At 70.1% G+C, this 57671-nt stretch carries 49 protein-coding genes and 1 tRNA gene (1 of these 50 running past the window's edge); 16 read left to right on the forward strand and 34 right to left on the reverse strand.

What is annotated here, in order from left to right:
- Positions 1-80: 80 nt before the first annotated feature.
- Genes ACMW4R_RS00005 through ACMW4R_RS00015 form a run of 3 tightly spaced genes read right to left on the reverse strand, consistent with a single transcriptional unit; the run spans position 81 to position 3288 of the window.
- Positions 81-1385 carry a glycosyltransferase family 2 protein gene (locus ACMW4R_RS00005; RefSeq protein WP_058597312.1) on the reverse strand — a complete coding sequence of 435 codons (1305 nt, stop codon included), beginning with the start codon at positions 1383-1385 and terminating at the stop codon, positions 81-83.
- Positions 1382-2353: a hypothetical protein gene (locus tag ACMW4R_RS00010; RefSeq protein ID WP_058597311.1), complete on the reverse strand. Its 972-nt coding sequence runs from the start codon at positions 2351-2353 to the stop codon at positions 1382-1384. The genes ACMW4R_RS00005 and ACMW4R_RS00010 overlap by 4 nt, the downstream gene beginning before the upstream one ends.
- Positions 2350-3288: a WcbI family polysaccharide biosynthesis putative acetyltransferase gene (locus ACMW4R_RS00015; protein WP_418298763.1), complete on the reverse strand. Its 939-nt coding sequence runs from the start codon at positions 3286-3288 to the stop codon at positions 2350-2352. Before ACMW4R_RS00015 ends, ACMW4R_RS00010 begins: the two co-directional genes overlap by 4 nt.
- Before the next feature lie 174 nt (positions 3289-3462).
- Between ACMW4R_RS00015 and ACMW4R_RS00020 the strand changes: the two genes are divergently transcribed.
- The 4 genes from ACMW4R_RS00020 to ACMW4R_RS00035 are packed head-to-tail and all read left to right on the forward strand — an operon-like array spanning position 3463 to position 7437.
- Positions 3463-4494: a glycosyltransferase gene (locus ACMW4R_RS00020; protein WP_418298764.1), complete on the forward strand. Its 1032-nt coding sequence runs from the start codon at positions 3463-3465 to the stop codon at positions 4492-4494.
- The gene (locus tag ACMW4R_RS00025; RefSeq protein ID WP_058597309.1) at positions 4491-5627 is read left to right on the forward strand and encodes a glycosyltransferase; all 1137 of its coding nucleotides are present in this window, start codon (positions 4491-4493) and stop codon (positions 5625-5627) included. The genes ACMW4R_RS00020 and ACMW4R_RS00025 overlap by 4 nt, the downstream gene beginning before the upstream one ends.
- Complete coding sequence (locus ACMW4R_RS00030) at positions 5621-6628, forward strand: glycosyltransferase (protein WP_058597308.1); 1008 nt, start codon at positions 5621-5623, stop codon at positions 6626-6628. The genes ACMW4R_RS00025 and ACMW4R_RS00030 overlap by 7 nt, the downstream gene beginning before the upstream one ends.
- Positions 6625-7437: a glycosyltransferase family 2 protein gene (locus tag ACMW4R_RS00035; RefSeq protein WP_418298765.1), complete on the forward strand. Its 813-nt coding sequence runs from the start codon at positions 6625-6627 to the stop codon at positions 7435-7437. Before ACMW4R_RS00030 ends, ACMW4R_RS00035 begins: the two co-directional genes overlap by 4 nt.
- Before the next feature lie 241 nt (positions 7438-7678).
- Here ACMW4R_RS00035 and ACMW4R_RS00040 read toward each other — a convergent pair whose 3' ends face one another.
- From ACMW4R_RS00040 to ACMW4R_RS00055, 4 genes are read right to left on the reverse strand one after another with little or no spacing between them, the layout of a single operon-like run.
- On the reverse strand, positions 7679-9361 hold the full coding sequence (locus ACMW4R_RS00040) for an alpha-amylase family glycosyl hydrolase (RefSeq protein ID WP_418298766.1): 1683 nt from the start codon (positions 9359-9361) through the stop codon (positions 7679-7681).
- Positions 9362-9395: 34 nt separating this feature from the next.
- Positions 9396-10313, reverse strand: coding sequence for a carbohydrate ABC transporter permease (locus ACMW4R_RS00045; RefSeq protein ID WP_058628356.1), 918 nt, complete (start codon positions 10311-10313; stop codon positions 9396-9398).
- On the reverse strand, positions 10310-11224 hold the full coding sequence (locus ACMW4R_RS00050; RefSeq protein WP_058627907.1) for a carbohydrate ABC transporter permease: 915 nt from the start codon (positions 11222-11224) through the stop codon (positions 10310-10312). Before ACMW4R_RS00050 ends, ACMW4R_RS00045 begins: the two co-directional genes overlap by 4 nt.
- Positions 11221-12537 carry an ABC transporter substrate-binding protein gene (locus tag ACMW4R_RS00055; RefSeq protein ID WP_418299876.1) on the reverse strand — a complete coding sequence of 439 codons (1317 nt, stop codon included), beginning with the start codon at positions 12535-12537 and terminating at the stop codon, positions 11221-11223. The genes ACMW4R_RS00050 and ACMW4R_RS00055 overlap by 4 nt, the downstream gene beginning before the upstream one ends.
- A gap of 112 nt (positions 12538-12649) precedes the next feature.
- Here ACMW4R_RS00055 and ACMW4R_RS00060 point away from each other — a divergent pair, with 112 nt between their 5' ends.
- The 4 genes from ACMW4R_RS00060 (at position 12650) to ACMW4R_RS00075 (ending at position 17127) form a co-directional block, all read left to right on the forward strand.
- Entirely contained in the window at positions 12650-13876 is a 1227-nt protein-coding gene (locus tag ACMW4R_RS00060; RefSeq protein WP_418298767.1) for an ROK family protein, read from the forward strand.
- A gap of 55 nt (positions 13877-13931) precedes the next feature.
- Positions 13932-15101: a sensor histidine kinase gene (locus ACMW4R_RS00065; protein WP_418298768.1), complete on the forward strand. Its 1170-nt coding sequence runs from the start codon at positions 13932-13934 to the stop codon at positions 15099-15101.
- Positions 15098-15772 carry a response regulator gene (locus ACMW4R_RS00070; protein WP_418298769.1) on the forward strand — a complete coding sequence of 225 codons (675 nt, stop codon included), beginning with the start codon at positions 15098-15100 and terminating at the stop codon, positions 15770-15772. The genes ACMW4R_RS00065 and ACMW4R_RS00070 overlap by 4 nt, the downstream gene beginning before the upstream one ends.
- A gap of 71 nt (positions 15773-15843) precedes the next feature.
- Positions 15844-17127, forward strand: coding sequence for an alpha-amylase family glycosyl hydrolase (locus tag ACMW4R_RS00075; RefSeq protein WP_418298770.1), 1284 nt, complete (start codon positions 15844-15846; stop codon positions 17125-17127).
- Between the two features lie 184 nt (positions 17128-17311).
- Here the strand turns inward: ACMW4R_RS00075 and ACMW4R_RS00080 are convergent, their stop codons facing one another.
- Both ACMW4R_RS00080 and ACMW4R_RS00085 read right to left on the reverse strand, forming a co-directional pair.
- Entirely contained in the window at positions 17312-17962 is a 651-nt protein-coding gene (locus ACMW4R_RS00080) for a response regulator (RefSeq protein WP_058597299.1), read from the reverse strand.
- A complete protein-coding gene (locus tag ACMW4R_RS00085; RefSeq protein WP_418298771.1) occupies positions 17959-19572 on the reverse strand; it encodes an ATP-binding protein in 1614 nt (537 codons plus the stop codon). Before ACMW4R_RS00085 ends, ACMW4R_RS00080 begins: the two co-directional genes overlap by 4 nt.
- Positions 19573-19759: 187 nt before the next feature.
- Between ACMW4R_RS00085 and ACMW4R_RS00090 the strand changes: the two genes are divergently transcribed.
- The gene (locus tag ACMW4R_RS00090; RefSeq protein ID WP_058630147.1) at positions 19760-21286 is read left to right on the forward strand and encodes a CitMHS family transporter; all 1527 of its coding nucleotides are present in this window, start codon (positions 19760-19762) and stop codon (positions 21284-21286) included.
- 313 nt (positions 21287-21599) lie between these two features.
- On the opposite strand, the gene ACMW4R_RS00095 is transcribed toward ACMW4R_RS00090, so the two are convergent.
- The 12 genes from ACMW4R_RS00095 to ACMW4R_RS00150 all read right to left on the reverse strand — a co-directional run bounded on the left by ACMW4R_RS00095 (position 21600) and on the right by ACMW4R_RS00150 (position 37870).
- Complete coding sequence (locus ACMW4R_RS00095; RefSeq protein ID WP_418298772.1) at positions 21600-23654, reverse strand: TIM-barrel domain-containing protein; 2055 nt, start codon at positions 23652-23654, stop codon at positions 21600-21602.
- The gene (locus ACMW4R_RS00100) at positions 23651-25375 is read right to left on the reverse strand and encodes an amylo-alpha-1,6-glucosidase (protein WP_418298773.1); all 1725 of its coding nucleotides are present in this window, start codon (positions 25373-25375) and stop codon (positions 23651-23653) included. Before ACMW4R_RS00100 ends, ACMW4R_RS00095 begins: the two co-directional genes overlap by 4 nt.
- A gap of 16 nt (positions 25376-25391) precedes the next feature.
- On the reverse strand, positions 25392-26207 hold the full coding sequence (locus ACMW4R_RS00105; protein ID WP_058614859.1) for a carbohydrate ABC transporter permease: 816 nt from the start codon (positions 26205-26207) through the stop codon (positions 25392-25394).
- A 2-nt stretch (positions 26208-26209) separates the two neighbouring features.
- On the reverse strand, positions 26210-27181 hold the full coding sequence (locus tag ACMW4R_RS00110) for a carbohydrate ABC transporter permease (protein WP_418298774.1): 972 nt from the start codon (positions 27179-27181) through the stop codon (positions 26210-26212).
- Positions 27182-27210: 29 nt separating this feature from the next.
- Entirely contained in the window at positions 27211-28458 is a 1248-nt protein-coding gene (locus ACMW4R_RS00115) for a sugar ABC transporter substrate-binding protein (RefSeq protein ID WP_081317350.1), read from the reverse strand.
- Positions 28459-28558: 100 nt separating this feature from the next.
- A complete protein-coding gene (locus ACMW4R_RS00120; RefSeq protein WP_418298775.1) occupies positions 28559-29560 on the reverse strand; it encodes a LacI family DNA-binding transcriptional regulator in 1002 nt (333 codons plus the stop codon).
- Between the two features lie 1000 nt (positions 29561-30560).
- Complete coding sequence (locus tag ACMW4R_RS00125) at positions 30561-31574, reverse strand: LacI family DNA-binding transcriptional regulator (protein WP_058613788.1); 1014 nt, start codon at positions 31572-31574, stop codon at positions 30561-30563.
- Complete coding sequence (locus tag ACMW4R_RS00130) at positions 31567-33099, reverse strand: sugar ABC transporter ATP-binding protein (protein ID WP_081322573.1); 1533 nt, start codon at positions 33097-33099, stop codon at positions 31567-31569. The genes ACMW4R_RS00125 and ACMW4R_RS00130 overlap by 8 nt, the downstream gene beginning before the upstream one ends.
- A 52-nt stretch (positions 33100-33151) precedes the next feature.
- On the reverse strand, positions 33152-34171 hold the full coding sequence (locus ACMW4R_RS00135) for an ABC transporter permease subunit (RefSeq protein ID WP_418298776.1): 1020 nt from the start codon (positions 34169-34171) through the stop codon (positions 33152-33154).
- Positions 34171-35214 (reverse strand): ABC transporter permease, encoded by a 1044-nt coding sequence (locus ACMW4R_RS00140; protein ID WP_058595352.1) that lies wholly within the window; start codon positions 35212-35214, stop codon positions 34171-34173. The genes ACMW4R_RS00135 and ACMW4R_RS00140 overlap by 1 nt, the downstream gene beginning before the upstream one ends.
- On the reverse strand, positions 35211-36812 hold the full coding sequence (locus ACMW4R_RS00145) for a sugar ABC transporter ATP-binding protein (protein ID WP_418298777.1): 1602 nt from the start codon (positions 36810-36812) through the stop codon (positions 35211-35213). The genes ACMW4R_RS00140 and ACMW4R_RS00145 overlap by 4 nt, the downstream gene beginning before the upstream one ends.
- 74 nt (positions 36813-36886) lie before the next feature.
- The gene (locus tag ACMW4R_RS00150; protein WP_058626713.1) at positions 36887-37870 is read right to left on the reverse strand and encodes an ABC transporter substrate-binding protein; all 984 of its coding nucleotides are present in this window, start codon (positions 37868-37870) and stop codon (positions 36887-36889) included.
- Positions 37871-38121: 251 nt separating this feature from the next.
- Between ACMW4R_RS00150 and ACMW4R_RS00155 the strand changes: the two genes are divergently transcribed.
- Positions 38122-38682, forward strand: a complete 561-nt coding sequence (locus tag ACMW4R_RS00155; RefSeq protein WP_058595349.1) for a flavin reductase family protein — start codon at positions 38122-38124, stop codon at positions 38680-38682.
- A 151-nt stretch (positions 38683-38833) separates the two neighbouring features.
- Here the strand turns inward: ACMW4R_RS00155 and ACMW4R_RS00160 are convergent, their stop codons facing one another.
- Both ACMW4R_RS00160 and ACMW4R_RS00165 read right to left on the reverse strand, forming a co-directional pair.
- Positions 38834-39817, reverse strand: a complete 984-nt coding sequence (locus ACMW4R_RS00160) for a PDR/VanB family oxidoreductase (RefSeq protein WP_418298778.1) — start codon at positions 39815-39817, stop codon at positions 38834-38836.
- A gap of 1 nt (position 39818) precedes the next feature.
- Positions 39819-40928: a Rieske 2Fe-2S domain-containing protein gene (locus tag ACMW4R_RS00165; protein ID WP_418298779.1), complete on the reverse strand. Its 1110-nt coding sequence runs from the start codon at positions 40926-40928 to the stop codon at positions 39819-39821.
- A 92-nt stretch (positions 40929-41020) separates the two neighbouring features.
- Between ACMW4R_RS00165 and ACMW4R_RS00170 the strand changes: the two genes are divergently transcribed.
- The gene (locus ACMW4R_RS00170) at positions 41021-41620 is read left to right on the forward strand and encodes a PadR family transcriptional regulator (RefSeq protein ID WP_363336925.1); all 600 of its coding nucleotides are present in this window, start codon (positions 41021-41023) and stop codon (positions 41618-41620) included.
- A gap of 111 nt (positions 41621-41731) precedes the next feature.
- On the opposite strand, the gene ACMW4R_RS00175 is transcribed toward ACMW4R_RS00170, so the two are convergent.
- The gene (locus ACMW4R_RS00175; protein ID WP_058595345.1) at positions 41732-42205 is read right to left on the reverse strand and encodes a MarR family winged helix-turn-helix transcriptional regulator; all 474 of its coding nucleotides are present in this window, start codon (positions 42203-42205) and stop codon (positions 41732-41734) included.
- A gap of 80 nt (positions 42206-42285) precedes the next feature.
- On the opposite strand from ACMW4R_RS00175, the gene ACMW4R_RS00180 reads away from it, so the two are divergent.
- The 4 genes from ACMW4R_RS00180 (at position 42286) to ACMW4R_RS00195 (ending at position 46182) form a co-directional block, all read left to right on the forward strand.
- Entirely contained in the window at positions 42286-43215 is a 930-nt protein-coding gene (locus ACMW4R_RS00180; RefSeq protein WP_418298780.1) for an SDR family oxidoreductase, read from the forward strand.
- A gap of 5 nt (positions 43216-43220) precedes the next feature.
- Positions 43221-44123 carry an amidohydrolase family protein gene (locus tag ACMW4R_RS00185; protein ID WP_058613781.1) on the forward strand — a complete coding sequence of 301 codons (903 nt, stop codon included), beginning with the start codon at positions 43221-43223 and terminating at the stop codon, positions 44121-44123.
- On the forward strand, positions 44120-44572 hold the full coding sequence (locus tag ACMW4R_RS00190; RefSeq protein ID WP_058595342.1) for a MaoC family dehydratase: 453 nt from the start codon (positions 44120-44122) through the stop codon (positions 44570-44572). Before ACMW4R_RS00185 ends, ACMW4R_RS00190 begins: the two co-directional genes overlap by 4 nt.
- A 71-nt stretch (positions 44573-44643) precedes the next feature.
- Positions 44644-46182, forward strand: coding sequence for an acyl-CoA synthetase (locus tag ACMW4R_RS00195; protein ID WP_418298781.1), 1539 nt, complete (start codon positions 44644-44646; stop codon positions 46180-46182).
- A 19-nt stretch (positions 46183-46201) separates the two neighbouring features.
- On the opposite strand, the gene ACMW4R_RS00200 is transcribed toward ACMW4R_RS00195, so the two are convergent.
- The 3 genes from ACMW4R_RS00200 to ACMW4R_RS00210 all read right to left on the reverse strand — a co-directional run bounded on the left by ACMW4R_RS00200 (position 46202) and on the right by ACMW4R_RS00210 (position 48468).
- Entirely contained in the window at positions 46202-46525 is a 324-nt protein-coding gene (locus ACMW4R_RS00200) for a hypothetical protein (protein WP_058626706.1), read from the reverse strand.
- Positions 46526-46586: 61 nt separating this feature from the next.
- Positions 46587-47507 carry a DUF808 domain-containing protein gene (locus ACMW4R_RS00205; protein ID WP_058626705.1) on the reverse strand — a complete coding sequence of 307 codons (921 nt, stop codon included), beginning with the start codon at positions 47505-47507 and terminating at the stop codon, positions 46587-46589.
- A gap of 121 nt (positions 47508-47628) precedes the next feature.
- Positions 47629-48468 carry a PrsW family intramembrane metalloprotease gene (locus ACMW4R_RS00210; RefSeq protein ID WP_418299877.1) on the reverse strand — a complete coding sequence of 280 codons (840 nt, stop codon included), beginning with the start codon at positions 48466-48468 and terminating at the stop codon, positions 47629-47631.
- Positions 48469-48702: 234 nt separating this feature from the next.
- Here ACMW4R_RS00210 and ACMW4R_RS00215 point away from each other — a divergent pair, with 234 nt between their 5' ends.
- Positions 48703-49641: a MauE/DoxX family redox-associated membrane protein gene (locus tag ACMW4R_RS00215; RefSeq protein ID WP_418298782.1), complete on the forward strand. Its 939-nt coding sequence runs from the start codon at positions 48703-48705 to the stop codon at positions 49639-49641.
- Between the two features lie 47 nt (positions 49642-49688).
- Here the strand turns inward: ACMW4R_RS00215 and ACMW4R_RS00220 are convergent.
- The 7 genes from ACMW4R_RS00220 to ACMW4R_RS00250 all read right to left on the reverse strand — a co-directional run.
- A tRNA-Ser gene (locus ACMW4R_RS00220) sits at positions 49689-49777 on the reverse strand.
- Positions 49778-49875: 98 nt separating this feature from the next.
- Positions 49876-51144 carry an LCP family protein gene (locus ACMW4R_RS00225; RefSeq protein ID WP_418298783.1) on the reverse strand — a complete coding sequence of 423 codons (1269 nt, stop codon included), beginning with the start codon at positions 51142-51144 and terminating at the stop codon, positions 49876-49878.
- A 121-nt stretch (positions 51145-51265) separates the two neighbouring features.
- On the reverse strand, positions 51266-51685 hold the full coding sequence (locus ACMW4R_RS00230) for an ATP-binding protein (RefSeq protein WP_418298784.1): 420 nt from the start codon (positions 51683-51685) through the stop codon (positions 51266-51268).
- The gene (locus ACMW4R_RS00235) at positions 51675-52007 is read right to left on the reverse strand and encodes an STAS domain-containing protein (RefSeq protein ID WP_058595334.1); all 333 of its coding nucleotides are present in this window, start codon (positions 52005-52007) and stop codon (positions 51675-51677) included. The genes ACMW4R_RS00230 and ACMW4R_RS00235 overlap by 11 nt, the downstream gene beginning before the upstream one ends.
- Positions 52004-53194, reverse strand: coding sequence for a PP2C family protein-serine/threonine phosphatase (locus tag ACMW4R_RS00240; RefSeq protein ID WP_418298785.1), 1191 nt, complete (start codon positions 53192-53194; stop codon positions 52004-52006). Before ACMW4R_RS00240 ends, ACMW4R_RS00235 begins: the two co-directional genes overlap by 4 nt.
- Entirely contained in the window at positions 53191-55242 is a 2052-nt protein-coding gene (locus ACMW4R_RS00245) for a glycosyltransferase (RefSeq protein WP_418298786.1), read from the reverse strand. Before ACMW4R_RS00245 ends, ACMW4R_RS00240 begins: the two co-directional genes overlap by 4 nt.
- Positions 55239-57671 carry the 3' portion of an OpgC family protein gene (locus ACMW4R_RS00250; protein ID WP_418298787.1) on the reverse strand. Its footprint extends 51 nt past the window's final position, so 2433 of the gene's 2484 nt are visible here — the last part of the coding sequence; the start codon falls outside the window, past its right edge — the gene reads right to left on this strand; the stop codon is at positions 55239-55241. Before ACMW4R_RS00250 ends, ACMW4R_RS00245 begins: the two co-directional genes overlap by 4 nt.

Here is a 57671-nt window from a genome sequence, read left to right on the forward strand (position 1 = left end):
ACGCGGATCCCGCGCACTCGTCCAATCCACACCACCGCCCGGGCGTGTCGCACCCCCGAAACCGCGGAAATCCGCGGATTTCACGTCCAGCGCTCGGCGCCGCCCCATCGGCCCACCCACGACTCGAGGTGCGGCTCGTCACCCACGGGAAGGACTCCGTTCGTCACGACGGTGCCCGTCGTGAACCCGACCGCTCCGTGCCATCGCTCCTCACGGCGCCGCGCCCGACGGGAGGCCGCCTCGCCGATGGCCGTCCCGTCCGCAGACCGGACGATGAGACGTCCCTCGTCTCCCTGGCCGAGCATCGCGAGTCGCTCGCGCAGTTCGTCGGCGTCGAGAATGACGACGGGCTGTGTCAGCCGGAGCACCACGCGAGCGTCGGGGACGTTCCCCACCACGAGCCGCGGGTCGGTCGTCAGGACTGGCACGGCGGGGGCGGCATCCAGGATCACCGTTGCACGAGGAAACGCCTCCAGGACCGAGTCGACGCACAGGAAGGTCGCTGCCGACGCGAACTCTCCGTCCAGGTGGATCGCGAGGTCGGGGGTACTGGGCAACAGGCCGCGACCGGAGGATCCGTCGACCGGGATCAGGTCGGCGAGTAAGAGCGTCTGCGCGTTGCCCTCGCGGGCACGATCGACGCCCGTTCGTTCGGCCCACTCGGGTCCGTCGTGCCAGGCGACGGCATCCGGGATGTGCGCGAAGACGGCACCCGCCTGCCAGGCGCGATGCGCCCATTCCCAGTCCTCGCCGCCATACGACGAGAAGCTCTCGTCGAATCCTCCGACGTCGTCGAACATCACGCGCGAGCAAGCCATGACGGCACCGATGATGTACCGGTAGCAACGGTCGTCGGAGAGCCGGAGGTTCTCGGTTCGGGCGTACGCGTCGAGAAGCCACTGCGGCTCGGACAGCTCGACGGTCGGAGCGATCTCGGCGATCGGCGCGGACGGGTCCACCCCCGCGAGGGCGGCGTGCCGGCGTCGCCCGACCGTGACCGCCTCGGGCAGAAGCGCGGGCAGGCGCGTCATCGCTCGGACGTACCCCGGCTCGGGGGCCGTATCGGCGTCGAGGAAGCACAGGACCTCGCCCGTACTGGCGGCCACGCCACGGTTCCGCGCGGCGGCTGCGCGGAAACCGAGGTCCGGCTGGCTCACGACCCGGACGCCCGGGGGCACGATCGGCGCGGAGGGAGAGCCGTCGTCGGCGACGACGATCTCGACGAGGTGCGCGGGATAGTCCTGACGCGAGAGCGCGAGGAGCGTCCGGTCGAGTTCGGCCTGCTGGTCGTAGTGCGTCACGATGACGCTCACCCGCGCGAGGCGTGACGGCATGTCCGCGATGTCGTCCCATCGGTTGCCGACCACCCACCCGGGTGTGCTCATGAGAGCACCTCGGCCCACCACCGGAGGTACGCGCGGGCGGCTTCGGCCCGGTCGAACGGGATGGGGTCGACGCCGTGCCAGGTCGAGGACGGGTCGTCGACAGCCTCACGAATCGCACCCGGCAGGGCCTCCGGTTCGACGGAGCGCAGTGTGCCCGGACGCAGCGCGGACATCTCGTCGATGTAGCGGTTCCGGACCGCGACGGGTCGACGGCCCCAGCCGATCCACGACGCCAGCGACCCGGACGCCGAGACGTGCCGATGGGCGATCACCGGAACCGCGACCGTGCGCGCCTGCACCGCCATCTCGGCTTCGTCGAGCCAGCCTGTGACCTCGGTCCTCACCCCGAGATCGCGGGCGCGCCGGACGAAGGCGTCGAGTTCGTCGGCGTGACCGTCAGATGCTCGCCCGAGTACGCGAAGCCGGGGCAGTCCCGCCGCGACGGTCGCGGCGAGCGCTTCGTCGTGTCCCTTGCCCGGGTAGAAGTACCCCAGAACCCCCACGGCGTCGTCGAGTCGGGGACGGGTCGACAGCGTGTGCGCGGTGACGGGAAGCGGCACCACGGCGACGGGCCCGCTCCACACGCCCTCTTCATCGAGCAACGCGCGCTCATGCTCGCTGTTGACCGCGATCGCCCGTGCCGCTCGGGCGACCGCCGCGTAGAACGCTCGCCTGCGGGGCCGGTTGCGCTCCCCATCCGAGGCTTGCGGAACGTCGTGCAGGGTCACGGTCAGCGGATGACGGGCGGCCAGCGCCAGGACGTGCTCGGTCGCGTGCTCGGGCGACGTTCCCCACAGCCGGTCGGTGATCTGGGCGTGAACAGGGGTACCCGGGGTGAGGGATGAAATCGCCACCGGGTCGATCACCCGAGGATCGGCCCCGAGATCCGTCAGCGCCTCGGCGAGGTCACGCCCGTAAACCGCGACCCCGTGGGGGCCGGGGTGGACGAGGAGGACCGGGGCCGTCACGCCGCCCGCCAGCGGTGCAGGAGCGGGGCAATGCGCGTGACGGCAGCGGCGACGAACTCCGGCCGCTCGGCGTACCAGGCGCGGTGGGCCTCGGACACGGTCGCGGTGGGGAGGATCTCGCCCTCGACGGTCCAGTCGGGCTGGGGCTCGGTATCCAGGTTCCAGGTATCGACCACCCACTCCTCGAGCGGGGCGCGCACCCCGGCGAGGATCGGACGCCCGGGATCGACCGCTCGTCCGGACTCGCCGAGGGCCGCGACCACCCGCTCGCCGAGAGGGAGGAAGACGGCGTTGCCGGGGTGGTTGACCGTGCGGGCGAGGTCGGCGACGACGGGGGTGAACAGGTCGGATGCCGCGACGTCGAGGCCGAGCGCCTCACGCCGTCGCAGCTCGGCGATCGAGTCTGCGGCGACTTCGCGGACGGACTCCGCCGGCAGCTCGCGGGCGACCGGAAGGCCCGCAGCCTCGGCCAGCAGTCGCACGTCGTGGTAGGCCACCAGCGGCGGATCGGACTCGAATCCGGGCACGCGCAGCACGGCCTGGAACGGGTGCAGGCCCGCGTAGCGGATCGAGGGGACGAGGACCACGCGGGCATCGCTCGGGAGAGACGCGCGCAGCTGCGCGGTACCGAGAGGGAGGCCCCGGTAATCGTCACGGACCGGCTGTGCGACGAGGAACGAGGCCCGTGCGAGCACGTCATGCAGGCGCGCGGCGTCGGTTGCGGTGAGCTCGTGCACGGCCGGAATCCGGATGGCGGGGAGCGCCTCGGAAGCGATCACGAGGCGCAGGGACTCGGCCTGGCAGTTGCCGACGACCACGCCGAAGCGGGCCGGGAGCGGGGCCTCGCCGAAGAACTCCGCGTAGTGGCGACGGCGCGCTATCACCGTCCCGCCGTGGTCCGCAAGGCTCGTCTCGCCACCCTCGTCGCCGCTCATGCTGTGAACGTATCCGTCGGTGCCGTCGTCGTCCCAACCGCCCCGTTGCATTGCGATGTCTCCGTCGATGCGGTACGCGCACCGACGAAGTCCACTGCACGAGGAGGAGAAAGAATCGACGCCCCCACCATCCCCCCGATCCGGGTGGCCGCCGTGCCGTCCTCGCATCCGTACGTGGACGCCGTCACGGACCGCCGAGCGGTGGACCTGCTCGGCGACCCCGCGGTCCCCGGTGCGCCCGAGGGCCAGTGGTGGCCGCCGCAGGTTCTGCTCCCGGCCTGGCTGGAAGCACACGCGGCGGAGTTCGATCTCGTGCACCTGCACTTCGGGATCGAGTCGTACAGCCCGGACGACCTCGCAGAGACCGTAGCCGCGCTGCGGCGGGTCCGGCGTCCGCTCGTGTACACCGTCCACGACCTGGAGAACCCCCAGCTCGCATCGCAGGACGCCCATCGCGCATCACTTGCCGTCCTGACCGCCGCGGCGGACCAGCTGATCACCTTGACCGAATCCGCCGACGCCGAGGTGCGCCGCGTGTACGGCCGGTCGACGACCGTCGTCCCGCACCCGACGCTGCTCGGCGCGGAGGACCCGCCCATCGGTACGCCCCACGCGACGACCCGGGTGGGCGTGCACCTGCGCGACCTGCGACCGAACATCGACGGGGTGGGCACCGTGGCAACCCTGGTGCGGGCGATCGCCGACCTCCGCGCCGAAGGCGCGCGCGTCGAGGCCGTGGTACGGGTGAACGAGCGCGTCCGCGACGCGGAGGCGGCGGCATCCATCGACCGACTCGCCGCGGAGGCGGACGGCGTGACGTTGGAGCGCGGCGACCGTCTCGACGACGACGCGCTCTCGAGCTGGCTCGCCGCCCTCGACGCGTGTCTGCTGCCGTACCGGCACGGCACGCAGTCGGGGTGGGCGGAGCTGTGCTTCGACCTCGCGGTACCGGTGATCGGCACGCGCGTCGGTCACATCTCGGCGCAACACCCGGACGACTTCCACGCGTTCACCGTGGGGGAACCGGTCTCGCTCGCGCGGGCGATCACGGACGCCACCGCTCCGGCGTGGTCGACACCGGGATCGCCGCGGAGAGCAGCGGAGGTCGCGCGGCGGCGAACCGAGCGGTTCGTCGAGCGCGATCGCGTGCGCGCCGCCCACGTGGAGATCTACCGCCGGGCTCTGCAGACGACGGACGCCGCATGAACCGCGCGGCGCGTCCGCTGCGCGTCCTCGTCGTCGCGCCGTCGCGCTATCCGCTTCGCCAGCCGCACGCCGGCGGGCTGGAGGCGTGCGTCTGGGACCGGGTGCGGTGGTTGCGCACGCGAGGCCACGACGTCACGCTGTGCGCGGCGGACGGATCGGACTACCTCGGCGACGTACCCGAGTTCCGCCTGCCGACGCCCGCGTGGACACGCCCCGAGGAGTCGTCGGATACGGACTACCCCCTCGGCTACGCCGGGGCGGTCGATGCGGCCTTCGAGGCCGCGCGCGATCGGCTGATCGCCGACCGCCACCTTTACGACGTCGTCGATAATCACAGCCTTCATCCGGCGCCGATCCGGTGGAGTCGAGAGGCCGAGATCCCGGTCGTCACGACCCTGCACACCCCTCCCCTCGAACCGCTGCTCGAAGCGGCCGGGCAGGTGCGTGACAGCCCTCACCGCTTCGTCGCCGTCAGCCAAGCGACCGCACGCGCGTGGTCGGTGGAGGGGGTGGACGCGTTCGTGTTCCCGAACGGCATCGACACCGAGCAGTGGACGCGCGGCGACGGCGGACCCTCGTGGGTGTGGTCGGGTCGCGTGGTGCCGGAAAAGGCCCCTCACCTGGCGATCGAAGCGGCGCGCGCCGTCGGGGCGCACCTCGTGCTGGCCGGGCGGATCGGCGACGTCGACTATTTCGAGCAGGAGGTCGTGCCCCGGCTCGGACCGCACGCGCGCTACGTCGGGCCGCTGCGCCAGCCCGATCTGTGCCGCCTGGTCGGGTCGTCGGCGGTCGCCCTCGTGACGCCGATGTGGGAAGAGCCTTTCGGGTTGGTGATCGCCGAAGCACTGGCCACCGGAACCCCCGTCGCCGCGTTCGACATCGGCGGGGTCTCGGAGGTCCTCGCGGGGATGCCGGGATCGGCGACCGTCACCCCCGGCGACGTCGTCGCGCTCGGGAAGGCCGCCGCCGAGCTCGCCGCCCGGGGAGCGCGTGAGCCCCTCACCCGGGTATGGACGCGGCGGGCCGCGGTGCGCCAGCACTCTCTCGCGCAGCGCTACCGGGAAGTGGAGCGCGTGCTGTCGCACACCGCACAGCCCGTCGCCGCGCGACGCGCGCCGGCGGTGTCGTGGTGATCGGCTGGTACGTCCACCACCACGGATTCGGGCACGTCGCCCGGTTCCTCGCCGTGCAGCCGCACCTGCGGGTTCCCGTCGTGGCGTTCTCGTCGTCGGCGCGACCGTCCGGACTCGACCCCGCGGTCGAATGGGTGAAGCTGCCCGCGGATGCCGATGCCGTCGAGACCGCGGACGGTACCGTGCTCGATCCGCGCAGCGCCGATCCGACGGCACGCGGGGCGCTGCACTGGGCGCCGCACGATCACCCGGGTCATCGGGAACGGCTGGCGACGATCGCCCGGGTCGCCGCCGAGCGACACCTCGGCGCCTTCGTCGTCGACGTGAGTGCCGAGGTGGTCGCTCTCGCTCGCCTCCTGGGCCTGCGCACCGTCGCGGTGACCCAGCCGGGGGCGCGGACCGACGCCCCGCATGCCCTCGCCTACCGCCTGGCGGATCGCATCGTGGCGCCGTGGCCGCACGGCGCGGTCCCGACCCCCGGCCTCACGGCGCATGCCGATCGCCTCGTCTGGACCGGGGGGATCTCGCGATTCGACGCGCGCACGCACGACAACGCCCGCGAGCCACGGGCGGTTCTCTTCCTCGGACGCGTCCTCGACCCCGCCGTGCACGCCGAGCTGACCACCCGGCTCTCGGCCGGCGGATGGGATGTCCGCTCCATAGGACACGACGACCACTCCCGCGTCGACGATCCGTGGCCCCTGCTCTGTCGGAGCACAGTGATCGTGAGCGCGGCCGGGCAGAACAGTGTCGCCGACCTCGCGGCCTCCGGGGCTCGAGCCGTCGTGATCGCTCAGGACCGCCCCTTCGACGAACAGCGGGCCACCGCGGACGCTCTCGAGAGGTGGGGACTCGCCCGGACCGTGGATGACACGATCTCGGCCTCTGACCTGGCCGCGGTCATCGAGCAAGCCGGGGGCGACACCCCCGATTGGACGCGCTGGCAGGCCTCGGGGGCCGCGAAGCGAATGGCCGCGGCCGTGGAAGGGATCCTGCCGTGAGGACCGCTGTCATCACGGTCGCCTCCGCGGCCAGGCGCGAGCATCTCGAGCGTCAACGACGGGTGCTCGCCGAGGTGGCCGACGACATCGTGCGGGTGGAGGCCTGGCTCGACGAGACGTTGCCGGATGGCATCCGGGATGCCGGGACCCACACGCTGCACGTGCCGCCCGGACCCCGAGGAATCAGGGTCGGCGAGGGACGGAACCGTGCCGCCGAGCGGGCGATCGACGCGGGAGCCGAGCTGCTCGTCTTCCTCGACGTGGACTGCCTGCCGGGTCCGGATCTGCTGCCCGCGTACCGGGCGGCAGCGCGGACGGATCCGGCCGCCCTCCTCTCCGGCCCGGTGACCTACCTCGCGAGCGTGCAGCGCCCGGGAAGCGCCTCCGACCTGCCGTTTCTCCGGCGCCCGCACCGCGCGCGACCGGCGCTTCCTCTCGGTCAAGCGCGCGCGGCGACCTCCGCCGAGTACGACCTGTTCTGGTCACTGTCGTTCGCGGCGACGCCCGCGACCTGGGGACGGATCGGAGGTTTCCACCCCGGCTACGAGGGGTACGGTGCCGAGGACACCGACCTCGCGTGGACGGCGCGCGAACGAGGCGTCGAGATGCGCTGGATCGGCGGGGCGGATGCGTTCCACCAGTGGCATCCGGTGTCGTCTCCCCCGTGGCAGCATCTCGACGACATCCTGCGCAACGGCGCGACGTTCCACGAGCGGTGGGGCGAGTGGCCGATGGGCGGGTGGCTCGACGCGTTCGCCGCGGCCGGCGCGATCGAGCGCCGGGGTGACGGCTGGACGCGGGTGGGCTGAGCGTCGCGCGTAGCGCTCCGCGGGACGGGGCGCAGGCTGGCGGGGCGCGGTTCCGCTGAGTGTCCAAGACACCCGGACGCTCGCGAAAATCGCCCGGGTGTTTTGGACACTCGACGGGCGCGGCCGGCGGGACGGGGCGCAGGCGCGGTGCGGAGAAGCAGGGTTGCGCGACCCCACGGACGACCGCGGAAGCCCCGGCGCGAGCAGCGCCGGGGCTTGCGTGGTCGGGCGGGTCGGGCCGTCAGGCGCGGCGGAGCCAGACCGTCGTCTCGGCGGGGAGCGCGTCGCCCTCGAGCGCGGTGCTCGACAGCACGATCTCGCCCGCGGGGAGAGGGGCCGGCTCGGTGCCGAAGTTGGTCACGACCGTCCATCCGTTCGGGCGCTCGAACGCCACCACGTCGTCACGGCCGGTGTCGATCCACTCGAGCTGCTCGTCGGTCTGCAGCTCGTGGCGCAGGTCGAGCGCGCGGCGGTACAGCGACAGGGTCGAGGCCGGGTCGCCGTCCTGGAGGTCGACCGCGTACGCGCCGAACCATTCCGGCTGCGGCAGGTGCGCGCCGTTCGCACCGAAGCCGAACGCGGGACCGTCCTCGGTCCAGGGCAGGGGCACGCGGCATCCGTCCCGCCCCTGGTCGATCCCGGGGCTGCGGAAGAACGTCGGGTCCTGGCGATCGGCGTCGGGGATGTCGGCCACCTCGTGCAGGCCCAGCTCCTCCCCCTGGTACAGGTACGCCGAGCCCGGCAGGCCCAGCACGAAGGTCGCCGCGGCGCGGGCCCGGCGCTCACCGCGCGCGGTGTCGAGGGCGGGCGACTGGCCACCGGAGAGCAGCCATTCGTTGCCGTGCTTGAGCGTGGGGCGACCGTCGGCGCCGCGCTCGGCATCCGGGAGTCCATAACGCGTGGCGTGGCGCACGACGTCGTGGTTCGACAGCACCCACGTGGTCGACGAGCCCGACTCCGCGGCGAGCGCGAGGTTGTCGGCGACGATCCGGCGGAACTGCGCGGGGTCGAAGTCGGCCTCGAGCAGGTCGAAGTTGAACGCCTGGCCCAGGCTCTCGGCGCTGGCGTACAGCGGCACCCGAGAGGGGTGCACCCACGCCTCGGCGACGGCCGTGCGCGGCGGGTCGTAGGAGTTGAACACGGCGCGCCACTCGGCGTAGACCTCGTGCACGTCGTCGCGGTCGATCAGCGGGTGCTTCCCGTCGAAGGGCAGCGCCTCGAGCTCGGCGCGCGAGGGCAGCGGCTCGGTGAGGTCTTTGGTCAGCATGTGCGCGACGTCGATGCGGAAGCCGTCGACACCGCGGTCGCTCCAGAACCGGAGGGTGGTGAGGAAGTCGTCGCGCACTTCGCGGTTGTCCCAGTTGAGATCGGGCTGCGAGACGTCGAAGTTGTGCAGGTACCACTGCCCGTCCTCCACGCGCTCCCACGCCGACCCGCCGAACAGCGACTCCCAGTCGGTCGGCGGCTCGGCGCCTTCGACGCCGGTGCCCTCGCGGAAGATGTAGCGCTCGCGTGCCGCGGAGCCTCGTCCTGCGGCGAGCGCCTCCTGGAACCACGCGTGCTTGTCCGAGGTGTGGTTCGGCACGATGTCGACGACGATCCGGATGCCGTGGGCGTGGAGTCGCTCGATGAGCTCGTCCATGTCGGCCAGGGTGCCGAGCTTGGGGTCGACGTCCCGATAGTCGGCGACGTCGTAGCCGCCGTCGGCGAGGTCGGAGGGGTAGAAGGGGCTGAGCCAGACGGCATCCACCCCCAGCTCGGCGAGGTACGGCACGCGGGACGTGATGCCCTTGATGTCGCCCAGGCCGTCACCGTCGGTGTCGGCGAAGCTGCGCGGGTAGACCTGGTAGACGACGGCCTGGCGCCACCAGTCGGGAGTCTCGGAGAGCTCGCGAGTCTGGGCGGAGGGAGCGGTGGTGGTCACGTACGGGATCCTTTCGAAAGGTCGGGGGTGGGTGTCAGCCCTTGACGGCGCCCTGCGTGACGCCGGCCATCACCCATCGCTGGGTGAACAGGTAGGCGACGATCGCGGGAGCCATGGCCATGAGGTAGGAGGCGAAGGCGACGTTGTAGTTGTTGCTGAACTGCGTCTGGAACAGGTTCTGGCGCACCGGCAGGGTCTGCAGGGCCGGATCGCTGATGATGAGCGAGGGCATCATGAAGTCGTTCCAGGCGTAGAGGAACGCGAAGATGCCGACGGTGGCGCTCATCGGCGCGAGCAGCGGGAAGATGAGCCGCCAGAACGTCTGCCAGGTGGTGGCGCCGTCGATGCGCGCGCTCTCTTCGAGCTCGAGCGGGATCGAGCGCAGGAACGCCGTGAACAGAAGCACGCTGAAGCTCAACTGGAACATCGTGGCGAGGATGATCACGCCGACCGGGTTGTCGAGACCGACCCGGCCGGTGAGCTGGATCTGCGGGAGCGCCACCACGGGGAACGGGATGAACATCGCCGCGAGCAGGTAGAAGAACGAGTACCGGAAGAGCTTCCGGTCCCAGTTACGGGCGATCGCGTACGAGGCGAAGGCCGCGAGGATGATCGTCGCCGCGACCGTGCCGGCGGTGACCAGGAGGGAGACCGCGAGCCCCACGGGGAACTTCGTCAGGGTCCACGCCTGGACGAACCCGTCGAAGCTGATCGGCGAGGGGAACGAGAAGGCGTTGCCATCGACGACCTGCGTCCCGCTCTTCAGCGCCATCGAGATGGTCACGTACAGCGGCAGCAGCACGGTCAGCGAGCAGAGCACGAGGATGGTCGTCGCCGACCAGTTGATGCGCTCGGCGCCGACGCGACGGATGCGGGGACGGGTCCGCTGCTTCGCCGGGACGGTGAGCTCTGCCTGCTCGAAGGCGAGCGCGGGCTGATTGAGAGCGGTCATGACAGGGTGTTCCTTCCCCGGGTCAGGGAGAGCTGGAGGAGCGAGATGACGACGGCCACGACGAAGAAGAGCGCCGCGTTGGCCATCTGGTAGGCGTAGTCGCCGCCGTTGAAGCCGAGGATGATCGACATCGCGACGCTGCGGGTCGCGGTGCCCGGCCCACCACCGGTGAGACCCACGATGATGTCGTAGGCATTGAGGAAGCCTTTGAAGCCGAGGATGACGTTGATGACGACATATCCGGCCACGAGCGGCAGCGTGATGCGAAGGAGCTGCTGGGTCTTGCTCGCCCCGTCGAGGCCGGCGGCCTCGTAGACGTCGCCGGGCACCGACAGCAGTCCCGCGATGTAGATCAGCAGCGTGCCGGGGATCGCCTGCCACGCGGTGACGATGACGATCGCGACCCACGCCAGATCGGGATTGGCGAGCAGGCTCGTCTCGAGCCACGGGATGCCGAGCGAGGCTCCGGCCTGCGGGACGGAGTTGCTGAAGAGGAAGTTGAAGACGTAGGCGATGATGATGCCCGAGATCACCATCGGGATGACGAAGACCGTGCGCAGCGCCTTCTTGAAGCGGATCTGCGCGGTCAGCCCCACCGCGAGCAGGAACGCCGCGACGTTGACGACGATGACGGTGGCGACCGAGAACCCGAAGGTGAAGAGGTAGCTCTGCAGGATCGCCGGGTCGCTGAAGATGGCGATGTAGTTCGTCAGCCCGGTGAAGTTCCACTCGCCGAGTCCGATGGAGTCGGTGAAGCTGAAGAAGATGCCGATGATCCCGGGCACCGTGATCGCCAGCGTGAACAGCACGAGCGTCGGCAGAAGGAAGAAGTAGTAGATCGGCTCGACCCGGCGGGTGCTGCGACGCGCGGTCGCCTTCCCGCCGGTCACGATCGTGGTGGTGGTGCTCATCGCGCGGCCTCCTCGCCGGATGCGTCGTTCGTCGAGGCCGGCGGCTGGCGGAAGGCGAGCCGCGACCAGTCCTGGTCGAGGGTGTTCAGAGTGGCCCGCGGGGAGGCGCCGAACAGCATCGCCTGCGCGTAGTTGAAGACCGGGATGGTCTTGGGCACGAGCACCGAGGCGCCCTGGTAGACACGTCCCTCGTCGTAGTAGGGGATCATTCCGGCGACGCGGGGGTCGCTCGGTGCGGGAGCGTCCTTCGTGGGCGCGAAGCCGAGCTGCGACTCGTTGTACGCCTCGATCACCTCGGGCTGATACAGGTACTCGAGGAAGTCGCGCGCGGCGTCCTTGTGCCGGGACGCTTCGGGGATGATGGCCGCGAGGTCCATGTTGACGCGGACCTTCAGGTCAGCCGGGTCATCGGTCATGGGCAGCGGGAAGGTGCCGACGGGCAGGTCGGGCGAGGTCTTGGCGATCTCTCCGAGCGCCCACGGACCCTGCAGGTACATGGCCGCCTGCCCCTGGGCGAACGCGAGGTTGCCGTCGCCGTACGCCCGGCTCTCGGCATCCGGGTTCGTGTAGTCCCGAGCGAGCTCGAGCATGCGGTCCATCGGCTCGCTGAAGTCCTTCGCGAACGACACCGCCGACTGCGGCCCGACCTCGTCGCCCTCGGCGGCGAGCGCGTCGAAGAAGTCGATGACGTCGAGCGATCCGCCGACGGAGTAGTCGTACCAGCCCTGTCCGACGGTCCAGTCGTCTTTGAAGGTGCCGTAGAAGGGCGTCACGCCATTGGCCTTCAGCGTGTCGGAAACCTGGAGCAGCTCGTCCCACGTGGTCGGAACCTCGAGTCCGTACTGGTCGAAGATCTGCTTGTTGTAGATGACCGAGGCCGCCATGACCGAGTAGGGCAGCGCGCTGGTACGCCCTTCGCAGGAGCCGTACTGGTCCATGAGGGGCTGCAGGTCGTCGCGCACCGTGCTCGCGGCCGTCGTGCCCGAGAGATCGCTCAGCGCGCACCGCTGGACGAAGCGGGCGGTCTCGTAGTTGTAGTTGGCGAGCATGATGTCGGGCGGGTTGCCGCGGACGAAGCTCGCCGACACGACGTCGACGCCGGAGCTGTCCATCTCGACGCGCACCTTGTCTTGAGAAGCGTTGTACTCGGCGACGACGTCGTTCATGAACGACAGCGCCTCACGCTTGCTGAAGGTGAAGCGGATCGTCTCGCGACCGTCGGCGGAGCACCCGGCGAGCATCGCAGCCCCCAGCACCCCCACCGCGGTCGCGGCGACCCATCGTCGCCCGGCCCTCGTCTTCGTCGACACCAGCTGCCTCCTCCGCTGCGCTGCGAATATGTTGTGTCGGCGAGTAAATCTACTCGCCAAATCAATGTGATGCAGGCAGTATTGCAGGAGAACTCAGGGGGGGTCAAGAGAGCCGATGGATGCCATGACGACGACGCCGTCGCTGCGCCGCCACAACCTCGACGCGGTGTTGACCCGTGTCTGGGACGAGGACGCCTTCACCGCCAGCGATGTGATCGCCGCGGTCGGTCTGACGCGCTCGACGGCAATCGACGTGCTCGACGAGCTGACCGCACGAGGGCTCCTCGCGGAGATGCCCAACGCCCGCGCGGTCGGCGAGTACTCGAAGGGGCGTCCCGCCCGCCGCTTCGCCTTCCAACCGAGCGCAGGACTCGTGGTCGGGGTCGACGCGGGACGCGGTCACCTCATCGCGACCGTCGCCGACCTCCGTGGCACGACCCTCGCGACCTCGCGGCTCACCGTCGACCCCGAGCTCGACTCACCCGAGCGGCGCCGCCGCGCCGCCGAGGCGACGGTCGACGCGGCCCTCACGCGCGCGCGGCGCTCGCGCGACGACCTCGTCGCGCTGTGCATCGGCGTGCCCGCGCCGGTCGACCGGGCGGGGCGCTCCCCCGTGCACCACGACGGCTTCTGGGCGCGGATGAACCCCGACTTCGTCGACACGTTCGCCGCGTGGGCGCCCGTCGTGCGCGTCGAGAACGATGCCACCCTGGCCGCCGTGGCCGAGCGCACGCGCGGCGCGGCCGTCGGGTGCGACGACTTCGTCGCCCTGCTCGCCGGAGAGAGGTTCGGCGCGGGGATCAGCGTCGACGGCCACCTCCTCCGCGGCGCGCACGGAGGGGCCGGCGAGACCGTGGCCTTCGACCAGGTCGAGGGTGTCGGCAGCGCGTGGGGCCTCGCCCCGCGGTGCGTGGACGCGGCGCGGGCGGCCCTGGCATCCGGGACCCTTCCGGTCGACAGCGCGTTGCGCGGGATCGATCCGGAGAGCATCGACGCCAAGACCGTGCTGGATCTGGCGGCCGCGGGTGATGCCGGCGCCCTCGCCGCGGCACGCGCGGTCGGCCCGGCGCTCGCCGGGGTGGCCGCGATCTTCGGCAGCCTCTTCGACGTGGAGCGAGTGGTGGTGTCGGGCGCGATCGCCGCCGGAGCGGACCCGATCATCGCGGCGGCGATCGAGTCGTTCCCGGATTCCCTGCACCTTCCCGCCCCGCGGATCGTGGCCTCGACGCTCGGGGCCGACATCGTGTCGATCGGGGCCGTCTCCGCCGCCGTCGAGTCGGCGCGCGCTCGCGCGCTCGATCTCGAGGCGTTCGCGCTGCCCGAGGACCGGGCGCGGGCGTGAGGGTGCGACCTTCGGACGATCCGGGCGAGCGAATCGACTTCCTAGGCTCGCGCACATGACCACTTCATCCTCTCCCCGCCGCTCTCTCTGGGGCGAAACCGGGCGCCTCGCCGCGGTGACCGCCGCGGGCGTGCTCTTCCTCGTCATCAACGTCGGCTTCAGCATCGACCTCGGCGCGGACGCCGACTCGCTCCGCTTCGGCGGGCTCGTCGCTCTCGACCTCGCGGTGGGCGTCGCGGCTCTCATCGTCGTGCCCTTCCGTCGGAGCGCACCGCTCATCGTCGCGGTCGCGCTCGCCCTCTGCGGCGCCGTGTCGTCTCTCGCGGCGCCCGCGGCCCTCCTGGCGCTGGCGTCGCTCGCCACGCGTCGTCGCCCCGGTGAGATCGCCCTCGCGGTATCGGTCTGGATCGCCGGGGTCGCGGCGGTCGGACTGAGCGGTTTCGATCTGCTCGGCCGGCCCGCACCCCTTGGCGAAGTCGCTCTGCTCCTCGCCATCCTCGTCGTCGTGCTCGCGGCGACCGTCGCGGTGGGCGTCTCGATCGGTGCGCGACGCGCCCTGGTCGTGTCGCTGCGCGAGAGAGCACTGCTCGTCGAGGAGGAGCAGCGTCTGCGCGAAGCCGCCGCGCGCGACCACGAACGCACCCGCATCGCGCGGGAGATGCACGACGTCCTCGCCCATCGCCTGTCGCTCACCGCGATGCACGCGAGCGCCCTGCGCTACCGCGATGATCTCGACGACCTCGAGCGTGCGGAGGCCGTCGAGACCGTGCACGAGAACGCGCGCGGCGCGCTCGGCGAGCTGCGTGGCATCCTGGCCGTCGTTCGCGACCCGGACGCCGCCGACGCGGACCGCCCGCAGCCGACGCTGGCCGACCTCGACGAGCTGCTCGCCGCGGAGAGCGGCGTCGATGCGCGAATCGACGTCGCTCTCCCAACGCTCGATCCGGCGATCGGTCGACACGCGTACCGGATCGTCCAGGAGTGCCTGACCAACGCCCGTCGGCACGCGCCCGGCGCACCGGTGACGCTTCACCTCGCCGGGGTCGAGGGGAAGCGCCTCGAGATCGACGTCGCCAATCCCGTCTCGAACCCACCCTCCGGACCGCGAGGCTTCGGGCTGGTGGGCATCGAAGAGCGAGCGCGAGCGGTAGGCGGAACTGCGGTCGTCACCGCGGGGCCGGCCGAGCACCGTGTGCACGTGGACTTGCCGTGGAGTCCGGCATGACCGGCGGCGCGAACGTCTCGGTCGTCGTGGTCGACGACGATCCGCAGGTGCGCGCGGGGCTCCGGCTCGTGCTGGGTACCGATCGCGGCATCCGCGTGATCGGCGAAGCGTCGGACGGCCTCGAAGCCGAAGCGGTCATCGCCCGGCATCAGCCCGATGTCGTCCTCATGGACATCCGGATGCCGCGCTGCGACGGCCTCGCCGCGACCGCGCGCGAGGTGGCCATCGACCCTTCCCGCGCGATCATCGTGCTGACGACCTTCGACGCCGATGAGGACGTCGTACGGGCGCTGCGTGCGGGAGCACGCGGGTTCCTGCTCAAGGACGCGCCTCCCGCCGACCTCGTCGCGGCGGTGCGCGCAGCGGCATCCGGTCGCCCGGTGCTCGCCCCGGGCGTACTCGACCAGGTCATGCGGCTCGCCGCCGACCACGCCCGCCTGCCGACGGCCCTGGAGCAGGAGGCCCTCGCGTCGCTGACCCCACGCGAGCGAGAAGTGGCCACCGCCCTCGCGCGCGGGGCGTCGAACGCCGATATCGCGGCCGAACTCTTCCTCTCGCTCCCCACGGTCAAGACGCACGTCGGGCGGGTGCTGACCAAGCTCGACGTCGAGAGCCGGGCGCAAGTGGCGGCCCTGTGGGCACGGGTGGGTTCGGTCGAGCGCAGACGCTGACAAGCCCCCTCGCCGTGTCGGACCCTCGGGATAGCGTCGGGAGCCTCGCCCCCCGATCGAGAGGAGACCGGATGCCCTCGTGGCCCGAACACGTGATCTGGTGGCACGTCTATCCGCTGGGCTTCGTCGACGCCCCGATCCGCGAGAACGAGGGTCCGGATGCCGCGCCGGTGCACCGGCTGGACCGCCTCGAGCCGTGGCTCGATCACGTCATCGAGCTGGGGCTGAACGGCCTGTTGCTGGGTCCGGTGTTCGCCTCCGAGACGCACGGCTACGACACCGTCGATCACTTCCGCATCGACCCTCGGCTGGGCGATGACGGGGACTTCGACCGACTGGTCGCGGCGGCGCGGGAGCGTGGCATCCGGATCCTGCTCGACGGCGTGTTCAATCATGTTGGGCGCGGTCACGCGGCTTTCCGCGACCTGACCGAGAACGGGCCGAGCCTGTTCCGCGGACGTTGGGTCGGCGGACGGTTCGAGGCCGACGTGTTCGAGGGGCACGATGCGCTCGTCGCGCTGGATCACTCCTCCCCCGCCGTGGTCGACCTCGTCGCCGAGGTCATGTGCCACTGGCTCGAGCGCGGTATCGACGGCTGGAGATTGGATGCCGCCTACGCGGTGCCGTCGTCGTTCTGGGCCGAGGTGCTCCCCCGCGTGCGCGAGCGCTTCCCGGAGGCGTGGTTCCTCGGCGAGGTGATCCACGGCGACGGTCCGGCGATCGTGCGGGAGTCGACGATGGACTCGCTCACGCAGTACGAGCTGTGGCAGGGGATCTGGCACGGCATCGCGGACCGCAACCTGTTCGAGCTGCGCCACGCGATCGAGCGGCACGACGAGATGCTGCGGACCTTCGTGCCGCAGACGTTCGTCGGGAACCACGACGTCACGCGGATCGCCTCGGCCGTGGGTCGCGACCTCGTGCCGCACGCCCTCGCGGTGCTGTTCACGGTCGCCGGGACACCCTCGGTCTACGCGGGCGACGAGTTCGGGTGGACGGGAGTGAAGGAGGAACGCGTCGGGGGCGACGACGCGGTGCGACCCGCGTTCCCCTCGACCCCCGGGGAGGCGCGGGGCGACGAGCGCATTCTGCAGGCCCACCGCGCGCTCATCGCGCTGCGGCGGCGGAAGCCCTGGCTGTGGCGGGCGCACACCGACGTGATCGAGGTCGCCAACACCGCTCTCGCCCTGCGGACGGCGGTCGGCGATGACGCGGTCGTCGTCGCGCTGAACGTGGGCGACGACCCGGTGTCGCTGCCGGTGGCGGACGGGCTGACCCCCGTGGCCGGCGAGGGGTGGCCGACGGACGGGCGCGTCGAGCTCGGGCCGCGCGGGTGGGTCGTGCTGGAGGCGTGACCCGGCGGCGTGCTGCCGCACGGCGGCGTGTCCCAAAATGTGCGATATCGGCGCCGCTGAGCTGCACAAAGTGGGACACGCGTTCGTCAGCGACACGCTGCCACCCGGGGGCATGTCCCAAATGTGCGATATCGGCGCCGCTGAGCTGCACAAAGTGGGACACGCCTGCGTCGGGGCGCGCGGGTCAGGCGCCGGCGCGGAACCGGTGCTCGGGACGACCCGTCGAGCCGTACCGGAGGCTCACCTGCACGAGCCCCCGCTCGGCGAGAGCGGTCAGGTGTCGTTGCGCGGTCGCGCGCGAGACGCCGATGCGCTCGGCCACCTCGGTCGCCGAGGCCTCGTCCGCGCCGAGAGCGGCGAGGACCGTCTGCTCGGTGGCCGAGCGCGCGAGCGACGGCCCCTCGCGCTCCCCGCGCATCACGGATGCCGCGCGGTCGATGTCGTCCTGAGACAGCGGCCGTGAGCTGGTCAGCAGATTGCGGTACCGCGCGTAACGGTCGAGCCGCTCCGCGAGCACGCGCGTGTCGAAGGGCTTCACGAGGTAAGCGAGCGCCCCGGCGGTGAATGCACGCCGGACGGTCTCGGCATCCGTCGCCGCCGAGAGGACGAAGGCGTCGATCCCGGCCGAGCGGACGAGCTCCACGCCGTCACCATCGGGCAGGTACACGTCGGCGACCAGCAGATCGGGGCGGTGCGCGGCGAGGGCGGCGCGGGCCTCGCCGACCGTGCGCGCGGGCTCGAGCGCGACGAAGCCGGGGCGCGCGGCGACGGCGTCACGGTGCAGTCCCGCGACGCGGAAGTCGTCGTCGACGACGAGGACACGGATACCGGTCATTCGCTCTCTCCTCGCAGGACTCCGGGCAGGCGGGCGGCCACGACGGCACCGTGCCCGTCACCGCCCGGATCGACGACCCACACGTCCCCGCCCCGGCGCCGCGCGAACTCGCGCGAGAGCGGCAGGCCGATACCGAGGCCGTGCACCGCCGCGGGGTCGTCGTCGCGCTCGCGCGGGGCGAAGGCGGCGTCGACGTCGGCGATCCCGCCCCCGGTGTCGGCCACCGTGAGCACGATCGCGTCGCCGTCGCCGAGCACGGCGACCTCGACCTCGCGGGGTTCGGGACCGGATGCCGTGGCGGTCACGGCGTTGTCGACGAGGTTGCCCAGCACCGCCACGACGTCTTCCACGTCGTCGACGGTGCCGCGGAGATAGGTGTCGTCGGAGACGCGCAGAACCACTCCCCGTTCGCGCGCGGCGAGCGCCTTCGCACCGAGGAACGATTGCAGCATCGCGTCGCCCACGAGGTCGATTCCCGGGACGGCCCAGTCCACCGAGCCGCGGTCGACGAGGTCGGCGAGGAACGCGCGTGCCTCGACCGTGCGGCCGGCGTCGAGCAGGCCCACCGCCGCGTGCAGGCGGTTGGCGTTCTCGTGCCGCTGCACGCGGAGGGCGTCGCCCATCGCGCGGACGCTGTCGAGCCGCCCCGACAGCGCGGCGACGTCGGTGCGGTCGCGCAGCACCGCGACCCGGCCGAGCGCGCGAGCGCCGCGGCGCACCGGGCGTACGTCGATGAACACCACCCGCCCTGCGACCGGCAGCCCCGTACTCGCACCGTCACCGGCGAGGGCCGCGGCGACGGCCGGCGCGAGATCGAGGTCGGAGAGGGGGCGGCCGCCGGCATCCGTGATCCCGAGGAGGCGCTCGGCGGTGAGGGTGCACACCCGCACGACCCCCGTCTCGTCGATCGCGAGGACGCCCTCGTCGGCTCCCTCGAGAACGGCGGTCTGGGTCTGCACGAGGGCGACGAGCTCCTCGGGCTGGACGCCGAGAGTGAGGCGCTCGAGTCGGCGGCGCATGAGCAGCGCGACGAGCGCCCCGATCGCGACGGCGAGCGCCACGGCCACCGCGATCCCGGCGATCAGCGCGGGCAGGTCGTCGAAGACGCTCGCGCGTTCGAATCCGACGCTCACCTCACCGACCGGAGCGCCCCCGTCGGGCGCGTACACCGGGACTTTCGCGCGCGCGGACTCGCCGAGCGTTCCGGTCTCCCACGTGACGACCTCGCGGCCCGCGAGTGCGTCCGCGAAACTCGTGCTGACGACCTGGCCGAGGCGGTCCGGGTCGGGGTGGGCCAGACGGATGCCGTGGTCGTCGGTGATCACCACGAACAGGCCGCGCGTGCGCTGGGTGACGTCGGCGGCGTAGTGCTGGAGCGAGCCGTCGCGGAGGGAGGCGGCATCCGGAGTCCCCGGGTCGGCGGAGTACCGGGCGACGAGGTCACGTACCTCGGGGGCCTCGGCGACCGCGCGGGCGATGTTGAGCGCCGACGAATCGGCCTCGGCCTTGAGCTGTTGCACGCCGAGCCAGGCGAACACCGCGGTGCACACCGCGACGACGGCGATCTGGGTCGCGATCTGCACGACGAGCATCCGGGTGGCGAACCGCATGGGGACCTCCGGGTTCGGCGTCGTCGCGCGCGGCGGTGACCGCGACGGCGTGCGCGAAATGCGCAGAACACACGGTACGCGCATAACCCCGCGCAATGCGAGCAAGCGCGCGGTCGAGGTCTCGGCATCCGTAGGGTCGCCGCATCGAGAGCGCGAGAGACGCGCCCGTCCCGACGAAGGAGTCGCGATGACCCCCCTGATCCTTGCGGCCGAAGCCGAAGAGTACGCGGTGGCCTACACGCCCGCCGACGGCGTGCTCGTCGCCCTCGGCTTCCTCATGGTCCTGTCGTTCATGGCGCTGATCATGACCCGGCGTCTCACCCCCATGGTCGCCCTCATCGTCGTCCCGACGATCTTCGGCCTGATCGCGGGGGCCGGCCTCGGACTCGGCGACATGGTGATCGACGCGATCAGCAAGATGGCGCCCACGGCGGCCCTGCTGATGTTCGCGATCATGTACTTCGGCATCATGATCGATGTCGGCCTGTTCGACCCGCTGATCCGCGTGATCACGCGCGTGCTGGGCGACGACCCGGCCAAGATCGTGCTCGGCACGGCGATCCTCGCCGGCGCCGTCTCGCTCGACGGCGACGGCTCGACCACCTTCATCATCACGACCTCGGCGATGCTGCCGCTCTATTTGCGCCTGGGGATGAGCCCCGTCGTGCTCACCTGTGTCGCGGGCCTGATGAACGGCACGATGAACATCGTCCCCTGGGGCGGCCCGACCGTCCGCGCCGCGACCGCGCTGGGACTGCAGCCCACGGACGTCTTCGTGCCGATGATCCCCTCGCTCGCCGCGGGTCTCGTCGTCTCGCTCGCCTTCGCGTGGTTCCTGGGCCTCGCCGAGCGCAAGCGTCTCGCGGGCGTCGTCGACACGTCCAAGCTCGACGCCCCCGGTGGCTTCGGTCGTCTCGGCGCCCCGAAGCTGTTCCGCGGAGCGGAGCCCAAGCCCGGCGCCGTCGCGTCGCTGCGCACCGGCAACATCGTCACCGTCCGCGGGGGCCGCGACGCCGTCGCCGCGACCCAGCTGGTCGACACCGCCGACACCGCGATGGCCGACACGATGCTCGACCCGCACCGCGCCACCCTCCGCCCGAAGCTCATCTGGTTCAACCTCGCGCTGACCGTCGCGGTGATGGTGCTTCTGGTGATGGACATCTTCCCGCTCGCGTTCGTGTTCATGGTCGGTGCGGCGCTCGCCCTCATCGTGAACTTCCCGAAGCTGCGCGGACAGGCCGACGAAATCGTCGCCCACGCGCCCAGCATCGTGGGGGTCGTGTCGATGGTCCTCGCCGCCGGCGTCCTCGTGGGCGTGCTGAACGGCACCGGCATGGTGACCGCGATGGCGTCGTGGATCACCGAGGTGATCCCGTCGTCTATGGGGCCGTTCCTCGCCGTCATCACGGGCGTCCTGTCGATCCCGTTCACGTTCTTCATGTCGAACGACGCGTTCTACTTCGGCATCCTTCCCGTGCTCGCCGAGAGCGCCGCGAACTACGGCATCGCGCCGGTCGAGATGGCCCGCGCGTCGATCACGGGCCAGCCCGTCCACCTGCAGAGCCCGCTGGTCCCCGCGATCCTGCTGCTCGTCTCGCTCGCGGGCGTCAACCTCGGCGACCACCACAAGAAGGTGCTGTGGCGCGCGACGATCGTGTCGCTCGTGATGCTCGCCGTCGGCGTGCTGGTGGGCGCGGTGCCGCTGTTGGGCTGAGCCTTTCGTTCGGAGAGGGGCCCCGGATGCCATGGCATCCGGGGCCCTTGCCGTGTCGGGGCGGGGGTGGGTGGCATCCGTCTCCCGCCCACGGCGAGCGCGACGCATAAACGCGATCCGCGCGCAGAAACACGTGCACAGCGCGTTTATGCGCGTGGATAGCGTTTATGAGCGACGAAGGCCGCGCGGCACTGCGGACGCACGCGGGCGGCGGCACGCGGTGGCGGGCAAAGCGGCGGCGGGCAAAGCGGTGGCGGGCAAAGCGGCGGCGGGAAAGGCGGCGGCGGGCACCCGCGCACCGGCCGCGGAGCCCTCACTCAGCCGAGAGCGCCGTGCGCACCGCCGCGACCACCTCGGCCCGGGCGCCGTCGCGCACGAAGACCGGGATCCGATCGAGCGGGGCGTCGACGTCGATCTCGATGCCGCCGGAGTGGACCGTCCCGCTCCACACGTCGGTCCACTGCGCCCCGGCGGGCAGCACCACGCGGCGCGAGCGCGCGCCCGCTTCCATCACGGGAGCGACGAGCAGGTCGGGGCCGAAGAGGTACTGATCCTTCACCCGCCAGCAGCGCTCGTCGCCGGGGAACTCGTGGAAGAGTCCGCGCAGGACGGGCTGCCCGTCGACATGCGCATCGCGCATGACCTCCCGCGTGTACGGGCGGAGAGCCTCGCGAGCGAAGAGGTACCGCTCGAGCACCGGGGTGACGGCGTCGCCGAAACTCCACACCTCGTTCGGGCCACCGCTCGGCGAGCGCCGCGAACCGTCGGCCGCGTGAACGGGCGTCGTCGGGAGTCGATCGCCGTGCAGACGCATGACCGGGCAGAACGTCCCGAACTGGAACCAGCGCACGAGCAGTTCGCGGAAGTCCTCGGCATCCGGATCACCGTGGTGGAAGCCGCCGATGTCAGTGGTGAACCACGGGATGCCGGCGACGCCCATGTGGATGCCCGCGGTCACCTGCGCCCGCAGCGCTTCGAACGTCGAGGCGATGTCGCCCGACCACACCAGAGCGCCATAACGCTGGCTGCCGGCCCACGCCGTGCGCAGGAGGTTCACGACCTCGGTCTCGCCGTCGGACCACTGCCCCTCGGCGAATGCCCGCGCGTAGTGCTGCGGGTACAGGTTGCCCACCTGCAGCACGGAGCCGGCGTGATAGCGGAAGTTTTCGTAGTCGTAGAGGCCGTACTCGGGCTCGGCCTCGTCGAGCCAGAAGGTGCGGATGCCATGGCCGCCGTAGTTCTCGCGGCACCTGTCCCACACGAAGGCGCGCGCACGCGGGTTCGTCGCGTCGAGGAAGGCGCTGGGCCCCTCGAACGACATGTGCACGTCGAGGCCGCGCTCGGCCCGGACGAGGAGGTTCTCCTTCTTCATCCGCGGGTAGTTCTCGCTCTCGAGCGACACCTGCGGCCAGACCGACACCATGAGCTCCACACCGAGCTCGTCGAGCTCGCGCACCATCGCGGCGGGGTCGGGCCAGAACTCGTCCTCGAAGCGGAAGTCGCCCATTCGGGGCCAATGGAAGAAGTCGGCGACGATGACGTCGAGCGGAAGTCCGCGCCGCTTGTGCTCGCGGGCGACCTCCAGCAATTCCTCCTGCGAGGAGTAGCGCAGCTTGCACTGCCAGAACCCGAGACCGCGCTCGGGCATCATCGGCGCGTGGCCCGTGGCATCCGCGTAGGCACGGGAGATGTCGCGGGGTGTCGCTCCGGCGGTCACCCAGTAGTCGAGCTGGTCGGTCGACTCGGCGAACCACTGCGTGCCGTTCGCCGCGAACGTCGCCCGACCGATCGCCGGGTTGTGCCACAGGAAGCCATACCCGCGGTCCGAGAGCACGAAGGGGACGCTCGACTGCGAGTTGCGATGCGCGAGCTCGAGACTGCAGCCCTTCAGGTCGAGCACGTCCTGCTGGTACTGCCCCATGCCGAACAGGCGCTCGTCGGGTGCGCTCTCGAACGACGCGGTCAGGCGCACGTCGCCACCGGGGATGGGGCGGTGTTCGCGGGCGATCAACGCGAGGGAACCCCCGGCATCCCTCTCCTGGAAGAGCAGCCGACCGTCGCTGTCGAGGAAGGCGAGGTGACAGAAGTTGCGGTCGTACCCCGTCTGCAGCTGGATGCCGGAGCGCGAGGTCGCGACCACGCGGAGACGACCACTGGTCAGGGTCGCCGTGTCACCGTCGACGACGATGTCGGCTTCGGCGTGGGAGGGCGGAAGCAACGCCCAGTCGTGGTCGACGATGTCGTGCATGAGCCGGGACCGCACGCGGACGCTGTCGCGTCCCCATGGTTCGACGATCACGGTCTCGCCGTCTCCGCGCCAGATGAGCCGCGCGCCCTCGACCTGGAAGTGCGCGGTGATGCCGCTCACGCGTCGACCCCGCCCGTGCGGAGCACGTGCTCGTGGGCGAAGACGAGGTAGACGCTCGCCGTCCACGTGTACGCGCGGTCGCGCAGGCCCGCGCCCGTGCGCGCGTCGAAGTTCTCGGCGAAACCCGACGTCTCGCAGAGCGCGCGGAAGCGCTCGTTGATCGTGTCGGCCAGCTCGAGATGGCCGCCGCGACGCAGCCCCTCCTCGATGAGCATCGTCGACGGCGCCCAGATCGGGCCGCGCCAGTAGCCGTCGTCCTCGTACTCGGGGGTCTCCACGAGCTGGGTGGCCGGGCCCCAGGTCGTCAGGTGCTCGGCGATGCCCGCCGCCAATCGGTCCGCGACCTCGGATCCCAGGCGGTCGGCGGCGAGGACGGGCAGGAGGTTCAGCAGACTGGATCGTTTGCTCACCGTCCCGGTGAGCGCGCCGACCGCGAAAAACCCTTCGTCGTCTCGGAGGTCTCGCAGGAGCGCGGCCTGCACCCGATCGCGTTCGACCCGCCACGCGTCGCCCTCGCCCGTACCGAGCTCGTCGGCGAGGTCGGCGAGCACGTCGAGCTGCACGACGAGGAAAGCGGCGAGGTCAGGTGACTCGATCACGCGGTCGTGGTCGAAGGTCGTGGAGTTGTCCCAGCCGCTGTCGTTGCCGTGCTGGTAGTAGGGCAGGTCGTGCCCGGGGGCCGTGCGATAGTCCAGCCAGAACCGCGACCACCGCGAGAGGCGGGAGTAGGCAGCGAACATCTCGTCCTCGGTGAGGGGCCGTGCGAGACGCGTGCGCAGCTTCGCCCACGCCCACCCGTGGATCGGCGGCTTGACGTAGTTGTAGAGCACCTCGGAGTGAGTGATCGAGTCGGGCATCGCGCCCGCGGCATCCTGATGATCGAAGGGCGCGAAGAACTGGTCGAGAGCGGCGTCCGGCAGACCGGGCGCCAGCGCCAGGGCGTTGAAGGTGTGGTCCCAGCTCCACACCTTGTCCATCCAGTGCTTCGACATGAGCACCGACTCGCGCGTGACGAAGCCGGCCGGGGCGACCGTGGCCGACCAGAGCACGTAGGCCGCACGCGCGACGGCGGGTGTCGCCTCCATTCGCCACCCCGCGATCGCATCAAGATAGTCAGTGAACTCTGCCGCGACACGTGCGCGGACCTCGCCGAAGGCCTCTTCGGTCCGATAGGGCGGGGCCGCCGCCTCGATCTGCTCGATCGCGATCTCCCACTCGTCGCCGCTCACGGTGAGGGCGCGGACGCTCTGTCCCAGCGCCTCGGCGCCCGTGGCCACGAGCGACCCCGACAGCGACGTGACGCGGTATCGCCGTCCGGTCTCGTACGAGGTGAAGACGTACGCCCCGTCGAGAGGGTCGCGGAAGAAGTACGAGCCGGTGAACGGCGTCAGCTCTTCGACGGCGTCGGCGAGTGTGAACTCCGACCCCGCCCCCGCGATACGGACGACGTCGGTCGACTCGAACACCGCGGTCGCGACGACGCTCTCGCCCACCACCCACGACAGCGAGGCGGCGTCGGCCCGCGTCGTGGCATCCGCTCTCCGCCCGTCGGTCGTCGGGGTGAGCCGGAGCACGGCGTGCATGCCGTTGACGTGCGAGACGAGATGCACGTCGTCGACCTGACGGTGGAGGCCGATGACGGGCGAGAAATCGAGCCACGAGCCGCGGATGCTGAAGGGGATTTCGCGCACGTCGAACGTGGGCAGGGAGGGATGCGACACGAAGAACCTTTCGAGGTCAGTCTTTGACAGCACCGGCGGTCACGCCGGCGGCGACGTAACGCTGGGCGAGGATGAGCAGGACGGCGGCGGGGATGGATGCCACGACGGCGGTCGCCATGATGGCGTTCCACTCCTGGTTGTTGTTGCCGATGTAGCGGTAGATGCCGATCGTGATCGGCTGTAGTTTGCCGCCGCTATTGAGCGTCGAGGCGAAGATGAAGTCCGACCACGACCACAGGAACGCGAACAGCGAGACCGTGACGATCGAGTTTCGGCTCACCGGCAGCACGATCGAGCGGAACGTACGCCAGGTGCCCGCCCCGTCGATGCGCGCGGCGGAGAGCAGTTCGTCGGGGATGCCGCGCATGAACGCGGTGAAGATGAGCACGCCGAACGGCACCGCGAGCGTGGAGTCGGCGAGGATCAGACCCGGTACGGAGTTGAGGATCCCGGCGTTCAGGTAGATCGCATAGAACCCCATCGCCATGATGATCCCCGGGATCATCTGGGCGATGAGCAGCGCGAAGCTGAGCGCATTCCCCCCGCGCGGGCGGAGCTTGGCGAGGGAGTACGCCGCCGGGGCCGACAGCAGCAGGGTGAGGACGACGGTCCCGACGCCGATGACGAAGCTCGTGCCGAGGTAGGGCAACTGGTCGGAGAGGACCTTCTCGTAGCCCTCGAACGTCGGGGTGAGCGGGAAGAGATCGGGCGGTGACTTGCGCATGTCGCTCTGCGGGGTGAGCGACACGTTGATCATCCAATAGATCGGGAACAGCATGATCGCGGTGAGGACGATGCCGATCGCCGTGATCCACCAGGGACGACGCCTCATGATCAGACCTCCAGTCGGCGCTGGGCGCGGATGTAGATCAGCCCGAAGACCAGGGCGATCACGATGAGCAGGTTGCCGACCGCCGCCGCGGGGCTGAGGTCGGGGAGGGCCGAGCCGAAGCCGAGGCGGTACGACCAGATGGCGAACGTGGTCGAGCTCGACCCCGGCCCCCCGCGGGTCATGATCCAGATGATGTCGAACACCTTGAGCGTGTAGACGAGCCCGAGCAGGATCGTGATCGCCGAGACCGGGCGCAGGAGCGGGAAGGTGATGCGCCAGAACTTCTGCCAGGCGTTGGCCCCGTCGATGGATGCCGCTTCGTAGATGTCGCTCGCGATGTTCTGGAGGCCGCTGTACAGGATGACGAGATTGAACGGCGCGCCGATCCAGATGTTGGCGATGAGCACCGACACCAGCGCCCATTGCGGCGAGGTGAGCCAGTTGACGGCGTCGACGCCGACGAGGCTCAGGAGGTAGTTGACGACGCCCGAATCGGAGTTCAGCATCCACGACCACGCGGACGCCGAGACCAGCAGGGGCAGCAGCCACGGCACGAGGAACAGCGCGCGCAATGTCGTGGACAGCGGGAAGCGCTGGAAGAAGAACACCGCGAGCGCCATGCCGATCGAGTACTGGAAGACGATCGACACGAGCGTGAACGTGGCGGTGTTGGCCAGGGCCGGCCAGAAGGTGGGGTCCTGGAAGACGGTGACGTAGTTGGCGAACCACACGAACGGTGCCGTGCCGTCGATGAACGAGCGGACGGTGTAATCGCGCAGGCTCAGGTCGAGGTTGCGGAACAGCGGATAGGCGTAGAAGACGACCAGGTAGATCACGACGGGGGCGAGAAACGCCCAGGCGGCCCACTGGCCCCGGCGCCGCGGACGGCGGTCCGGGGTGGGGAGGGCGACGGCGACCGCCGCCCTCCCGGAATCGCCGGTGCCCGTCGAGGCAGTGAACTGCGTCGCGGTCATGTCGGCGTACCCCTTTCAGGAATCGAGTGTCACTTCGAGGAAGCGGCCTGCTGGGCGGCCTTCAGAGCATCCTGCGGCGACTGGGCGCCGGTCAGGGAGTTCTGCACGGCTGTCCACAGCTGCTCGGAGATCACCGGGTACTTCGTGCCGAGGTTGTCTCCCGTGCGGGCCTTCGCCGCGTTGACGGCCTCGACCCAGGGCTCGAGCGTCGGGTCCTGGGCGAGCTGCTCCTTCTGCGCCTCGGGGGTCGCCGCGATGTAGTTCAGCGTGTTGTCGGTGCCGACGACGTTGGCCGTGCTGGTCAGGCACTCGACGATCTTCGCCGAGGCGGCGTAGCGGCCCGCGTCCTTCTGCACGGGCAGCGTCAGGAACTCGCCGCCCGTCGGCGCCGGGGCGGCACCACCCTTCGCCGCGGGGATCGGAATGACCTCGTAGCCGGCCTTCGCGGCGCCCGCCTTCTGCCAGGTGCCGTTCTCGGCGAAGCCGAAGTCGCCGGTCTCGAACTCCTGCCAGCTCGTGGTCTGGGTGTTGTTGATGACCGAGTTCGGCGCCCAGCCCTTCTGCACCCAGTCGGTCCACAGCTGCACGGCCGAGGCGGCCTGCGTGGAGTCCAGCTCCGTGAGGTCGGCACCCGCGCCCCAGAACCAGGGCAGGAACTGGAAGCTGCCTTCCTCGGTGCCGATGCCCGAGAAGGTGATGCCCTTCTTGCCGGATGCCACGACCTTCTCGATCGCGGCGTTGAGGGTCGACCAGTCCTTGATCGACGAGGGATCGACCCCCGCCGCGCTGAGCACGGTCGGGTTGTAGTACAGCGCCAGGGTGTTCGCGCCGATCGGGACGCCGTAGGTCTTCCCGTCGACGACGGAGGCACCGAGGATGTTCTCGGCCACGTCGCCGACTTGCAGGTTGTTCTCGTCGGTCGAGGTGATGATCCCCGCCTCGACGAGCGTCGAGACGGCGGGGTTGTCGATCAGCAGGATGTCGGGCGAGTCGCCCTGCTGGCCGGCGAGGAGCGCCTTCGAGGTGAGGTCGCTGGTGTCGAAACCGGTGCGTTCGATCGTGACGCCGGCGTCGGCGGCGCATTTGTCGATGACCTTCGCCCAGTCGGACGAGGCGTCGTACTGCGGGTACGGGTCCCAGAAGGTGTAGGTGCCGCCGGCGCTGCCGTCGGTGCTGGTGCCGGTCGCTCCACCGGAGCATCCGGCCAGGACGCCGACGGCGACGGCGCCGACGGCGATCGCGCCGAGAGCGCGGGTACGGGTGTTGTTCGTGCTCACTGTTCTTTCCTCTCTGAAATGTGACTGCGTTGTCATGCTGGCGGTGGCGTTGAACCGGTTCGACGATGGACCGACGAGAACGGGGCGCGCCGTCGCCCCGTTAAGCGGTGCTCCCCCTGTCGGTGAGCTCCGGCTCGATGAACCCGACCACGGGCGGCCCGTAGTCGGGGTCGGCGATGCGCCGGACCAGGGACTGGACCGCCTTACGACCCAGCCCGTCTGGAGATGTCTCGACTGCCGTGTACGGCAGGAGGAACGTGCGTCCGAAGTCCTGTGAATACAGACTGACGACCGACAGGTCACGCGGAACGACGACGCCGCGCTCGCGCAGCACAGCCGGCAGCGCCGCGATGGAGGCGTCGTTGTGGACGACCAGCGCGGTCGCCTCGGTGCGGGCATCGAGGATGGCGTTGAGGCTCCGCTCGATCCCGGGTTGCTGCGACTCGCCGTAGTACGGACGGACCTGGATGCCATAGCGCGCGGCCCGCTCGAGAGCGGCATCGCGGTAGCGCCAGGCGTAGGCGCCCCCGCGCTCGAACACGTGGCGGGGAGGAGAGACGAGCACGATGTCGCGATGCCCGAGACCGTAGAGGTGGTCGATGGTCAGACGCGCGGCCTCGCTGAAGTCCAGGTCGAAGACGTCGACGCCGTCGGTGTCGCGCGGCAGCCCGACGAGCGCGCCCGGTTGCCGCGCCTGGCGGAGAGCCTCGAGTCGCGGGTCGTCGTGCGTGACGTCGAGCAGGACGACGCCGTCGACCATGTTCGACGACGTGATCCGACGAATCGCCCCGGGTCCATCGCTGTCGGTCACCATCAGGATGTCGTAGCCGAGCTCGCGCGCCGCGTTGGAGACGGCCAGGATGTACTGCAGCATGGCCGGGGGGAATTCGTCCTCGTGGAACTGCAGGAGGAGTCCGAGCACCATCGTCTGCGAGGTCGCGAGTGCTCGCGCGCCCGCGTTGACGGTGAACCCCAACTCCGCGATCGCGAGGTCGATGCGCTCGCGCGTCTCGCGAGAGATGGGCCGGTTGCCCGAGAGGGCGTAGGACACGGTACTGCGCGAGACACCCGCCGCTTTGGCCACGTCGCCGATCGTCGGCATCCGTCTCCCCTTTCCTCATCGAACCGGTTCGACCACTGTAGAGCGGGTGCGACGTCCGTGCAAGAGGCGATGTCGTCGAATGCGGTGACGGGTGTTCGCGCGGGGCGCGGGGGCGGGGCTGCGGGGTGGGGCCGGGACCGGCGGCGGGGTGGGGCCGGGACCGGCGGCGGGGTGGGGCCGGGGCCAGGGCCAGGGCCAGGGCCAGGGCCAGGGCCAGGGCCAGGGCCAGGGCCAGGGCCACGCATAAACGCCATCCGCGCACAGAAACACGCTCTCCCCGCGTTTATGTGAGTGGATCGTGTTTATGCGCAGCGGGAGGGCGCGAAACGCTCCCGAAACCCGCCCCGGCAAGCGGCACCGCTCGCCGCCCGAACCATCCGCCCGGCGCGGGCCCCCGTGGCATCCGGGGCCGTCGCGAACCGCCCATAAACGCGATCCGCGCACAGAAACACGCTCTCCCCGCGTTTATGCGAGTGGATCGTGTTTATGCGCAGCGGGACGGCGCGAAACGCTTCCGAAGCCCGCCCCGGCGAGCGGCACCGCTCGCGGCCCGGCAAGCGACACCACCCCGCGGCCCGAACCATCCGCCCGGCGCGTACCCCCGTGGCATCCGGGGCCCTCGCGAACCGCCCATAAACGCTATCCGCGCACAGAAACACGCTCTCCGCGCGTTTATGTGAGTGGATCGTGTTTACGCGCAACGGGACGGCGCGAAACGCTCCCGAAGCCCGCCCCGGCAAGCGACACCACCCCGCGGCGCGAATCACCCGCCGGCGCGCAAACCCGTGGCATCCGGGGCTCTCTCCGAGGGCGCGAACCGCCCATAAACGCCATCCGCGCACAGAAACACGCTCTCCCCGCGTTTATGTGAGTGGATCGCGTTTATGCGGGGCCGGGCCCGGCGCCCCACCGCGCGGAACGGCGGCCCGGCCCGACGCGCCGCGCCCCAGCGCGCGAGCGGCGCCGACCACCGCACGACCAGGCGCGCCGGCGCCGCGCCTCAGCGCGCCAGCGGCGCCGACGACCGCACGACCAGGCGCGTCGGCAGCGGCGTGCTCTCGGTCACCGTGTCGGGCTCCTCGACGAGCAGCAGAACCTTCTGCATGAGGATCTCGCCGAGAGCGGCGAAGTCCTGGCGCACGGTGGTGAGCGACGGGTAGACGTACGCGGCCTCGGGCACGTCGTCGAAGCCGACGACCCCGACGTCCTCGGGCACGCGCAGACCACGCTCGCGCAGCGCCGAGAGCACGCCGATGGCCATGTGGTCGTTGGCGACGAAGATGCCCTCGCCCGGCGACAGATCGGCTTCGGAGGCGATGCGGTAGCCGCTCGCCGCCGACCAGTCGCCGTGCACGGCCGGAGTCGACTGCGCGCGAGCGGCCGCGATCTCTTCGCGCCACCCGCGGATGCGCTCGACGGCATCGGGGTTGCGGGCGGGGCCGGCGATGTGGCGCACGGTGTCGTACCCGGCCTCGAGCAGGTGCCGGACGGCGCTGCGCGCCCCGCGGTACTGATCGATCGCCACGAGCCGCGGGTGAGGACGAGCGCTGGCCGCCGCCGCGACGATCGGGACGTCGATGTCGAGCGCCTGGACCGCCGCGAGCACTTCGGTGTCGACCACGACGAGGACGATGGCGTCCACCCGCTGCTTCAGCAGACCGTCGATGGCCGCGCGGACGGGGGCCACGTCGCTCTGCGGGGAGCTGATCGCGTCGACGTTGTAGCGCGCCGCTCGCGCGGCGAAGTTGAAGTTCGTCGCGATCGACGTGGGACCGTAGTCGACCGTGCCCGGGGTGACGAGGCCGATCGTGCGGGTGCGGCGGGTGACCAGGGCGCGAGCGGCGGGCGAGGGGCTGTAGCGCAGCTGGGCGATCGCCTGTTCGACGCGCGCTCGGGTGGCCGGCCGCACGTTCGGCATGTTGTTGAGCACGCGCGAGACCGTCTGATGCGACACACCGGCGAGACGCGCGACATCGAAGATGTTGGCGGTCCGTGAGGATTTGTCGTCAGGCACCGCTGCCCTCGTCTCCGCTCGTGTGGCCGGCCACGAGCGCGAGCAGCGCGTCGGAGGTGAGGTCGGCGGCGGGCACGATCTGCGCGAGCACGCCGTCGCGCATCACCGCGACCAGATGCGCGACGCGCAGCACCTCGTCGAGCTCGGCCGAGATGTAGACGATCGACAGGCCGTTGTCGCTCAGCTCGCCGACGAGCCGCTGGATCTCCGCCTTGGCCCCCACGTCGATGCCGCGCGTGGGTTCGTCGAGCACGATCAGGCGCGGCGACAGCGCGAGCAGACGCGCGAGGAGCACCTTCTGCTGGTTGCCGCCCGACAGCGTCCGAACAGGCCGGTCGATGTCGGCGGGTCGGATGTGGAGCGCCTCGACCCAGCTCATCGCCAGCTCGCGACGCCGTGCGGTGCTCAGCCGATGGAAGATCCCGCGCTGCGCCTGCAGCGCCAACGTGATGTTGTCGAGGACGCTGAGATCGCCGATGACGCCCTCGGTGCGACGGTTCTCAGACGAGTAGGCCACGCGACGGCGAATCGCCTCGCGCGGCGAAGACAGGCGGACGGGCTCACCGTCGATGAGCAGCTCCCCGCCGTCGGGGCGGTCGACGCCGGTGAGGGAGCGCGCGAGCTCGCTCCGGCCGGATCCGAGAAGACCCGCGACCCCGATCACCTCTCCCTCGGCGATGTCGACGTCGGCTTCACGAAGACGGACCCCGGATGCCAGCCCCCGGGCACTCAACACCGACGGCCCCTCGGTGGTCTCGACCTCGCGTTGGCCGAGCGGGGCGAGGACGTCGGCGGTCGCGCCGAGCATCTTCTCGACGAGGTCGATGCGCAGCAGCTCGCGGGTCCCGTACTCGCCGACCAGGCGTCCTCCGCGAAGGACGGTGACCCGGTCGCAGATCTCGTACACCTGGTCGAGGAAGTGCGAGACGAAGACGATCGCGATGCCCTGCGCCTTGAGGTCGCGGATCACGCGGAACAGTTCGGCGACCTCATCGGCATCCAGGCTCGACGTCGGCTCGTCGAGCACGAGCACCTTGACCTCGGTCGAGACCGCGCGCGCGATGGCGACGAGCTGCTGCACCGCGAGGGGGTGCGACGACAGGACGGAGGCCGGGTCGACGTCGACACCGAGCGAGCTCAGCGCCTCGACCGCCCGCTCGCGCATCGCGCGATGGTCGATGACGCCCCATCGTCGGGGCTCACGGCCGAGCGAGATGTTCTCGGCCACCGTGAGGTTCGGCAGCAGGTCGATCTCTTGGTAGACGGTGGAGATCCCGACCGCCTGCGCGTCGGCCGGGGAGGAGAACCGCACCTCGCGGCCGTCGAGCTCGATCACCCCGGAGTCGAGGCGGAGGGCTCCGGTGATCGCCTTGATCAGCGTGGACTTGCCGGCGCCGTTCTCGCCCATGAGCGAGTGCACCTCGCCGGGGAGAAGGCGGAAGTCCACGTCGGACAGCGCCGATTCGACGCCGAAACGCACCGTCGCTCCGCGCACCTCGAGGAGGGGCGGAGCGACGGTGGACATGGGGTCAATCATGCCCGCGCGAAGCGGTGATCGCTAACACGGCACGGGAGCATCACCGGCTGAGCGCGGAGCGCGACACGATGATGCGCTGCACCACCACGAACAGCAGCAGCAGGGCGCCGACGGTGATGCGCGTCCACGACTGCTCGGCCCCCGAGAACGAGATGATCGTGCGGATCAGACCGTAGACGAACACGCCGATCATCGAGCCGAGGACGAAACCGCTGCCGCCGGTCAGGAGCGTGCCGCCGATGACGACCGCAGCGATCGTGTCGAGCTCGGTCCCCACGCCGTTCAGGGGGTATCCCGCACCGGAGTACGCCGTCAGCACGATGCCCGCGAGGCCCGCGCACACCCCGCTGATGACGTAGACCGACAGCTTCGTCCGCACGACCGGGAGACCCATGAGTCGTGCCGACTGCTCGTTGCCGCCGACCGCGTAGACCGTGCGGCCGAAGCGCGTGTACCGGAGCACGAAGGCTGCGATCGCGACGGTCAGGAGGGCGATGATGCCCGTGGGGGTGATGTACCAGCCCGCGAACGAGAATCGCGTGGACTGCAGCCACAGGATGCCGTCGTTCTCGACCTTGATCGACTCCAGGCTCACCACGAATGCGAGGCCGCGGGCGAGGAACATGCCGATCAACGAGGCGATGAACGGTTGCACGTCGAAGAACTGCACGAGCACACCGATCAGCAGCCCGATCGCGGCACCGATGAGCACCATCGCGGGGACGGCCACGGCCACGGGGACCCCGTCACCGAGCAGCTTGGCGCACAGGATGCCGGTGAACGCCATGACCGCGCCGACCGACAGGTCGATCCCCCCGGTGAGGATGACGAAGGTCATTCCCACGGCCAGAACGAGGAGGTACGCGTTGTCGAGCAGGATCGACGACATGATGCGCGGCAGCTGGAAGTTCGGGAAGTAGGCCATCGAGCCCGCGATCATGATGATCAGGATGGCCACGGCGGCGAACACCGGGACCCACGAGATATGGCGGCTGAGGAAGCGCCGGTACGCGCTCGCCGACGACGCGGCGCCGCGCTCCGGGGCGGTGAGAGTGGTCATCAGGACAGCACCTTTGCGTCAGGACGGCGGGTGAGCGGGCGGGCGGCGGAACGGCCGGCCGCGTGGAAGAACGAGCGGAACCGCGGCGATTGCAGCAGCACCACGACGAGCACGGCCGCGGCCATGAACACGGGGCTGACCGCGGGCGGGACGCCCAGGAAGGTGATCGTGCTCTTGAGCGTCTGGATCGTGAACACGCCGACGACGGTGCCGGCGATGCTGAACTTTCCGCCCGCGAGCGAGGTGCCGCCGAGGACCACCGCGAGGATGGCATCCAGTTCGATGTAGAGCCCCGCGGCGTTCGCGTCGGCCGCCATGATGTTCGAGCTGTAGAGGATGCCGGCGATACCCGCGAGAGTGCCGCTTGCGATGTACGCGCCCCAGATGATGCCGCGCGAGCGGACGCCGGCGAGACGGCTCGCCTCGGGGTTGATGCCGACCGCTTCGGTGAGCATGCCGAGAGCGGTACGACGCTCAAGCACCCCGACCACGATCACGGCGACGATCGAGACGTAGAACGCGAAGGGCAGGCCCAGCACGTATCCCTGCGCCATGAACTGGTACGGATCGCTGTTGATCGTGGTGATGAAGCCCTTGGTGATGAGCAGGGCGACCCCGCGGCCGGCGAGCATCAGCACGAGGGTGGCGATGATCGGTTGGATGCCGAGCACCGAGACGAGGAAGCCGTTCCAGACCCCGAGCAGCAGGGCCGTGCCGACCGCGGCGACGATCGCGATCATCACGACGCCGAGGTTCCCCGGTTCGGGGGACGCCTCGATGATCGTGAGCGCGACGGCGCCGGAGACCGCCATGATCGCACCGACCGAGAGGTCGATACCGCGCGTGGCGATGACCAGCGTCATGCCGAGCGCGACGAGCATGAGCGGTGCGCTGTTGCGCAGGATGTCGATCAACGACCCGTACAACTGGCCGTTCTGCACCGTGATACTGAGGAACGAGGGCCGCGAGATGGTGTTGACGGCGATCAGCGCGATGAGCGCCGCGATCGGCCAGACCAGGCGGTGCGTGAGGAACTTCTTCATGCGATCTTCTCCCGATCGGACGGCGATGTCTCGGGGGCGGTTGCGGGCGTGGTCGGCTCCGCCTGACCTTCGGCGATGTACGCCACGAGGCCGTCGAGATCGACGTCCTTGGTGGCCAGTTCGCCGATCTTACGACGGTCGCGGAGCACGGCCAGGCGCTGGGCGAGGCGCAGGACCTCTTCGAGCTCGGAGGAGATGAAGATGACCGACAGGCCCTTCTCGGCGAGCTCAGCGACCTTGCGCTGGATGTCGGCCTTGGCGCCGACGTCGATGCCGCGCGTCGGCTCGTCGAGAATGAGCAGCTCCGGTGCGGTGGCGAGCCAGCGGGCGAGCAGCACCTTCTGCTGGTTGCCACCGGAGAGGTTGCGGATCAGGGCGTTCGGGTTGGCCGGGCGGACCCCGAGAGCGGTGATGTACTCGTCGACGATCGCCTGTTTCTCGGCGGCGCCGACACGACGGAGTGCGCCGCGACGGGCCTGCACACCGAGGATGATGTTCTCGGCCACCGTGAGGTCGCCGACGATGCCCTCGGCGCGACGGTCCTCCGACGAGAAGGCGATGCCGCGGTCGAGCGCGTGGCGGGGCGATCCGGTGCGCGCTGATGTGCCCGCCACCTCGATCGATCCGCCGTCGGTGCGGTCGGCCCCGGCGATGAGTCGCGCGAGCTCGGTACGGCCGGAGCCGAGGAGTCCCGCGAGCCCGACGACCTCGCCCCCAAAGACTTCGAGGTCGACGGGCTCGAGGGCGTTCTTGCGGCCGAGGCCGACGGCGCGCAGCACGGGGGTGCCGGAGCGGTCGATGGGGCGCTCGGCGCTGGCGGAGATGGCATCCAACTCGCCGAGCTCGCGGCCGATCATCTTGGCGACGAGTTGTTCACGGCCGAGTTCTTCGACCGGGTACTCCCCCACCAGCGTGCCGTTGCGGAGCACGGTCAGGCGGTCGGAGATCTCGTAGATCTGGTCGAGGAAGTGGGAGACGAACAGGATCGCGACGCCGCGGTCGCGCAGGTCGCGCACGACGCCGAAGAGCTGCTCGACCTCGCCGCGGTCGAGGCTCGAGGTCGGCTCGTCGAGAACGAGCACTTTGGTGTCGACGACCATGGCACGGCTGATGGCGACGAGCTGCTGGATCGCGATCGAGTGGCTCGCGAGGATGGACCGGGTGTCGATGCGCACACCGAGCTCGGAGAGATGACGCTCGGCGGCCGCGTGGGTCGCCTTCCAATCGATCATGCCCGCGCGGCGAACCTCTTGACCGAGCATGACGTTCTCGCCGACGGTGAGGTTCTGGCAGAGGTTGACCTCTTGATAGACGGTGGCGATGCCCGCCGCCTGCGCGTCGGCGGTGGCGCGGAAGAGCCGCTGCTCGCCATCGACGCGAATGGTGCCGGCGTCGATGCCGTAGACACCGGTGAGGGCCTTGATGAGCGTGGACTTGCCGGCGCCGTTCTCGCCCATGAGGGAGTGGACTTCGCCGGGGTAGAGGGTGAAGTCGACCCCGTCGAGGGCCTTCACTCCGGGGAAGGAGATGCTGATTCCTCGCATCTCGACCACGGCGGCCCGCGGGCCGGGGGCCGCGGCAGCACGTTCGGATGTCATGCTCGATCGCTTTCTGGGGTACCGGGAGGGTGTGCGGGGCCGGTCACGGCCCCGCACACCCCGGGAGGGAGGGATCAGTACTTGCGGTCGGGCAGAGCGGCCTTGGCCTGCTCCTGGTCGAACGCCTGGTCCTCGACGATGTAGCTCTTGTCGACGGACTCGCCGGCCACGACCTTCTTGACGACCTCGGCCACCTTGTCACCGAGCAGCGGGTTGCACTCGACGATGTAGTTGAACTCGCCGTCGGCCAGAGCGGTCATCCCGTCCTTGACGGCGTCGATCGTCACGATCTTGATGTCGGTACCGGGCTTGAGACCGGCGGCCTTGATCGCGTCGAGGGCACCGAGGCCCATGTCGTCGTTGTGCGCGAACAGCACGTTGATCGTGGAGCCGTACTTCTGCAGGAAGCCCTCCATCACCGTCTTGCCCTCGGCGCGGGTGAAGTTGCCCGTCTGCGAGTCGAGGACCTTGATGTCGGTGCCCTTGATGGCTTCGTCGAAGCCGGCGGCACGGTCGGTCGCGGCCGACGAACCCGTGGTGCCCTCGAGCACGACGAGGTTGGTGGGCGTCTTGCCGAAGTTGTCGGCGACCCACTTGCCCGCGGTCTCGCCCTCCTTCTTGAAGTCGAGGCCGACCCAGCTCGCGTACAGGTCCTCGGGAGCCGAGACCGTGCGGTCTTCGAGGATGACGGGGATGTTGGCATCCTTCGCCTCCTTCAGCACGTCGTCCCAGCCGTCGGTGACGATCGGCGCGAGCACGATCGCGTCGACGCCCTGGTTGATGAAGCTGCGGACCGCGGCGATCTGCGCCTCGGGCTTGTTGTCGGCCGCGTTGAAGATGAGGTTGAAGCCGTTCGCCTCGCTGAACGCCTCCTTCATCGACTCGGTGTTGGCGCTGCGCCACCCGCTCTCGGAGCCGGTCTGCGCGAAGCCGACGGTGATGACCTTGTCGTCGCCGCCCCCGCCGCCGGCGGTGTTGCCCCCACCGGCGCAGCCGGCCGTGGTCAGAGCGATCGCGCCCACCAGAGCGAACCCGGCAAGAATCTTCTTCGCCTTCATGTTGAAACCTCCTCGTTTCGCCGGCACCGCTGCCGGTTCATGTGATGCAGCCCCCTCGGGTGGGCTGACTCGTGAATGTTAGCGCTCACACAATCAGCTGTGTCAAGAAATATCCGCGGCTCAATCATCACGAATTGATAAATGTGAAGCTTCACACGCCATGACTCAGGACCGCGGTGGACCGCGCGAAGCGTGTCGCCGTGTTGCACGCGACGACGCCGAGGCACGCGGAAGCGCCTACCGTTTGAGGTATGACTTCCCTTCCGCATGCAGCCCCCGAGAGCACCCCGGCCATCGGCACCTCGGTCTCGGCGGACGACTTCAAGCGCGCGTTCCGCGGGCACCCGGGCGGCATCGCCGTCATCACCGCCTACGGCGAGAACGGGCCCGTCGCGCTGACCGCGTCGTCGGTGTCGTCGGTGAGCGCCGACCCGCCGCTGCTGATCTTCTCGGTGTCGGCGCTGTCGTCGGCGACCCCGACGATCGTCGCGGCCGACACGATCGTCGTGCACCTGCTCGACGCCGAAGACATCGGTCTCGCACGCACCGCATCGACCAGTGGCCTCGATCGCTTCGCCGACACGTCGACGTGGTCGCGTCTTCCCACCGGCGAGCCCGTCTACCACGGCGTGCGCGCCTGGCTGCGGTGCAAGATCGTCAGCCGAATGGATGCCGGCGGCTCGACCGTGATCGCCGCACAGGCCCTGCAGGTCGACGTCGAGCGCGACCTCGAGCCCGGCGAGCCGGGCGCCGCGCTGGTCTACCACAACCGCACCTGGCACCGCCTCGGCGAGCACTCGCGGCTCGACTGACCCCGGCTCCGCGCTCCGCCGCGGCACGCGCCGCCGCGGCACGCGCCCGCGAGACTGCATACAGCTGACATCTCCACTGCACGCTGCAATGGAGATGTCAGCAGCGTGCAGTCTCAGCCCCCGGCCGCGAGCGCGCGCCGACCCGGCCTGGTCAGCTCGTGACGATCTCCACCACCGCGTCGCGACCCACGGGGGCCACCACGCGCGAGACGCAGCAGCACATCTTCGAGCGCGCGTCCTTCTGACGCTCGCTGTAGAACACGTCGCGGTGGTCGATGTCGCCCGAAAGACCCAGCACCCGCACCTCGCACAGGCCACACTCGCCCTTGCGGCAGTCCCACATCATGTCGGCCCCGGCGGCCTCGAGAGCCTCGAGCATCGACTGGTTCGGGCGCACCCGCGCCTCGATGCCCGTCGCCGGGATGCGCACGGTGAACTCCTGCGCGTCGAACCATCCGCTGTTGCCGAACGTCTCCATGCGGAGGTCCGCGATGGGGCGGTTCTGCCTCATCCACTCCCGGCGGATGGCATCCATCAGTCGGATGGGACCACAGACGTAGACCTCGGTGCCGGGGTCGATGCCGGCGACCAGGTCGGGGATCGACAGAGAGGTCGCTTCGTCCCGCACGTGCAGGCTCAGACGATCGCCGTGCGTGTCGCGCAGTTCGTCGACGTACGCCATGAGCGGGCGGCTGCGACCGGCGTAGAGCAGACGGTAGTCGGCTCCGCGAGAGCGAAGGCTCGCCGCCATGCCCACCATCGCGGTGACGCCGACCCCTCCGGCGATGAGCACGTAGCGGTCCGCTCCGGGCCGCAGCGGGAAGTCGTTCAGTGGTTGCGTGAGTTCCAGTCGGTCGCCCGGCGCGAGGGCGTTCATGACGGCAGCGCCGCCGCGGCTCACCGGCGAGGTGTAGACGCTGAGCGCGATGCGGCGGCCGCCGTCGGCGGCATCCACGATCGAGTACGACCGCCGGTCCCGCTCGCCCGCGATCGTCAGGCGCACGTCGATGTGCGCACCGGGGGCGACCGGCGCCGGATCGTCCACGTCGATCTCGATGCGGCGGATCTCGGGCGTCAACGGCCTGGATGCCACGACCGTGCCGCCCTGCCAGACCTCCGTGCGTGAGACCGCCACGTCAGCGCACCAGCTGAGCGCCGCGGCGCGGGGCGGGCGCGTGGTCGCGGCCCTCGGCGAGCAGCATCCGCTCAAGGATGCGGCGCACCCACATGCCGCCCGCGTCGATGTTCAGGCTGTAGAACTCGTAGTCGGGGTTGGCGTCGATCGCGGCCTGCTGAGCGGCGAGCATCGCCTCGTCCTCACCGAAGACGCCGTGCACGCCGTCGCGCAGCTGGGTGGTGATGAGCTGGCTGTCGAGACGGTAGTTGCGCTGGAACGACCAGAAGTAGTGGCTCGAGCGCGCGGTCTCGGGGGTGATCGTGTTCATCACGTAGCCGTTGACGCCCTGCGAGCGGTCGCCCTCGGGCGCCCCGGTGCCCGCCTTGGCGACACCGACGTCGATGCAGATCGTCGACGGTGCTTCGAAGTGGATGATCTGCCAGCGGTCGACGCGGCCCGAGAAGCCGGGGAACTTGTCGCGCATGTTCTTCAGCCAGAACGGCGGCGCCTCGATGTCGTGCATCCACCGCTCGACGGTGACGGTGGTGTCGGTGTGGCTCGTGACGAACTCGCTCTCGCTGAGCTCCTTCTGGCCGATGCTGCTGGAGTGCACGAATTCCTCGTGCGTGAGGTCCATCAGATTGTCGAGGATGAGCTGGTAGTTGCACGGAGCGTGGATCGTCAGGCCGTCGCCGGTCCACGCGGCATCCGTCATCTGGTGCATGTCGGGGATGAGCGCGGGATCGGCGAGAGCGGGGTCGCCCACCCACACCCACACGTAGCGGTACCGGTCGACGACGGGGAACGAGGGGACGAGGGCACTCGGGTTGATCGTCTCCTGCGCGGGCATGCTCGTGCAGCGTCCGCGGGCGTCGTAGGTGATGCCGTGGTAGGGACAGCGGATGTCTTCCGGGCCGACCAGCGCCCCCTGCGACAGCGGCGCGAGGCGGTGCCAGCAGGCGTCGGCGAGCGCGACCGCGCGGCCGTCCTCGGTGCGGTAGAGAGCGAGGGGACGACCCGCGACGGTCCGGGCGAGGATCTTCTTGCGCCCGACCTCGTGGTCCCACGCGGCGACGTACCAGGCGTTGCGCGGGTGGTCGAGCAGTTTCGCGGTCACTGCCTCCTGCATGGTGCACTCCCTTGTCCACTCACTATCAAGATAGTTATAGCGGAGAAGATACGGTGGAAGCTCGGCATCCGCAAGCGCGAAGGAGGCGGCCGGTGAGCCTGCGATACGCCCTCCTGGCCCTGCTGACCGCCCAGCCCATGACCGGATACGACCTCGCGAAGGCCTTCCACGTGTCGGTCGGGCACGTCTGGCACGCCCCCGACTCGCAGATCTATCCCGAGCTCAAGCGCATGGTCCGCGACGGCTTGCTGGTCGATGAGTCGGTGCCGTGGGGCGAGAAGTCGACGAAGACGCGGTACTCCGTCACCGACGAGGGCGTCGCCGCGTTCCGCGCGTGGATGCGCGAGCCGATCGACTACCCGAACGAACGCGATCCGGCGCACCTGCGTGCGGCCTACTTCGAGTGGACCGAGCCCGAGGTCGCGCGGCGCCATCTGCAGGAGCACATCGCGCAGTACGAGCTGCGTCGCGCCCAGTGGCAGGCGCAGCTGGACGCTATCCGCCGACGCACGCACCCGATCGTGGAGCGTCGCCTCGCGAGCGACACCGAGCACGACCACGACGCGATCGTGGCTTTCAAGGTGTTCACGTACGAGGGTTTCCTCGACCGCGCGGAGGGCGAGATCGCCTGGGCGCGGCATGGGCTGGAGCTGCTGGAGCGGCTGCACCCGGGGCGCGAACCCGGGGCCTGAGCCCGGGGCGCGGATCCGGAGCCCGAGCCGCGGGCGTGAACCCGGGCCTGAACCCGGGGGGCGCGCCTAGGGGCGAGAGTCCCGGGCACGTGAGCCGGGAGCGGGCGCCCCTCAGCCCTCGGCCGGGAACGCCGCCGCTCGCAGCAGCCGCGCCAGCTCCGCCCGATCGGCGCGTGAGAGCGCCGCGTGCGCGCGCCGCTCCCCCGCCTCGACGTCGACGAGCGCACGACGGTAGAGCGCCCGCCCTTCGAGGGTCGCGGCCACGACGTTCGCGCGGCGATCGCGCGGGTCGGGCTCCCGCGTGACGAGCCCGCGCCGCGCGAGATCGTCGATAAGGGCCACCACCTGGCTCGGGTCGAGTCGCAGGAAGGCCGCGAGCTCGCGCTGCGAGGGCCGCCCGCCGGTGACGGCGAGGGCGAGCACCGAGTACGACCGCACCTTCAGCCCGTGCGCCGCGAGCGCCTCGTTGCCCGCCGCCTGCGACATCGCCGCGGCACGCGCGAGCAGGAAGCCGAGGTCGTCCGCGAGGGGAGCGTGCTCCAGCCGCGACGCCTCGCCGGCACCGTCGTCGGCCGCGGGAGTCATGAAAACAGTGTAGCGAGATTCAATCATTGACATTTTCAACGAATGGATGCCACGATGGCGACGACACGAAGGAGTTCACCATGTCGCTCACCGGCAAAGTCGCCATCGTCACGGGTTCGGGCCGCGGCCTCGGCCTCGCCTACGCCCAGGAGCTCGCCCGACAGGGGGCCGCGGTCGTCATCAACGACGTGGATGCCGCCACCGCCGACGCCGCGGTGAAGACCATCGTCGACGCGGGCGGACGCGCCGTCGCCGTCGCCGCCCCGGTCGGCCCGACCGAGACCGCCGATGCCCTCGTCGCGGCCGCGGTGGAGAACTTCGGACGCCTCGACATCCTCGTGACCAACGCCGGCGTCCTGCGCGACACGGTCCTCTGGAAGATGAGCGACGACGACTTCGACACCGTGATCGGCGTGCACCTGCGGGGAACGTTCACCACGGTCCGTGCCGCGGCCACCTACATGCGCCAGAACGAGATCCCCGGGCGGATCATCTGCATCGGCTCGCCCACGGGCCAGCGCGGCAACTTCGGCCAGACCAACTACGCCGCCGCCAAGGCCGGCATCGTCGGAATGGTGCGCACCTGGGCGCTCGAGCTCAAGAAGGCCGGCATCACCGCGAATGCCGTGATCCCCGTCGCCGCCACCGCGATGACTGCGACGGTCCCCTACTTCGCCGCCGCCGTCGAGGCCGACGCTGCCGGCGAGCCCATGCCCGTGTTCTTCCGGCACGACCTCGGCTTCGGCACCTCCGACGACGTCGCCGGTCTCGTCGCCTATCTCGCCTCCGACGCCGCCGCCGGCGTGACGGGCCAGGCCATCGGCATCGGCGGCGACCGTCTCCAGCTGTGGTCGCACCCCGAGCCCGTCGCGACGGCGTACCGCGAGGGCGGATGGACGTTCGAGGCGCTGCACGAGGGCTTCGCCGACGCCGTCGGCGAGCTGCAGAGCGTCGGGGAGCGCTTCCCCGCTCTGCCCGCCGACCTGCAGCGCCCCGCTCCGACCGCCTGACCGCGATGACTCGCTACGAATCCGCGATCGACGTCGCGGCGCTGACGGCCATCGACGTGCACGTGCATGTCGAGATCGACGGGCACGGCCATGCCTCGCTGCCCGACGATCTGGCGGCAGCTGCGAGTCGCTACTTCGCCGTGGACGCCGCACGACCCGACCTCGACAGCATCGCGGAGTACTACCGCGAGCGGTCGATGGCCGCGGTCGTCTTCACGGTGGATGCCGAGAGCCACCTCGATCACCCCCCTCTCTCCAGCGCGGACATCGCCGCGGGGGCCGCGCGCCACAACGACGCCCTGATCCCCTTCGGCTCCGTCGACCCGAACCGCGTCGACGCGGTCGACCGAGCGCGCCGACTCATCGAGGACTCCGGGGTCCGCGGGTTCAAGTTCCACCCCACCGTGCAGAACTTCGACCCGAGCGACGAGCGCCACTACCCGCTCTACGAGCTGCTGCAGGCGGCGGGCGTGGTCGCGCTCTTCCACACGGGCCAGACCGGGATCGGGGCGGGGATGAAGGGCGGGCGGGGCCTGCGCCTCGGCCTGTCGAACCCGATGCTGCTCGACGCGGTCGCGGCCGACTTCGGCGACCTGCAGATCATCATGGCCCACCCCTCGGTGCCCTGGCAGGACGAGGCGATCTCGGTCGCCACGCACAAGCACAACACGTGGATCGACCTGTCGGGCTGGAGCCCGAAGTACTTCCCCGAGCAGCTCGTGCGAGCCGCCAACTCCTTCCTGAAGAGCCGCATCCTGTTCGGCTCGGACTTCCCCCTGCTCACCCCCGACCGCTGGATGCGCGACGTCGAGCAGACCGCCCTGAAAGCCGAGGTGATGCCGGGGATCCTCAAGGACAACGCCGCGCGCCTCCTCGGTCTCTCGACCCCCTCCAAGGAGAACGCATGACCACCACCATCGCCTACGACGACATCGCGGGCCTCGCCGGCACCGACCTCGGCTGGTCGGACTGGCTCGAGATCACGCAGGACCGCGTCGACCTCTTCGCCGACGCGACCGATGACCACCAGTGGATCCACACCGATCCCGAGCGCGCGAAGGACGGCCCCTTCGGCGGCGCGATCGCCCACGGTTTCCTCAGCCTGTCGCTCGCCGTGAAGTTCTGGACCGAGCTGCTGGACGTCACGGGCGTCACCACCAAGGTGAACTACGGCCTCGACAAGGTCCGATTCATCTCGCCGGTGAAGGTCGGCGCCCGCGTGCGCATGAACGCCGTCGTCGCCGAAATCACCGAGATCGCCGGCGGCTACCAGCTCGCCGTCGACCAGACGATCGAGATCGAGGGCGGCAGCAAGCCCGCCGTCGTCGCGCGCGGCCTCTACCGCTTCTACGCGTGAGCCGCCCGGGGCCCGCCACGCGCGGGCCCCGACCCCCTTCGCGAAATCCGCACTCGAAGAAGAGACCGCGCATGAGAACCCAAGGACTCGGAGCCTGGCTCCCCCGCCGCCGGCTGCGATCACCCGAGAAGACCGCCGTGGTGTTCGGCGAGAACCAGCGACTGACCTACCGGCAGCTCGCGGACCGCGCCGAGGCGGTGTCCGCCGTCCTGGTCGAGGAGGGCGTCGGCACGGGCGACACCGTCGCCTACCTCGGCGAGAACAGCCCCGATTTCCTCGTCACACTGTTCGGCGCGGTGCGCATGGGCGCCGTCTTCGTCCCGGTCAACACCCGCCTCGCGGGGCCCGAGATCGCCCACGTCCTCACCGACAGCCGCGCCCGCGTGCTCATCCACGACGCCGTGTTCGACGACCGTCTCGACGCGATCGAGAGCGGTCTCGCGAGTCCGCCACGACGCATCCGCACCGGAGCGTCCGGCCGCAACGGCGAAGCGGGCTTCGATCGGAGAATGGATGCCGCCGGCCCCGCCCCCGCTCTCGTGATCGCCGAACCGGACGCCCCCGCCGCCGTCGTCTACACCTCGGGCACGACGGGTCGGCCCAAGGGCGCGGTGCTCACGCACGAGAACCTGACCGCGGTGGCCGTGTACACGATCATCGACTACGACGTCGTCTCGGACGATGTGGCGCTCATGATCTCGCCGCTCTTCCATGTCGCCTCTCTCGGCATGGGCGCACTCCCCGTCGTCCTCAAGGGCGGGACCCTCGTCCTCGAGAAGGGGTTCGAGGCCGGCCGCGCGCTCGACCTCGTCGAGCAGCACCGCGTGACCATGATCTCCGGGGTCCCCACGACCTTCCAGCTCATGGCCGACCACCCCTCCTGGGCGAGCACCGACATCTCGAGCCTGCACACCCTCACCTGCGGCGGATCCGCCGTCCCCGACCGCATCCTGCGGGCGTGGGAAGAGCGCGGACTGTCGTTCTCGCAGGGGTACGGCATGACCGAGACCTCGCCCGGGGCGACCTCGCTCGCTCCGCACATGACGCGGGCGAAGCAGGGCAGTGTCGGTCTCCCGCACTTCTTCACCGAGGTGCGCGTCGTCGACGACGAGGGGCGCCCCGTCCCCGCCGGCACCGTAGGAGAGATCCACGTCACGGGACCGAACGTCTTCGCCGGCTACCTCGGTCTCGACGAGGCGACGCGCGCGGCGAAGACGGACGACGGGTGGTTCCGCTCCGGCGACCTCGGGTACCTCGACGCCGACGGCTACCTCTACATCTGCGGACGATCGAAAGACATGATCATCTCCGGCGGCGAGAACATCTACCCGGCCGAGGTCGAAGCCCTCATCGCCGACATACCCGGAGTCACGGGCGTCGCCGTCATCGGCATCCCGGACGACCGGTGGGGAGAGGTTCCGTTGGCGGTATTGACCGTGAGCCAGGGGACGACGGTCGACACGGCCGCCGTGCGCGCACACCTCGACGGGCAGGTGGCGCGGTACAAGCTGCCCAAGGATGTCGTCGTCGTCGAGGCGCTTCCCCGCACGGCCTCCGGGAAGATCGTCAAGGCCGAGCTGCGCGAGCGCTTCGGAGCTTCGCCGATCTGAACCCTCCGCACCGATCAGCTCACAGGGACCAGAGCCCGAGCACGAAAGTGATCACACCGAGGACGAGGCTGACCCGCCGGACGCCGCGATGCTGCCCTTCGTTTCCAACGAGCAGGGATGCCGAGAACAGCAGCGCCGCCAGAGACAACAGCACGACGCCGGTCGAGACACTCGCAGCCTCCGCGAGGGCACCGAGAGCGTCAGCGGGCGGGAAGCGCAGAAGAAGGACAGCGAGCGCCACGGCGACGACGAGCCAGGCCACGACCAGGGCGGCACGTCGAGCGGCGGGGCTCTGGGGCGTCACGCTCAGTCGGTCGGAGGCGGGGGCCAGTCGGTCGGTCATACGGCCCCACGCTATGTCGCGCGCCACGGCCGTTCAAGGCCTCCCCGCTCGGCGACGGAGGTCAGCCGTCGACGTGCGAGGGAGCGGGGGCGCTCTCGTCGGAGTGCCCTCCGCGCTTCGTCAGGCGCGTGATCCCGGTGATCACGGCGACGATGACGAGCCCGATCGCCAGGCCGAACACCGCGGACATCGCCGTCTCGACGATCCAGACGATCACGGGTCCCGCGGCCTCGATCGCGTGCGTCACGACGTGCACGAGGTCGTACGGCCCCGCCCACAGCGTCTCGGCGAGGTTCTGTAGCAGAAGGTGTCCACCGACCCAGAGCATCGCGACGGTGCCGACGATGCTGATGACCCGGAACACCGCGGGCATGGATGCCACGACCCGCACGCCGAAGCGGCGGACCCCGCGCGAGGGGCTCTTCATGAACCGCAGCCCGATGTCGTCGATCTTCACGAGGAGCGCCACGGCACCGTAGACGACGACCGTCATGGCGAGACCGATGATGAGGAGGGCACCCAACGTCATCCAGATCCCGAAGTCGGGGTCGAGACTCGACAGCGCGATCAGCATGATCTCGGTGCTGAGGATGAGGTCGGTACGGACGGCGCCGAGCACGAGCTTCTTCTCGTCGCGCGGGCCGTCGTCGTCGTGCTCTCCGTGGCTGACGCCGAACCACTCGAGCACCTTCTCGGCGCCCTCGAAACAGAGGAAGGCGCCACCGACGATGAGGAGGTACGGCAGCACCATCGGCGCGAAGGCCTCGAGCAGCAGCGCGATCGGGATGATGATGACGTACTTGTTGATGATGCTGCCGAGCGCGATCTTCCAGACCACCGGGAGCTCGCGCGCGGGCGTGAGCCCCTGCACGTACTGGGGAGTGACGGCGGCGTCGTCGATGACGACGCCCGCGGTCTTCGCGCTCGCCTTCATGGCGGCACTGAGGATGTCATCGACGACGGCGAGCAGACCGACAGACATGGAGATTCTCCGGGGGTAGGGGAAGGCGACGAGAGTCTTCAGTGAGGATATCGGCGCTGCCGAGACGGAGGGGCCCGTCGTCGCGGACCGGACCCTCCACCGCAGCGGCCCAGGGAGCAGGTCAGGCGGGAACCGGACTCGTCGGAGCTGTCGGCTGCGTCGCGGCGGCATCCGACACGCTGTCGTCGGGGAGCGGGGGCGCGGGATGCTTCTTCGCCACATGACGCCAGATCGGCACGCCGATCGCGATCACGACAAGCGACCCGCCGAACTCCGCGAGCAGGGACAGAAGGTCGCTTCCCGTCAGAGCGAGGACGATTCCGCCCGACCCATCCCATGCACCGTGCAACAGAGCGACCCCCACGTACGTCCCGAGCACAAGCCACGACAGGCGGAAGCGACCCGTCTTCGCCGCGGCCGTGAAGAGCGCCGCACCGAAGAGCGAGCTCCAGAGGACGTGGCCGAACGGAGCGAGCAGACCGCGGCCGACGGCCTCCCGCGCAGCGTCGATGATCGGGTCAGCGCCGCCCACCGACGAGGCGATGTAGAACATGGTCTCCAGTACCGCGAATCCGAGGCCGACGGCACCGCCGACGAAGAGACCGTTCCGCGTGCTCTTCGCGAGCTTCCAACCGACGATGACGATGACGATTCCCTTGCACAGCTCCTCCACGAAGCCGGCCATCGACAGCGCGAGAATGCCCTTCCCCCCGAATTCCGCCTGCGGGATCATCCCGATCAGCTTGTCCAGGGTCGCTCCGGCGGTGATCGCGAGCGTACCGCCGATCACGGCGGCGACGACGAGATTCACCGCGGTGATGGTGTCGGTGGTGCGCAGCCGATGCACCATGATCCAGAAGATCGTCGCCGGAACGAGCGCGGCGCCGACGAAGATCCAGGTCTCCTCCACCGCCGTGTTTCGCAGGATGTGCAGCACGACGATCCCGAGGTAGAACCACACCGCCAAGCCCCCAAGGAAGAACCAGATGGTGTGGGTGCGGCGATGCTCGCGGCGCAGCGGCGCGTGTCTGTGTGAACGAGTGATGTGCTTCTCCGCCGTGGTCACGGCTCTCCCCCTGTCCGGAACGCCCAGCGCGCCCTGAGTCAGAGTGTGGCAGAGCACATCACCCCGCCGTGGCCGAATTTCACCCGGCACGCTCCCCCGTCCGCTCCCGGGCGAAGCGATGCTGAAAGGATGCCCGTCCTCACCACGCTCCCTCCGTTGCTGCTCCTCGTCGTCCTCGGCGTCAGCGGGGTGAGCAAGCTCTTCGATCTCGGCTCCGCGGCGACGACGATGCGCGCCCTCCGACTCGGCGCTCTTCCCGCCCGGCCGACCGTCGCCGCGGTGGCGTCGGCGGAGCTCGCCGTCGCCCTCGGGCTCGCCTTCGGCACGCGCGAGCTCTCCTCCTGGACGGCCGTCGCCTCCCTCGTCGTGACGCTGGCTTTTCTCGCCGTCGCCGTCCGCGCGCAGCAGCAGCACTCCACCGACGAGTGCGGATGCTTCGGACGGGTGGCATCCACCCGGGTCGGCCCGTGGATGACGGCGCGCAACGTCGCCCTCACCGTCCTCGCCGCGGCGACACTCGCGGGGTCGGTCGTCGACCCGCCCTCGATCGCCCTTCTGCCGCGAACCTTCGGAGACCCCGTGTCGATGCTGGCCCTCGCCGTGACCGGCGCCGCGGTCGCCGTGATCGGAGCGTCCTTCCGGCCCGATTCGGCGACGGCAACCTCGGCGGCGGAGTTGTCCCTGCTCACCCCCGACGGAACGGTGGTGGTTCCGCGGCAGCGCGCACTGCGCGGGCGCGCGCAGCTCCTGCTGTTCGTGCGCCGCGGCTGTGCGCCGTGCGAGGCGCTGATCGAGCGCGCGACGACCGACCTGGCCGAGCTGGGTGCCATCGACGTCCGCCTCATCGCCGCCGTGGGCGACGATCGGCGCCCCGCGACCGACGAACCGATCCACACCGATCTGTCGGGGACGTTCGCCGAGTCCCTCGGCGTTCCCCCGGAGCGGCCCGCCGGCATCCTTCTGACGACGACCGGCGATCGACTCCTGCCTTTCGCCGTGGGCTCGGACGAGACGAATCTGCTCATCGACACCGTCGTCGCCGCCCTCCGCGAACAGAGTCTCGACTGACGCAGCAACGAGAAAAGCCCCGGCGAACCGGGGCTTTTCTCATGGTGCGGAGACGGAGGGATTTGAACCCTCGGTCCCCTTACGGGGACTCCACCTTAGCAGGGTGGTGCACTAGGCCTGACTATGCGACGTCTCCAGGTGATCGACGCCGGAGGCGCGAGCACACCGGTTCATACTACCCGCTCGCGCCCTGGCATCCGAATCCGAACCGGCCGGGATGCCAGGGCGAGAGCGTCAGCGGACGTTGCCGTTCGAGCAGGTCGCCTGCGCCGCGGTCTGACCCGCGATCTCCGACGGCAGGGTGATCGCCGACGAAGAGGGGTCGGGGGTGGGCGCGGCGCTGTCGGTCGGTGCCGGGGTGGCCGTGTCGGTCGGCGTGGGCTGGACGTTCTCGTCGACGACCACGCCGTCTCCGTCGCTCAGGTTGCCCGAGAGCTGCAGCGGCTGGTTCGCCGCGAGGGCGGCCCAGAGCGTGTCGGCCGCGTCGTAGTCGGGCACGACTCGGTTCGGGTCGGCCGAGTCCGTGAACGTCGGGTACTGGATGAAGACGATCTCGCTGAACGGGACGTCCTTCACGGCGGACGCGATCTGAACGAGCGTCAGCGGGTTGGTCAGCGATGTCGACGGGTCGACGTTACGTAGCGCGGTCGAGGCGAGCTTGTAGAGGGTCGCCGGGTTCGACAGCACCTCCTGGCTCTTCAGCTTGTTGGCCAGGCGCGACATGTACTGCTGCTGGTTCGAGATGCGGCCGAGGTCGCCCCCGTCGCCGACCCCGTGACGGGTGCGCAGGAACTGGAGCGCGTCGAGGCCCTGCACCGTGCGCATTCCTGCGGGCCAGTCGATGCCCGTGTACGGATCCTTGATGCCGTTGGCGATACACACGTCGACGCCGCCGATCGCGTCGGTGATGTTGATGACGCCGCCGAAGCTGACCTTCGCCGCGAACGGGATCTCGAGTCCGCTGAGCTTCGAGATGGTCTGCACGACGCACGACAGACCGCCATACGAGAAAGCGCTGTTGATCTGCTGCTTGCTCATCGCGGAGGTCTCGTTGCCGTTGGCATCCGTGCACGAGGGGATCGGAACCATGAGGTCGCGCGGGAACGAGATGACGGTCACGCGTCGCGGCTCGTCGGAGATGTGCACGAGCATGTTGACGTCGTTGAGACTGCCCTCGGAGTCGTCGCCCGAGCAGCGGTCGCCGAAGAGCGAGGCGAAGGCGGGCTCGCACTCGTCGGTGCCGACGAGCAGCATGTTGACGCCGCCCTTGAGCTCGCCGATGTCGGGAGGAACGGCGGGCTGGCCCTTCAGCTCGACCGCGTCGGCGGTGAAGCTCGAGGACAGGTCGTAGATCGCGTACGCACCGACTCCGAAGCCCGCGACGAGAAGAACGGCCAGGCCCACGGCGACGCCGCGGAGGATCTGACTGGCGGGGCTGAGCGTCCGCAGACGTCCGTGACGCGCGACGGTTCTCTGCCCGCGCGGGGTCGTGCTCTTGCTCACTCGGGTCCTTTCGGGGACGGATGCCATCCGGCCGGGCATCGCATCGCACCTGGGCCGCGGCCACAGGTCGGAGCCATCTTAGGGACGCGCGGCTGAGAATCGTGTGAGGGTCAGGGGAATCTCACACGGAGCGGGGACCGACACGGCGGACGAGGCGCCAGAGATTCCCCCGGCGGCGCTCGACCGAGAGCTCGTCGCACACCGCAGCCGCGATCGCGAGACCGCGGCCCGATTCGGCGAGCGCGTCGGCCATCGTGGCGGCGGTGAGGTCGAGGTGCACCGGCGGTGCGGAGTCGCGCAGGACAGCGCGCAGTTCGTCGCCGGCCGACAGCTCCACCGACAGCGAGACCTCGTCACCGCCCCGGGGTGCGTGCACCGCGATGTTCGTGGCGATCTCGATGACCGCGAGAGAGAAGAGCGAGAAGTCGTCCTCAGCGATGTGCGGAACGCTCTGAGCCAGTTCCTCGAGCGCGCCGTGCAGCCCTTCGACGAACGCGAGAGTCGCGGCCCCCTCGCGGGTGACGGTGATCTCAGACACCATCGAACGCACCGTCGGCGTCGGGGTACACATGGAGGACCCGATCGAGGTTGGTCAGGCGCAACACCTGTCGCACCTGTTCCCCCGCGGCGGCGATCCTCAGGTCTCCCCCGGCGACGCGTGTCGCTTTCAGGGCACCGATGAGTGCCCCGAGACCAGAGGAGTCGATGAAGTCGACTCTCTCGAGGTCGACGACGAGCCGGGTCCGACCGGCCGCGACGAGATCCGAGACCTCCGCTCGGAGCTGCGGGGCGACCGCGGCCGTGAGCCTTCCCTCGACCCCCAGGACGACCGCGTCCGCAGACTCGCGTCGTTCGATGTTCATCGTGCTCCTTCCCAGGCGACGTCGCCGTCGCGCGCCACCACCATCACCGTCACGTCGTCCGTCGCCGTCGCGCCGCGCGCGAGCCGCGCGGCCTCGTCCAGGGCGCCGACGATGCCATGCTCGCGAAGAACGCGCCGTACGTGCCCGAGGGGATCGGACGGATCCAGCACATCCAGCAGACCGTCGCTGCACACCATGAAGATGTCGCCCGGAGCGAGCCTCGTCTCGGCTTCGGCGCGCGCGTCCGCCAACCCCATCCCCAGCGGCATCCCGGTGGAGAAGAGGTGCTCCCACGTGTCGTCCGCGCGCAGGATGTAGCCGAGGCTGTGCCCGGCATCGACGAAGCGCAGGATGCCCGTACCCGCCTCCAGCTGGGCGTGGAACGCGGTGACGAAGGTGCCGAGGTCGGCGACGTCCGCCTCCAGCAGGCGGTCCGCCTCGCGGATGGCATCCAGGAGCTCTCGATCGGGGAGCGTGCGTAGCGAGGCGCGCAGGCCGACCGCCAGGAGGGCCGCGCCGAGGCCCTTGCCCATGACGTCGGCCAGAGTGAAGCGAACCCCCTCTCCGACCGGGTACCAGTCGTAGAGGTCGCCCGACATCTGGCCCGCGGCGACGGTGACGGCCGCGATCTCGTATCCGGGGAGTTCCGGCGCCGTGCGGGGGCGCAGGGTGCTCTGCACCGCCACGGCGTCATCGAGCTCGTTCTGCCGGAGGATCTCGGACTGGACCCACGCGGCCAGGTCGCGGAGCAGGTCTTCCTCGCGCTCGTCGAGCGAGCGGGGTTTCGTATCGAGCAGGCAGAGGGTCCCGATGCGTTCGCCCCCGGCCGCTTGCAGGGGATGACCGGCGTAGAAGCGCAGGTGCGGGTCTCCCTCGACGAAGGGGTTCGCGGCCCAGAGCTCGTCGGCGCTCGCATCGGGGATGACGACGGTGCGCCCCTCTCGCACGGTGAAGTCGCAGAACGCATCTTCGCGCGGCGCCTCGCGCCCGCCGAGACCGATCTCGGACTTGCGCCACTGCCGGTCGCGGTCGAGGAGCGTCACGCTCACCATGGGCACGCCGAACACCTCCTGGGCGAGGCGCGTGACGCGGTCGATGCGCTCGTCGCGCGGGGTGTCGAGGATGCCGAGCTCCTCGATCGCCCGCTGCCGGGCTGCATCGTCGAACTCCGGGATGGTCACACTCATCGGCGCTCCTTTCGCGACGACCGCCGCCCGTGCTCGGCGAGCCGCTCAGCCTCGGCGACGGGGTCGTACCCGGTGAAGGTCGCCGCCTGGAAGAGCACGCTGAGCACCACAAGATCGTAGATCGCCCACGCGATGTTGACGGCGGTGCCGATCGGCTCGGCACCGTTGACGAACAGGCGGATGGCGCCGACGATGATCGCCACGACCAGCAGCCCCATGACGACCAGCTGGGTCTTGATGAGGTGCCACTGCGGCCCGTTCGTGCTCGGACGCGTCTTCGGGGTCACGGCGAAACCGAGCGGAATCCGCAGGACGACGTTCGTGAACGCCGTCGAGCACGCTTTCAACCACACCGGGAACAACGCCAGGCTGTACTGCTGCCCGCGCCACGTGGGAGCCCCCTTCGCCGCGACGAAGAACAGCAGCTGATTGACGAGCATGAACGGGATGAACCGCGCGAAGAAGTCCCCCGCGTACGCGTGGACGGGAAGGATGCCGAGCACCAGGAAGATGATGGGGGCGGCGAAGTAGACCACGGCGGCGTACCCCGACAGGTAGCTCCACATCGTGGCGAAGTACATCAGCCGCTGGGGTAGCGACATGCCCCACTGCACGAGCGGGTTCTCGCGCAGGAGAACCTGCATGGTGCCCTGCGCCCAGCGCAGCCGCTGGGTGAGCATGGTGCCGAGGTCCTCCGGCGCAAGACCGTCGGCGAGCAGCTCGTGGTGATAGACGCTCTTCCACCCCATGCCGTGCATGCGCATCGACGTCGCCATGTCCTCGGTCACCGAGATGGTCGCGAGCGGCATGACCGGCTGCGCCTCTCCGGCGCGGTCCACGCCGATGGTGCGGAGCACCGCCTGCACGGCCTCGAGCGCGTTCAGCGGAGACAGTTCGCGCGTCGCGAGCGCGGCGACGGCCTGCTCCACGTCGAACGCCTGCTCCTCGGGCGTCGATCCCGCCCCGGCGGGCCCGGCCAGGGCGGCCAGCTCCCGCAGGTCGTCGTCGATCCCCGCGACGTCGGACGCCACGATCGACTGGGTGGCGGCATCCACTCGGCGGTGCAGGCGATACGTGACCTCGCCCAGCGGCTCGCGTGCACGCAGACGCGAACGGGCCTCCGCGACCCCGGCCGCCACCTCGTCGAGAGCCGCCGAGACCGCGGGGTCGGATGCCGCGGGTGAGGAGCGCGCCTTCTCGATCACGCGCGTCGCGCTGCGCAACGCGCGAGCGACCGATTGATCCAATTCGCGGACGTACCCGACGATGCCGAGCTGCATGAGGGCTTCGCGTCGCAGGATCGCGTTCGAGCCGCAGAAGAAGGCGGCGTTCCAGCCGTCCTTGCCCTGCTGGATAGGACCATAGAACAGCGGCGCCTGGCTGCCGAGGGGATCACCCGTGGCCACGTTGCTGAAGACCTGCGGCGTCTGGACGAGCGCCACCAGCGGGTCGCTGAAGTAGCCGAGCGTGCGGTCGAGGATCTCGGGTCGGGGGATCATGTCCGCGTCGAGGATGAGGATGAACTCGCCGTCGGTTGCCTGCAGGGCGTTGTTGATGTTCCCGGCCTTCGCGTGCCGCGGACGATCGTCCCACTCGGCCCCGCGCGAGATGTACCCGATGCCCGCGGCCTCGGCACGCTCGCGCATCTCGGCGCGTCCGCCGTCGTCGAGGATCCACGTGTGGTGCGGATAGCGGATGCGCTGCGCGGCGAGAGCCGTGGTCATCACGAGGTCGATTGGTTCGTTGTACGTCGCGATGAAGACGTCGACGGCGAGACCCTCGGCGGGTGGGGGCGGCGCCGGTCGGCCGCGGGCCTTCCACATCATCATCCCGAACAGACACACGTCGATCAGGCTGTAGGTCTCGGCGGCGATGAGCGGGACGGCGATCCACCACGCATCCCAGTTGAGCGAGAACAGCCATCGCCACGAGACGTAGTTGACCCCGAGAAGGATCGTGAGCACGACGACGATCCGCAGGACGAGCAGTCGGCCTTCGCTGATGCGAGTGTCGTCGGTCACGGCATCCGTCCTTTCCGGCCCGTTCATCGCGGCACCACCGCGAAGAGGAATCGCGTGCGCACCATGACCCACAGGAGGGCCAGGACCACGACGTTGGCGAGGGTGTCGAGCAGGAGGTCGCCGCGTGTGAGGAACGGGATGCTGGCGACCGCGAGGGCGAAGAACACGTGCATGACGAACACGTACAACGTGGACTGTCCGAGCGGGATGAGGAAGCCGCCGGCGATCGCGGCGATCGGCTTCCAGAAGGCCGTGAGCAGCGCGTAGAGCGCCACCACGAGCACGAGGACGTTCATCAGCCGACCCGGGGCGAGATAGGTGCGTTCGAACAGCGCTCCATAGACGCCGCGGAACGTGTTGTCGGAGATCAGGGCGAGGCGCGGGTCGCCCGGGGCCGGCGCGTACGGGTTGTTCCACGAGAACAGCATCAGCGCGACGGCGACCGCCACGATCGCGATCAACGCGACCCGGCCCGCCCGCGTGGCGAACCAGGCGAGGATCTCTCGGCGATGGAACCCGGCGACCATCCCGACGACGAAGAGCAGCTGCCACACCAGCAGCGGGAAGGAATCCTCGAACTGGGCGGGGACCAACCGGAACCGCGTGACGTGGCCCACCACGTAGAGCGCGAGACTCGCGCCCAGCACCCCCGGCCACCACCGCCGCCCGAGCGCCCACAGCACGAGCGGGGAGATCAGCAGCAGAACCACGTACAGCCCCATGACGTTGAACTGCCAGGGCCCCATCCGCAGGAGGAGGAAGTCGATCACGACCTGCGGATCCACGGGGTACTGCAGCAGTCGGTCGGCTCCGGCGTAGAGGTCGTACACCCGTCCCGTTGCGCCAGGACCGGCTGCGCCCGTGCCCTGATCGGTGAACGTCGTGACCGCCCGACCGTTGAGGAAGGGCAGGAGCGACAGGAAGAAGATCAGCACCACGACCACCAGCGCGGTGCGGTAGAGCTTCCACGAGCGCCCGGCGGTGCGGATCACGATCTCTCCGATGCCACCCGACACGAGTTTCGGCCGGTAGACGAGACCGAGCACGGCCCCCGAGAGCAGAACGAACAGCTCCGCGCCCGACACGACACCCAGGAACTCCTGCGTACCGATCTGCAGGTAGCTCGCGAGACCGAGGTGATTCACGACGACGAAGACGATCGCGAGACCGCGCAAGAGGTCGATGCGGGCGTCTCTCGAGGGCGAGCCGGCGTACCGCAGTCGCTGAGCGCGGGTCGAGCCGCGGGCCGCGAAGATCACCAGACCCGCGATGAGGGCGACGACCACCGCGACGAGGACCCAGCCCGCCCACCCCTCCACGGGGGTCGATACGGCAGACGATCCCGAGGGCTCGCGCACCGGGCCGAGCACCAGGTCGGAAGAGCGCAGGTCGCTGACGAAAGCCGAGCGCACGGCATCCGACGACAGGGTCACGGACCAGTCGATCACCGTCTCGCCCACGACGCCGCGCGTGGTGGCGGTGTCTTCCCAGATGACCGCAGCGAGCGAGGGAAGGCGACCGGATGCCACCGCCCCCTCGATCTGCCGCCACCAGGCCGACTTGACCTCGAGCTCGGAGGCACCGCCGACGCTCGCGCTGTAGAAGGCCGCCGTCTCGATCAGCAGGGGCCGGTCCGGTGAGGAGTACACACCGGCGAAGTCCGGGGTGCCGGATTCGTCAGCGCCGGTCAGGCGCGAGACGAAGGCGTCCGGGGCCGGCACCACGTTGCGGGCCTCCACTCCGCCCGTCTCGTCGAAGTAGAGCGACAGCCCCACCGCGTCGACCGCGGAGTCGCCCGGGTAGTAGGGCGCGTACGGATCGTCGGCGGAGGTGAGAGCGCCGTCGCCGTCGGTGTCGGTCCCCGCGGGTGCGGGGGTGGACGTCGCCGCGAACGGGTAGTCCCCGCCCCAGAACGGCGACCACACGAGAGCCGCGTCGAGGAGTCGCTCGTGCACGACGTCGGCGAAGAGGGTGAATGCGTCGCCGTATTCCTCGGGTCGCTGCCCCCACCCCACCCACGTCGTGTTCATGTCGGGCGCGAAGCTGAGGTACAGGGGGGCGCCCGTGGGCCGGGCGATCTGGTCGAGCGCGTCGACGAAGGCCTCGGCGTCCCCGCGGTCGAGCTCGGCCAGCGGCACCGTGGGGTTCACCGCGACCACCGCGATCGCCCCAGCCTCAGCGGTCTGGTCGAAGAAGCCCGCCAGATACCCCTTCTCCACGTCCGTGAGGGGGTACGAGACATCGCGCTGATAGATCGCGCTGGGTGCACCGAGTCGTTCGGCCTGGTCGGCGACGCTGTCGCTGCTCCAGTCGAGGATCGACCCGAAGTACGCGCCGTCTCGCGGGATGAGGTCTGTCGGCTCTCCTCGATCGGATGCCAGGGCCGGCGGCGCGCTCAAAAGAACGACGAGGAGAGCGGCGGGGAGGGCGATGACACACCGGGCGATCCGGGCCGG

Source organism: Microbacterium sp. S1037, assembly GCF_048381605.1.
GTDB lineage: Bacteria > Actinomycetota > Actinomycetes > Actinomycetales > Microbacteriaceae > Microbacterium > Microbacterium testaceum_B.

Bases quoted from the DNA above. Each gene is read 5' to 3' on its own strand.
- ACMW4R_RS00120 (WP_418298775.1), bottom strand. From the start codon at position 29,560: ATGCCGACGATCGGCGACGTGGCCAAAGCGGCGGGTGTCTCGCGCAGT.
- ACMW4R_RS00060 (WP_418298767.1), top strand. From the start codon at position 12,650: ATGGATGCCATGACGACGACGCCGTCGCTGCGCCGCCACAACCTCGAC.
- ACMW4R_RS00190 (WP_058595342.1), top strand. From the start codon at position 44,120: ATGACCACCACCATCGCCTACGACGACATCGCGGGCCTCGCCGGCACC.
- ACMW4R_RS00005 (WP_058597312.1), bottom strand. From the start codon at position 1,385: ATGAGCACACCCGGGTGGGTGGTCGGCAACCGATGGGACGACATCGCG.
- ACMW4R_RS00240 (WP_418298785.1), bottom strand. From the start codon at position 53,194: ATGAGTGTGACCATCCCGGAGTTCGACGATGCAGCCCGGCAGCGGGCG.
- ACMW4R_RS00080 (WP_058597299.1), bottom strand. From the start codon at position 17,962: ATGACCGGTATCCGTGTCCTCGTCGTCGACGACGACTTCCGCGTCGCG.
- ACMW4R_RS00155 (WP_058595349.1), top strand. From the start codon at position 38,122: ATGACTTCCCTTCCGCATGCAGCCCCCGAGAGCACCCCGGCCATCGGC.
- ACMW4R_RS00205 (WP_058626705.1), bottom strand. From the start codon at position 47,507: ATGTCTGTCGGTCTGCTCGCCGTCGTCGATGACATCCTCAGTGCCGCC.
- ACMW4R_RS00015 (WP_418298763.1), bottom strand. From the start codon at position 3,288: ATGAGCGGCGACGAGGGTGGCGAGACGAGCCTTGCGGACCACGGCGGG.
- ACMW4R_RS00075 (WP_418298770.1), top strand. From the start codon at position 15,844: ATGCCCTCGTGGCCCGAACACGTGATCTGGTGGCACGTCTATCCGCTG.
- ACMW4R_RS00215 (WP_418298782.1), top strand. From the start codon at position 48,703: ATGCCCGTCCTCACCACGCTCCCTCCGTTGCTGCTCCTCGTCGTCCTC.
- ACMW4R_RS00045 (WP_058628356.1), bottom strand. From the start codon at position 10,313: ATGACCGCTCTCAATCAGCCCGCGCTCGCCTTCGAGCAGGCAGAGCTC.
- ACMW4R_RS00200 (WP_058626706.1), bottom strand. From the start codon at position 46,525: ATGACCGACCGACTGGCCCCCGCCTCCGACCGACTGAGCGTGACGCCC.
- ACMW4R_RS00175 (WP_058595345.1), bottom strand. From the start codon at position 42,205: ATGACTCCCGCGGCCGACGACGGTGCCGGCGAGGCGTCGCGGCTGGAG.
- ACMW4R_RS00130 (WP_081322573.1), bottom strand. From the start codon at position 33,099: ATGTCCACCGTCGCTCCGCCCCTCCTCGAGGTGCGCGGAGCGACGGTG.
- ACMW4R_RS00070 (WP_418298769.1), top strand. From the start codon at position 15,098: ATGACCGGCGGCGCGAACGTCTCGGTCGTCGTGGTCGACGACGATCCG.
- ACMW4R_RS00230 (WP_418298784.1), bottom strand. From the start codon at position 51,685: ATGGTGTCTGAGATCACCGTCACCCGCGAGGGGGCCGCGACTCTCGCG.
- ACMW4R_RS00110 (WP_418298774.1), bottom strand. From the start codon at position 27,181: ATGACCGCGACGCAGTTCACTGCCTCGACGGGCACCGGCGATTCCGGG.
- ACMW4R_RS00150 (WP_058626713.1), bottom strand. From the start codon at position 37,870: ATGAAGGCGAAGAAGATTCTTGCCGGGTTCGCTCTGGTGGGCGCGATC.
- ACMW4R_RS00050 (WP_058627907.1), bottom strand. From the start codon at position 11,224: ATGAGCACCACCACCACGATCGTGACCGGCGGGAAGGCGACCGCGCGT.
- ACMW4R_RS00140 (WP_058595352.1), bottom strand. From the start codon at position 35,214: ATGAAGAAGTTCCTCACGCACCGCCTGGTCTGGCCGATCGCGGCGCTC.
- ACMW4R_RS00180 (WP_418298780.1), top strand. From the start codon at position 42,286: ATGTCGCTCACCGGCAAAGTCGCCATCGTCACGGGTTCGGGCCGCGGC.
- ACMW4R_RS00105 (WP_058614859.1), bottom strand. From the start codon at position 26,207: ATGAGGCGTCGTCCCTGGTGGATCACGGCGATCGGCATCGTCCTCACC.
- ACMW4R_RS00165 (WP_418298779.1), bottom strand. From the start codon at position 40,928: ATGCAGGAGGCAGTGACCGCGAAACTGCTCGACCACCCGCGCAACGCC.
- ACMW4R_RS00245 (WP_418298786.1), bottom strand. From the start codon at position 55,242: ATGAACGGGCCGGAAAGGACGGATGCCGTGACCGACGACACTCGCATC.
- ACMW4R_RS00085 (WP_418298771.1), bottom strand. From the start codon at position 19,572: ATGCGGTTCGCCACCCGGATGCTCGTCGTGCAGATCGCGACCCAGATC.
- ACMW4R_RS00025 (WP_058597309.1), top strand. From the start codon at position 4,491: ATGAACCGCGCGGCGCGTCCGCTGCGCGTCCTCGTCGTCGCGCCGTCG.
- ACMW4R_RS00185 (WP_058613781.1), top strand. From the start codon at position 43,221: ATGACTCGCTACGAATCCGCGATCGACGTCGCGGCGCTGACGGCCATC.
- ACMW4R_RS00090 (WP_058630147.1), top strand. From the start codon at position 19,760: ATGACCCCCCTGATCCTTGCGGCCGAAGCCGAAGAGTACGCGGTGGCC.
- ACMW4R_RS00235 (WP_058595334.1), bottom strand. From the start codon at position 52,007: ATGAACATCGAACGACGCGAGTCTGCGGACGCGGTCGTCCTGGGGGTC.
- ACMW4R_RS00065 (WP_418298768.1), top strand. From the start codon at position 13,932: ATGACCACTTCATCCTCTCCCCGCCGCTCTCTCTGGGGCGAAACCGGG.
- ACMW4R_RS00135 (WP_418298776.1), bottom strand. From the start codon at position 34,171: ATGACCACTCTCACCGCCCCGGAGCGCGGCGCCGCGTCGTCGGCGAGC.
- ACMW4R_RS00195 (WP_418298781.1), top strand. From the start codon at position 44,644: ATGAGAACCCAAGGACTCGGAGCCTGGCTCCCCCGCCGCCGGCTGCGA.
- ACMW4R_RS00145 (WP_418298777.1), bottom strand. From the start codon at position 36,812: ATGACATCCGAACGTGCTGCCGCGGCCCCCGGCCCGCGGGCCGCCGTG.